Annotated in this window: 47 protein-coding genes (2 of these 47 only partly in view); 20 read left to right on the top strand and 27 right to left on the bottom strand. The window is 42.0% G+C overall.

Going from position 1 to position 57,671, the window contains the following annotated elements; genetic code table 11:
• Together LP316_RS06080 and LP316_RS06085 are read right to left on the bottom strand one after the other, a co-directional pair.
• Positions 1–563: the beginning of an HD domain-containing phosphohydrolase gene (locus tag LP316_RS06080; protein WP_193023382.1), read on the bottom strand. The gene continues 961 nt to the left of window position 1, outside the view; the window shows 563 of its 1,524 coding nt (coding positions 1–563); it begins with the start codon at positions 561–563; its stop codon lies beyond the left edge, outside the window.
• A 100-nt stretch (positions 564–663) separates the two neighbouring features.
• Positions 664–882, bottom strand: coding sequence for an EF-hand domain-containing protein (locus tag LP316_RS06085; RefSeq protein ID WP_193023384.1), 219 nt, complete (start codon positions 880–882; stop codon positions 664–666).
• 204 nt (positions 883–1,086) lie between these two features.
• Here LP316_RS06085 and LP316_RS06090 point away from each other — a divergent pair, with 204 nt between their 5' ends.
• The 9 genes from LP316_RS06090 (at position 1,087) to LP316_RS06130 (ending at position 11,821) form a co-directional block, all read left to right on the top strand.
• The gene (locus LP316_RS06090) at positions 1,087–2,547 is read left to right on the top strand and encodes an alpha/beta hydrolase (RefSeq protein WP_193023386.1); all 1,461 of its coding nucleotides are present in this window, start codon (positions 1,087–1,089) and stop codon (positions 2,545–2,547) included.
• A gap of 9 nt (positions 2,548–2,556) precedes the next feature.
• The gene (locus LP316_RS06095; RefSeq protein WP_193023388.1) at positions 2,557–3,291 is read left to right on the top strand and encodes an ATP-binding cassette domain-containing protein; all 735 of its coding nucleotides are present in this window, start codon (positions 2,557–2,559) and stop codon (positions 3,289–3,291) included.
• Complete coding sequence (locus LP316_RS06100) at positions 3,288–4,451, top strand: ABC transporter permease (RefSeq protein WP_193023390.1); 1,164 nt, start codon at positions 3,288–3,290, stop codon at positions 4,449–4,451. The genes LP316_RS06095 and LP316_RS06100 overlap by 4 nt, the downstream gene beginning before the upstream one ends.
• Positions 4,452–4,846: 395 nt before the next feature.
• A complete protein-coding gene (glyA, locus tag LP316_RS06105; protein WP_193023392.1) occupies positions 4,847–6,103 on the top strand; it encodes a serine hydroxymethyltransferase in 1,257 nt (418 codons plus the stop codon).
• A gap of 90 nt (positions 6,104–6,193) precedes the next feature.
• Positions 6,194–6,646: a transcriptional regulator NrdR gene (gene nrdR / locus LP316_RS06110; protein WP_193023394.1), complete on the top strand. Its 453-nt coding sequence runs from the start codon at positions 6,194–6,196 to the stop codon at positions 6,644–6,646.
• Positions 6,639–7,778 carry a bifunctional diaminohydroxyphosphoribosylaminopyrimidine deaminase/5-amino-6-(5-phosphoribosylamino)uracil reductase RibD gene (gene ribD / locus LP316_RS06115; RefSeq protein ID WP_193023826.1) on the top strand — a complete coding sequence of 380 codons (1,140 nt, stop codon included), beginning with the start codon at positions 6,639–6,641 and terminating at the stop codon, positions 7,776–7,778. The genes nrdR and ribD overlap by 8 nt, the downstream gene beginning before the upstream one ends.
• Positions 7,779–7,781: 3 nt before the next feature.
• Positions 7,782–8,444: a riboflavin synthase gene (locus LP316_RS06120; protein WP_193023396.1), complete on the top strand. Its 663-nt coding sequence runs from the start codon at positions 7,782–7,784 to the stop codon at positions 8,442–8,444.
• An 11-nt stretch (positions 8,445–8,455) separates the two neighbouring features.
• Positions 8,456–9,565, top strand: coding sequence for a bifunctional 3,4-dihydroxy-2-butanone-4-phosphate synthase/GTP cyclohydrolase II (gene ribBA / locus LP316_RS06125; RefSeq protein WP_193023398.1), 1,110 nt, complete (start codon positions 8,456–8,458; stop codon positions 9,563–9,565).
• A 228-nt stretch (positions 9,566–9,793) separates the two neighbouring features.
• On the top strand, positions 9,794–11,821 hold the full coding sequence (locus LP316_RS06130; protein ID WP_193023400.1) for a methyl-accepting chemotaxis protein: 2,028 nt from the start codon (positions 9,794–9,796) through the stop codon (positions 11,819–11,821).
• 80 nt (positions 11,822–11,901) lie between these two features.
• Here LP316_RS06130 and LP316_RS06135 read toward each other — a convergent pair whose 3' ends face one another.
• The 4 genes from LP316_RS06135 to xseB form a co-directional block, all read right to left on the bottom strand.
• Entirely contained in the window at positions 11,902–12,849 is a 948-nt protein-coding gene (locus LP316_RS06135; protein ID WP_193023406.1) for a PEP-CTERM sorting domain-containing protein, read from the bottom strand.
• A gap of 178 nt (positions 12,850–13,027) precedes the next feature.
• Entirely contained in the window at positions 13,028–14,893 is a 1,866-nt protein-coding gene (gene dxs, locus LP316_RS06140) for a 1-deoxy-D-xylulose-5-phosphate synthase (RefSeq protein WP_193023407.1), read from the bottom strand.
• A 23-nt stretch (positions 14,894–14,916) separates the two neighbouring features.
• Positions 14,917–15,807 carry a (2E,6E)-farnesyl diphosphate synthase gene (gene ispA / locus LP316_RS06145; RefSeq protein ID WP_193023408.1) on the bottom strand — a complete coding sequence of 297 codons (891 nt, stop codon included), beginning with the start codon at positions 15,805–15,807 and terminating at the stop codon, positions 14,917–14,919.
• Complete coding sequence (gene xseB, locus LP316_RS06150) at positions 15,807–16,052, bottom strand: exodeoxyribonuclease VII small subunit (RefSeq protein ID WP_193023409.1); 246 nt, start codon at positions 16,050–16,052, stop codon at positions 15,807–15,809. The genes ispA and xseB overlap by 1 nt, the downstream gene beginning before the upstream one ends.
• 243 nt (positions 16,053–16,295) lie before the next feature.
• Here xseB and pomA point away from each other — a divergent pair, with 243 nt between their 5' ends.
• From pomA to LP316_RS06175, 5 genes are all read left to right on the top strand, one after another.
• On the top strand, positions 16,296–17,060 hold the full coding sequence (pomA, locus tag LP316_RS06155) for a flagellar motor protein PomA (RefSeq protein WP_193023410.1): 765 nt from the start codon (positions 16,296–16,298) through the stop codon (positions 17,058–17,060).
• Between the two features lie 13 nt (positions 17,061–17,073).
• On the top strand, positions 17,074–18,027 hold the full coding sequence (locus tag LP316_RS06160) for a flagellar motor protein MotB (RefSeq protein WP_193023411.1): 954 nt from the start codon (positions 17,074–17,076) through the stop codon (positions 18,025–18,027).
• 127 nt (positions 18,028–18,154) lie between these two features.
• Positions 18,155–19,609, top strand: coding sequence for a tRNA uracil 4-sulfurtransferase ThiI (gene thiI / locus LP316_RS06165; protein ID WP_193023412.1), 1,455 nt, complete (start codon positions 18,155–18,157; stop codon positions 19,607–19,609).
• 236 nt (positions 19,610–19,845) lie between these two features.
• Positions 19,846–27,906 (top strand): thrombospondin type 3 repeat-containing protein, encoded by an 8,061-nt coding sequence (locus tag LP316_RS06170; RefSeq protein WP_193023414.1) that lies wholly within the window; start codon positions 19,846–19,848, stop codon positions 27,904–27,906.
• A 53-nt stretch (positions 27,907–27,959) separates the two neighbouring features.
• On the top strand, positions 27,960–28,322 hold the full coding sequence (locus LP316_RS06175) for a hypothetical protein (protein WP_193023416.1): 363 nt from the start codon (positions 27,960–27,962) through the stop codon (positions 28,320–28,322).
• A 34-nt stretch (positions 28,323–28,356) separates the two neighbouring features.
• Here LP316_RS06175 and LP316_RS06180 read toward each other — a convergent pair whose 3' ends face one another.
• Both LP316_RS06180 and LP316_RS06185 read right to left on the bottom strand, forming a co-directional pair.
• Positions 28,357–29,271, bottom strand: a complete 915-nt coding sequence (locus tag LP316_RS06180) for a ketopantoate reductase family protein (protein WP_193023418.1) — start codon at positions 29,269–29,271, stop codon at positions 28,357–28,359.
• On the bottom strand, positions 29,268–29,621 hold the full coding sequence (locus LP316_RS06185) for a VanZ family protein (RefSeq protein ID WP_193023420.1): 354 nt from the start codon (positions 29,619–29,621) through the stop codon (positions 29,268–29,270). Before LP316_RS06185 ends, LP316_RS06180 begins: the two co-directional genes overlap by 4 nt.
• Positions 29,622–29,758: 137 nt before the next feature.
• Between LP316_RS06185 and LP316_RS06190 the strand changes: the two genes are divergently transcribed.
• Together LP316_RS06190 and LP316_RS06195 are read left to right on the top strand one after the other, a co-directional pair.
• A complete protein-coding gene (locus LP316_RS06190) occupies positions 29,759–30,241 on the top strand; it encodes a YajQ family cyclic di-GMP-binding protein (RefSeq protein ID WP_193023423.1) in 483 nt (160 codons plus the stop codon).
• 271 nt (positions 30,242–30,512) lie between these two features.
• Positions 30,513–31,862, top strand: a complete 1,350-nt coding sequence (locus LP316_RS06195; RefSeq protein WP_193023425.1) for a sodium-dependent transporter — start codon at positions 30,513–30,515, stop codon at positions 31,860–31,862.
• Positions 31,863–31,945: 83 nt separating this feature from the next.
• On the opposite strand, the gene LP316_RS06200 is transcribed toward LP316_RS06195, so the two are convergent.
• Together LP316_RS06200 and LP316_RS06205 are read right to left on the bottom strand one after the other, a co-directional pair.
• Positions 31,946–32,632 (bottom strand): TIGR01621 family pseudouridine synthase, encoded by a 687-nt coding sequence (locus LP316_RS06200; RefSeq protein WP_193023427.1) that lies wholly within the window; start codon positions 32,630–32,632, stop codon positions 31,946–31,948.
• Positions 32,629–33,990: a Na+/H+ antiporter NhaC family protein gene (locus LP316_RS06205; RefSeq protein ID WP_193023429.1), complete on the bottom strand. Its 1,362-nt coding sequence runs from the start codon at positions 33,988–33,990 to the stop codon at positions 32,629–32,631. Before LP316_RS06205 ends, LP316_RS06200 begins: the two co-directional genes overlap by 4 nt.
• Before the next feature lie 203 nt (positions 33,991–34,193).
• Here LP316_RS06205 and gshA point away from each other — a divergent pair, with 203 nt between their 5' ends.
• On the top strand, positions 34,194–35,765 hold the full coding sequence (gshA, locus tag LP316_RS06210) for a glutamate--cysteine ligase (protein WP_193023431.1): 1,572 nt from the start codon (positions 34,194–34,196) through the stop codon (positions 35,763–35,765).
• Between the two features lie 448 nt (positions 35,766–36,213).
• Positions 36,214–36,828, top strand: a complete 615-nt coding sequence (locus LP316_RS06215) for a hypothetical protein (protein ID WP_193023433.1) — start codon at positions 36,214–36,216, stop codon at positions 36,826–36,828.
• A 510-nt stretch (positions 36,829–37,338) separates the two neighbouring features.
• Here the strand turns inward: LP316_RS06215 and LP316_RS06220 are convergent.
• The 3 genes from LP316_RS06220 to LP316_RS06230 all read right to left on the bottom strand — a co-directional run bounded on the left by LP316_RS06220 (position 37,339) and on the right by LP316_RS06230 (position 40,656).
• Positions 37,339–38,619: an HlyC/CorC family transporter gene (locus LP316_RS06220; RefSeq protein WP_193023435.1), complete on the bottom strand. Its 1,281-nt coding sequence runs from the start codon at positions 38,617–38,619 to the stop codon at positions 37,339–37,341.
• Between the two features lie 62 nt (positions 38,620–38,681).
• A complete protein-coding gene (locus LP316_RS06225) occupies positions 38,682–39,482 on the bottom strand; it encodes an inner membrane protein YpjD (protein ID WP_193023439.1) in 801 nt (266 codons plus the stop codon).
• Positions 39,483–39,561: 79 nt separating this feature from the next.
• Positions 39,562–40,656: an SO_0444 family Cu/Zn efflux transporter gene (locus LP316_RS06230; protein WP_193023441.1), complete on the bottom strand. Its 1,095-nt coding sequence runs from the start codon at positions 40,654–40,656 to the stop codon at positions 39,562–39,564.
• Positions 40,657–41,144: 488 nt separating this feature from the next.
• Here LP316_RS06230 and ffh point away from each other — a divergent pair, with 488 nt between their 5' ends.
• On the top strand, positions 41,145–42,527 hold the full coding sequence (ffh, locus tag LP316_RS06235; protein ID WP_193023443.1) for a signal recognition particle protein: 1,383 nt from the start codon (positions 41,145–41,147) through the stop codon (positions 42,525–42,527).
• 143 nt (positions 42,528–42,670) lie between these two features.
• Here ffh and LP316_RS06240 read toward each other — a convergent pair whose 3' ends face one another.
• The gene (locus tag LP316_RS06240) at positions 42,671–46,255 is read right to left on the bottom strand and encodes a S8 family serine peptidase (protein ID WP_193023445.1); all 3,585 of its coding nucleotides are present in this window, start codon (positions 46,253–46,255) and stop codon (positions 42,671–42,673) included.
• Between the two features lie 835 nt (positions 46,256–47,090).
• Positions 47,091–47,600, bottom strand: a complete 510-nt coding sequence (gene yjgA / locus LP316_RS06245; protein WP_193023447.1) for a ribosome biogenesis factor YjgA — start codon at positions 47,598–47,600, stop codon at positions 47,091–47,093.
• 142 nt (positions 47,601–47,742) lie between these two features.
• Here yjgA and pmbA point away from each other — a divergent pair, with 142 nt between their 5' ends.
• Complete coding sequence (pmbA, locus tag LP316_RS06250) at positions 47,743–49,086, top strand: metalloprotease PmbA (RefSeq protein ID WP_193023449.1); 1,344 nt, start codon at positions 47,743–47,745, stop codon at positions 49,084–49,086.
• Positions 49,087–49,146: 60 nt separating this feature from the next.
• On the opposite strand, the gene mgtE is transcribed toward pmbA, so the two are convergent.
• From mgtE to LP316_RS06310, 12 genes are all read right to left on the bottom strand, one after another.
• Complete coding sequence (gene mgtE, locus LP316_RS06255; protein WP_193023451.1) at positions 49,147–50,505, bottom strand: magnesium transporter; 1,359 nt, start codon at positions 50,503–50,505, stop codon at positions 49,147–49,149.
• Between the two features lie 172 nt (positions 50,506–50,677).
• The gene (locus LP316_RS06260; protein ID WP_193023453.1) at positions 50,678–50,947 is read right to left on the bottom strand and encodes an HPr family phosphocarrier protein; all 270 of its coding nucleotides are present in this window, start codon (positions 50,945–50,947) and stop codon (positions 50,678–50,680) included.
• Between the two features lie 18 nt (positions 50,948–50,965).
• Positions 50,966–51,820 (bottom strand): RNase adapter RapZ, encoded by an 855-nt coding sequence (gene rapZ / locus LP316_RS06265; protein ID WP_193023455.1) that lies wholly within the window; start codon positions 51,818–51,820, stop codon positions 50,966–50,968.
• A gap of 6 nt (positions 51,821–51,826) precedes the next feature.
• Positions 51,827–52,279, bottom strand: coding sequence for a PTS IIA-like nitrogen regulatory protein PtsN (ptsN, locus tag LP316_RS06270; protein WP_193023457.1), 453 nt, complete (start codon positions 52,277–52,279; stop codon positions 51,827–51,829).
• Between the two features lie 5 nt (positions 52,280–52,284).
• Positions 52,285–52,572, bottom strand: a complete 288-nt coding sequence (gene hpf, locus LP316_RS06275) for a ribosome hibernation promoting factor (RefSeq protein WP_193023459.1) — start codon at positions 52,570–52,572, stop codon at positions 52,285–52,287.
• A gap of 23 nt (positions 52,573–52,595) precedes the next feature.
• Positions 52,596–54,098, bottom strand: a complete 1,503-nt coding sequence (locus LP316_RS06280) for an RNA polymerase factor sigma-54 (RefSeq protein WP_193023461.1) — start codon at positions 54,096–54,098, stop codon at positions 52,596–52,598.
• Between the two features lie 61 nt (positions 54,099–54,159).
• Entirely contained in the window at positions 54,160–54,891 is a 732-nt protein-coding gene (gene lptB, locus LP316_RS06285; protein WP_193023463.1) for an LPS export ABC transporter ATP-binding protein, read from the bottom strand.
• On the bottom strand, positions 54,891–55,436 hold the full coding sequence (lptA, locus tag LP316_RS06290; protein WP_193023465.1) for a lipopolysaccharide transport periplasmic protein LptA: 546 nt from the start codon (positions 55,434–55,436) through the stop codon (positions 54,891–54,893). The genes lptB and lptA overlap by 1 nt, the downstream gene beginning before the upstream one ends.
• Positions 55,402–55,968, bottom strand: coding sequence for an LPS export ABC transporter periplasmic protein LptC (gene lptC / locus LP316_RS06295; RefSeq protein WP_193023467.1), 567 nt, complete (start codon positions 55,966–55,968; stop codon positions 55,402–55,404). Before lptC ends, lptA begins: the two co-directional genes overlap by 35 nt.
• Entirely contained in the window at positions 55,965–56,513 is a 549-nt protein-coding gene (gene kdsC, locus LP316_RS06300; protein ID WP_193023469.1) for a 3-deoxy-manno-octulosonate-8-phosphatase KdsC, read from the bottom strand. Before kdsC ends, lptC begins: the two co-directional genes overlap by 4 nt.
• A gap of 1 nt (position 56,514) precedes the next feature.
• The gene (locus LP316_RS06305) at positions 56,515–57,480 is read right to left on the bottom strand and encodes a KpsF/GutQ family sugar-phosphate isomerase (RefSeq protein WP_193023471.1); all 966 of its coding nucleotides are present in this window, start codon (positions 57,478–57,480) and stop codon (positions 56,515–56,517) included.
• 21 nt (positions 57,481–57,501) lie between these two features.
• A protein-coding gene (locus LP316_RS06310; protein ID WP_193023478.1) for a calcium/sodium antiporter crosses the window boundary here: on the bottom strand, positions 57,502–57,671 show its end. The gene runs 811 nt beyond the window's last position; only the last 170 of its 981 coding nucleotides appear in the window; its start codon lies off the right edge, out of view — the gene reads right to left on this strand; it ends in the stop codon at positions 57,502–57,504.

The following is a 57,671-nucleotide window of genomic DNA, read 5'->3' on the forward strand; positions in this document are numbered from 1 at the left end:
CCATTGAAAAAGTGTTGAAGGGTACGCTTTTCCAGTACTTGAGAGGTCGAGTTAATCACTCTCTCTAGGCCGGAACGATAGAGCTCTTGATACTTTCTAGCCTGTTCTACTTTTATGATATCGCGATAGGCTCTAAGCGCCGCGAAAACGGTGGTAAATAACTTTTTTCGGTCGAGTTCTGTTTTCTCTTTGTAGTCGTTAATATCGTAATCAACAATGACTTGTTCTTCTGGTGCTTGCCCCGGCTGACCTGTGCGTAATACGATACGGGTAAAGTAGTTTTTGAGGTCTTGACGCATCCAGCGAGCAACATCTAAACCGGCCTCATCAGTTTCCATCACGACATCGAGAAAAACCAGCGCGACATCTTTTTCTTTGCTCAGGAGTTCTTTTGCTTCGGCGCCAGAATATGCGTGTAAAAACGTTAGTGAACGTTCATCTAAGGTGAAACGCTTGAGCGCCATCTTGGTTACCGTGTGAATATCTTCTTCATCGTCGACTATGACGATTTTCCAAGGCGGCTGAACAGGTTTTACTGAATTTTTAAGAAAAGAAAGCGGCATAGCTACACATTGATAAGTATTTAATACAGTATATAAATGTATAGCTAAGAATTTTCAAAACGACAAAAAAATGATTAACTTTTATCGGCTTATCGGGGATTTAGAGGGCTAGATCAATGACCATCTCACGCAACTCGTCTTTTGAAATTGAGTTGCTGTGGTTTTTATCAAACTGATGAAAGATACTTTCACACATGCGAATCCCTTTGTCTTGCAGCAAGCAGTCGATAAGCTCGACAAATTCGCTTCTGCTAATGACGCCGTCTTTATCTTCATCAAAAACTTCAAATAGCTCATCAACCCACTGATTTAGTTCCATAGATTGCCCTTAAACTGATGACTTGAAAGTTTTCACACTGTAACTCTATTTGCTAAACATTGAAACTGATTTTTAATGAAAATTTTGATGGTCTTATCAGTTGGTTATTTGTGAAAACAAATGTAAATGTAATGTTAAAGTGGTTGTAATTCGCATAAGTCACATTAGACTATGGTGGCGAATAAAATAAAGGAATGAAAACTAATGAAAAAAATCTGGAAGTCGCTTTTCAGCTTTGGTCTTTTGTTCAGTATTTCAGGGGTGTCGATTGCAGAAGAATCTTCTCATTCGGCGTTAAAAGTTGAAGATTGCCACGTCGACGGTATTCGATCAAAAGTGCGTTGTGGCACGTTAACTGTTCCTGAAAACTACCAACAACCAAACGAATCTCAACTCGATGTTCACTTTGTTATTATACCAGCGCTGGACAATAGTAAGCAGCTCACACCATTGATGTTTTTGGCCGGTGGCCCGGGTCAAGCAGCTGCGCAAATGGCGGGTAACATCCGCCAAATGTTTAGTGAAGTATTAAAAACCCGCGACATCATAGTGGTTGATCAACGAGGTACCGGCCAATCTAATGGTTTGCAATGTAGTAACATGGAAGATTTTAAGCTCTATGAAGATCTCCATGGTGATATGTCAGAGCAAGATATGCTCGATTGCCGTGCTAACTTCACGGTCGATTTAGCTCATTACAGTACGCCGAATGCGATTCGTGATTTTGATAATATTCGCGCGGCTTTAGGCTGGAATAAACTCAGCTTGTATGGCGGTTCATACGGCACAAGGGCTGCGCTAGTTTACATGAATATGTTCCCTGAAAGTCTTGAAGCTGTTGTGCTTGATAGTGTCGGGCCTGTTGAAGTACCTATTGGCTTGTTTGGTCAATCCGTGGCGCGCTCGTATAACTTATTACTCGAAAATTGCCAACTAGACGCCAATTGTAAACAGGCATTTCCGAACCTTGATGAAGAGTTTCAAGCGTTATTCGCTCGAGTTGAAGCTGAGCCTGTACGTGTTGATATGATGCATCCAACGCTTGGCACACCAACACAATTTGTGATTGACCGGGCCAAGTTGATCAGTACATTGAGATTACAGCTATATTCTATACAAGGACGCCAATTCGTACCTCTGGTTATTCATCAGGCCTACCTCGGCAATTACTTGCCTCTCGCGGGTTTACTTGCGCAAACTAGTGGAGATAATCCCGGTGAAATTCACGCTGGCTTGTTATTTAATATTTTGTGTAATGAAGACTACCCACGAGTTAAACAAAACCAGTGGTCGGAAGACGCGAAAAACAGTTTTGGTCGAGATGAAGCACAGAAAAACTGGCATTTAGCCTGCACTAATTGGCCTAAATTTGACTACGAAGCTCAATATTTTGAGCCAGTTACCGCGAATATCCCAACGTTAATTCTCTCAGGGAAGTTAGATCCCGTCACACCGCCAAGTAATGGTGATTTTAGTGATAAATCATTGCCTAATTCTCGACATATTGTTGTAAAAAATGCCTCACATATCGTAGTGACTAGCGAATGTGCGATCGATCTTGTTGATCAATTTTTAACGGATAAAGATCCCCAAGCAATTGACGAGACCTGTTTAACAGAAATCGCTGATGAGACTTTTATTACTAACCTCAACGGTAACAGCTAAGGAAAGGATATGATTGAAGTCAATAATTTACATAAAAAGTTTAAGGATGTTACCGCGCTAGAGGGATTGTCGTTTACCGCTAAAGACGGTGAGATTACTGGGATTTTAGGGCCAAACGGCGCGGGTAAAACCACTTGTTTACGCACGCTTTACGGGTTGTTAAAGGCGGACCAAGGTAGTGCGACAATAGATGGTATCGATGTGACCAAAGAGCCATTGGTCGCTCGCGGCAAGCTCGGTATCTTTCCCGACAAATTTGGCTTATATGAGCGCTTAACGGCCTACGAGCAAATTGATTACTTTGCCAGTATTCACGGCTTAGTTGGTGACGCTAAAAAGCAAGCCATCGACGAAGTACTAAAAGAGTTAGAAATGGAAGAGTTAGCACATCGCAAAACCGTTGGCTTTTCTCAGGGGCAGCGAATGAAGGTGACACTAGCACAAGCACTCGTTCACAAACCGAAAAACTTTGTCTTGGACGAGCCAACTCGAGGCTTAGATGTGATGAGTACACGGATTTTGCGCAACTATTTGAGCAAATATAAAGCACAGGGGCATTGTATTTTATTTTCATCACACGTCATGCAAGAGGTCGCAGCCTTGTGTGATCGCGTTATTGTTGTTGCTAATGGTAAGTTGGCCGCTCAAGGTACACCGCAAGAGCTTTGTGATTTAGCCGGTGAGGCGCTACTTGAAGATGCCTTTGTTAAAATCATCGGTTCAGATGAAGGAGTTGCCGCATGATGCAATTAAAAGCCTTGCTTTCGAAGGAGCTCAAGGAAGCATTTCGCGATAAACGCGCGTTACTAGCTGCTTTTGGTATAGCGTTCATAGCCCCTATCATGTTGATAGTGATGTCTGAATTTGCCATTAAACAATCGGTTGAAACGCCACCTGCTTACGTTAATTTATCTGGTGGCGAATACGCGCCTAAATTGGTTAAACACCTGGCAGAAAACAATATCTTCCCGTTATCTGAAGTTGATGAAGCCGACAAACAGTTGTGGCAAAAACGCAACATTGAATTAATTATTCCTGCGACCTTTAAAGAAGACTTACAAGCAGGTAAAACAGTAGGCTTGGTGTTGCGTGCTGATTACGGTGAGCAATCACACCGTACGACTATCCGTCGCGTGCGCGATGCTATTTATGGGTATTCACGCCAAATAGCCTATCAGCGAGTGTTGTTACGCGGTATTGATATTAACTTGTTAAAACCACTGGATTTAAACGAGCAAGACACACAGCAACCTAGTTCTAATGCGTCGTTTATTACGATGATGTTAGGTATTTATTTGTTATTCGGTGCCTTTATGGCTGGCTTATCGGTAGCTATTGATACCAGTGCAGGTGAGCGAGAACGCAATGTTTTAGAAATCTTGTTGTGTCAGCCGGTTAGCACAATGAAAGTGGTGGTAGCTAAGTTGCTTGCGGCAACAACAATAGCTATTACTGCGATAGTACTAATGCTCATTTTATCGGTGATTTCGATGAATTTTGTCGATTTAAGTGAACTAGGTTTGAGCTTTAGCTTAGATTTTGGCACGGCGATTTCACTATTAGTCGTCTTGATACCGGTATGCTTTTTCGCATCATCGCTACAGCTATTTTTTGCCTTTAGTGCAAAAACCTTCAAAGAAGCTCAGTCGCTGGTTTCTATGATCATTATTTTACCGGGTATGGTGCCATTTGCCTTATCTATGATGGACGATCGACCACAGTGGCTCAATTGGGCACCAATTTCCGGTCAGTACTTGATCATGGAAGACATTTTTAAGGGCGATCCCGTTGGTATTGACGTATTACTCTTTACCGGGTTAATTACCGTTTTACTGACGGTAGTTTTGGTTAAAGTCATGGCCGAGCGATTGAAATCAGAGAAAGTGGTATTGGCGCTAAGCTAATCGCTTACGCTAGACTGGTATCAAAAACGGGTTACTCGAATAGAGTAGCCCGTTTTTTTATGGTGTCTTGACCTGTGAGCGGTGTGGTATATTTTGAAATGGTGGCTATTGTTCGCTTAAAATTCTTGTTAAATTATTAATGTTGAATTATATTTTGTTTTGTGGTGTGGTTTTTATATTTAATTGTGTGTTTGATTGGTGATTCGAAATGTTAGCCAAGCTCATATAAGAATTTGTCGCTAATAGTGAAAACTTTTAGCTCATAATTAGACAAAAATAACCTAACTCAGGCGCTTTTTTACGTGTACAAAAAGTAACGCTTAAGGCACAATAAGCGCCAAAATTTTCGCTAGAAAAAAACTTTATCAAGCTAACCTATTTACTGAGGATAAAACATGCTTACTCGTGATATGAACATCGCAGATTTCGATGCAGAATTGTACCAAGCAATGACTGACGAAACCGCTCGTCAAGAAGCGCATATTGAACTAATTGCATCTGAAAACTACTGTAGCCCGCGCGTTCTTGAAGCTCAAGGCTCTCAATTAACTAACAAATACGCAGAAGGTTACCCAGGTAAGCGTTATTACGGTGGCTGTGAGTATGTTGATAAAGCCGAAGCATTAGCAATCGAACGCGCTAAGCAATTATTTGGTGCAGATTACGCAAACGTGCAGCCGCATGCTGGTTCTCAAGCAAATGCTGCAGTTTTCCAAGCGTTAGTAACGCCAGGCGGCAAAGTATTAGGTATGAGCCTAGCGCATGGTGGTCACTTAACGCACGGTTCACACGTTAACTTCTCAGGTAAATCATATGAAGCAATTCAATACGGCTTACACCCTGAAACAGGCGATATTAATTACGAAGAAATTGAGCGTTTAGCACAAGAGCACAAACCAGAAATGATCATTGGCGGTTTCTCAGCGTTCTCAGGTATTGTTGATTGGGCACGTATGCGTAAAATCGCAGACAGTGTTGGTGCTTACTTCATGGTAGATATGGCACACGTTGCTGGCTTAGTAGCCGCTGGTTTATACCCTAACCCTGTACCACATGCACACGTTGTAACAACAACTACTCACAAAACATTAGCTGGCCCACGTGGTGGTTTAATCGTTTCTGGTTGTGGTGACGAAGAAGTTTACAAAAAGTTAAACTCTGCGGTCTTCCCTGGTGGTCAAGGTGGTCCATTAATGCACGTAATCGCTGCTAAAGCGGTAGCGTTTAAAGAAGCATTGGAGCCAGAGTTCAAAGCATACCAACAAAAAGTCTTAGACAACGCTAAAGCTATGGTCGCTGTGTTACAAGAGCGCGGTTACAAAGTGGTATCTAACGGCACTGAAAACCACTTGTTATTACTTGATTTAATCGACAAAGATATCACAGGTAAAGACGCAGATGCTGCGTTAGGTAATGCGCACATTACCGTAAACAAAAACTCTGTACCAAACGATCCTCGTTCGCCATTTGTTACTTCTGGTCTTCGTTTAGGTACACCTGCAATTACTCGCCGTGGCTTTGGTATTGAAGAAACTAAGCAGTTAACTGGCTGGATTTGTGACATCTTAGATGACATTGAAAACCAAGATGTTATCGCCAAAGTTCGCGAAGAAGTTACGGCTTTATGTAAGCGTTTTCCGGTATACGGTTAATCGCGTTTTAAAAACAAACTAATTCCACATTTTTTATGCAATTAGTTTAAAATGGTCGCAGTTAGCGGCCATTTTTGTTTGTAAATCATTATGTATTGTCCCTTTTGTTCTGCTCAAGAAACCAAAGTTATCGACTCGCGATTAGTGGCTGATGGCCACCAAATTCGCCGTCGTCGAGAATGTGTAAAGTGTCATGAGCGTTACACCACCTTTGAAACGGCTGAATTATTGATGCCGCGTATTATTAAACGCGACGGTTCACGTGAGCCGTTTAACGAAGATAAGCTAAGAAACGGTTTAGTGCGCGCGCTTGAAAAACGCCCCGTTAGTGTTGAAGAAACCGAAAACGCAATCAACAAATTGAAATCGCAATTACGCGCAACAGGCGAGCGTGAAGTTGATAGCGAAATGGTCGGTAATATCTTAATGGAGCAACTGAAAAAGCTCGATAAAATTGCTTATATTCGCTTTGCTTCGGTGTATCGTTCGTTTGAAGATATTCGCGAATTTGGTGAAGAAATCGCTCGGTTAGATGATGACTAAAGACATTCAACAGTCACAAGCTGATATCGACCGCCAATATATGCAATTGGCGATTGATTTAGCCAAAAAAGGCCACTTCACAACATCACCGAATCCAAGGGTGGGCTGTGTCATCGTTAACCATGGTGAAATCGTTGGCCAAGGCTTTCACGAAAAAGCCGGCGAAGGTCACGCCGAAGTACACGCGTTAGACAGTGCCGGCGAGCAAGCAATTGGCGCAACCGCTTATGTAACACTTGAGCCGTGCAGCCACTATGGTCGAACGCCGCCATGTGCATTAGGTCTAGTGAATGCACAAGTAAAACGCGTCGTAGTGGCTATGGTTGATCCAAACCCTCAGGTTTCTGGTAATGGCATTAAGCTGCTTGAAGAGGCTGGTATTGAAGTAACGGTTGGCGTGTTAGAAGCTCAGGCAGAGGCTTTAAACCCAGGTTTTATAAAGTTAATGAGAACTGCAATGCCTTATGTGCGTTGTAAACTTGCAGCAAGCCTAGATGGTAAAACAGCAATGGCTAGTGGTGAGAGCAAGTGGATTACTGGTGAGCAGGCGCGTGAAGATGTGCAACGACTTCGAGCGCAAAGTTGCGCGGTGTTAACCTCTGCACAATCTGTACTCACCGATAACGCGAAAATGAATGTGCGTTGGCAGCAATTAGGCGATTTAAAAAACAGCTATCCAGAAGAGAAGCTAAGGCAACCGGTGAGAGTTGTGCTAGATAGCAAGAATCGCTTAACACCTGATCTCGAGTTATTTTCAATCTCGTCAAAAATAATAATTGTTGGAACTGGCCTTGAAAACAAACATCAGTGGCCACATTTTGTCGAACATATCACGGTAAAAAGTGCATCAGGACAAATCGATTTAGCCGATTGTTTGCAACAATTAGCTAAGCGGGGCTTCAATGATATCCTAGTAGAATGTGGGGCGACCCTTGCAGGTGCGTTTATTGAGCAATCGTTAATCGATGAACTTATTTTATATCAAGCGCCTAAACTCATTGGCGGCGATGGTAAAAACCTGATTGAAATGCCATCGGTACAGCAACTAGCACAAGCCAAACAATTGGCCATAACGTCAATGACGATGGTCGGCAATGACATTAAAATCGTTGCCAAAATAACAGAGAGTTAAACTATGTTTACTGGAATTATTGAAGCGATAGGCACGGTAAAAGCCATTAATATCTCGTCAATGGGAGCGCGCATTACACTTGAGGTTGGCTCGCTTGACATGAGTGATGTAAAACTTGGTGACTCCATCGCTACTAATGGTATTTGCTTAACGGTTGTTGATTTTGATAACAAACACTTTAGCGCCGATGTTTCTAATGAAACGCTAAAGCGCACTGGCTTTGCCAACTATAGCGTAGGCCAACGTGTTAACCTTGAAAAAGCGATGTTACCAACCACGCGATTTGGCGGTCATATAGTATCTGGCCATGTTGATGCGGTGGTTGAAATCGCTCAGATAAACGATAATGGCAATGCCAAAGATTACTGGCTTGCCATGCCGAGTGATATCGCACCTTATATTGCTGAAAAAGGCTCTATCACGGTTGATGGCGTCAGCTTAACGGTCAATAGTTTAACCGAAGATCAATTTCGTTTGACGATAGTGCCTCATACCGCTGAGCAAACCATCATGCCGAGCTATAGCAGTGGTACAAAAGTAAATATCGAAGTCGATGTAATGGCTCGTTATATCGAACGATTATTAATGAAAAAAGACAACAAGCACCACGATGCGTCAAGCAACGTGACCGAAGAATTACTAGCGCGTAGCGGGTTTATCAAATAAAAGAGGTTGCCATGCAATTAAATACCCCACAGGAAATTATTGAAGATATCGCTCAAGGAAAGATGGTCATCTTAATGGATGACGAAGATCGTGAAAATGAAGGCGACTTTATTATGGCGGCTGAACTGGTAACGCCAGAAGCGATTAACTTTATGGCGACACATGGCCGTGGCTTGATTTGTATGCCAATGTCAAAAGAGCGTTGTCAGAAATTGAAATTGCCATTAATGGTGGAAAAAAATGACGCGCAATTCACCACCAACTTTACGGTATCAATTGAAGCAGCAGAGGGCGTAACTACGGGGATTTCTGCGGCAGATCGCGCGACAACAATTTTAGCTGCCGTTGATAAAAATGCCGATGAGCATTCAATTGTTCAACCAGGTCATATCTTTCCGTTAATCGCTAAAGATGGCGGCGTATTAAATCGCGCGGGCCACACGGAAGCCGGTGTTGATTTAGCACGTTTAGCTGGTTTAGAGCCAGCGGCAGTCATCGTTGAAATCCTCAATGAAGACGGCACAATGGCGCGTCGTCCTGATTTAGAAGTTATCGCGCAAAAGCACGGTGTCAAAATGGGCACAATTGCTGATTTAATCGAATATCGCAATGCTAATGAAACTACGATTGAACGCGTTTCATCGTGCAAATTACCAACGGCTTTTGGCGAATTTGATTTAACAGTGTTTAAAGACACCATTGATGGGCAAGCACACTTTGCCCTAACTAAAGGCGATATTGATCCTGAAGCGCCTACTTTAGTGCGTGTGCATTTAGAAAACACCTTTAGAGACTTATTGTTTAGTCAGCGCGACAGCGTTAACAAGTGGCCGATTGGCAATGCTTTAGAGCGTATTGCCAAAGAGGGCGGGGTATTAGTATTACTGGGTAAACACGAATCACCTCAATCACTTATCGAGCAGGTACAAAAGTACGCTAAACAAGATAATGGTGAAACCGTTAAAGAAGTAAAGCGTCACGTAGGCTCTCGCAACGTTGGTGTTGGCTCGCAAATTTTAGCTAATTTGGGTGTCCGTAAAATGCGCTTGCTAAGTTCGCAGACGAAATACCATTCTCTTTCTGGTTTTGGTCTGGAAGTTGTTGAGTATATTGCTGAATAAACGAACTGTTAAGAGATAATATGCGGGGTCAGGATGAATATATGCTGACCCCGCTTTTTTTTGCTTAAAAATTATTAGACGGATTACTTATAACAAAAGTCAAAATAATGTTATTGATTTACGGTGGAATATTTATATTTGCTGACTAATTGGTTACTATGTGGTCATACCTCCAATAAGGAGGAATCAATAATAATTATAACAGCAGTGTGTTAAAAGGCGTTCTCTATGAAGTTCAAAGTTGCCCATAAAATCATTATCGGCTTCTCAATTATTTTGCTACTGACTTTATTAGCCAGTGTCTTGTATTTGAGGATTTTATCTAATGTCGAGCAGGCGACTAGCCAAATAGAAGGCTCGGCAATTCCCATTCAAAAAACGAGTAGCGATATTCAAATCCAACTACTCAAGCAAGCAAAACAGGCAAGTTTATTGCCTTATGCAAGGAATAAGCAATCACTTGAGGAGACCTATAACGTTTTCGCTCAACAAGAAGCAGAACTAAACAAGTTAGAAAAGACCTTGAATCAGTTGCTCAGTGCCAACCAAATGGGCGCTGACATTAAAGTTTTTAAAGGTCAGTACGACGAGTTTGTTTCCTCAGTTGAAACGATGAAAAACTATCGCGCTGCAGTTTTACAAGCCAACGATGATTTAATCGCTTATGAACAACAACTCGCTGCCCATCTAGATGAAGCAGGTGCAATCTTAATTGATTTAACTTACTTAGAAGATTCCGAGCGACAAAGAGATATTGATCGCATTGCTGGTGCCGCGGGACAAATAGAAGGTTATTTATTCAATTTGATTGACTCGACCAAGGTGGTGATCAATTTAACCGATGTCCAAGAAGTACAAAATTCACAAGATGTGATTAATACCGCGATTGATAACCTTGATCGGTTAATTGAATTTCTTACCCGCTTGGGAGAAAGCTACGATACTGATGGTTTAATCGAACAGTTTGTCGATGAATATCAAAAGTCGAAAATGCTACTGAATAACGATCAAAATATTTTTAAAATTAAACTCCAGCAACTAAATAATATCGCTAGTTTAGAGGACAGCTTACTAGCCTCTGAGCAGGTTTCACAGCAAGCGATAGCGACTATTGATAATTTGTTAGCTAAGGTAAATAGCAACCTCGCAAGGGTGCAAAAAGAATTATCTGACAACGTTGCTCAAGGTGAAACTAATACCGTTTTAATTCTCGTTTTAGTGTTAGGTATTGGTAGTGGTATTGCCTTTGCCACGATCCGCACCATGATTGAACCACTTACCCGTATCAACAAAGTGCTCAATGCCGTAAGTCAAGGCGATTTGACTCGCAGATTACGTGACGATTCTGATGACGAGTATGGCCAACTGTCTAAAAACATTAATAACGTCGTTAGCTATCTCAAAGATCTGATTGCCGAAATCAGTAATAACTCTCATCAATTAAACAGTGCGGCGTCACAATCTAGCCAAGAGATTAAAGAAGTCACTCAGGCGCTTGGTGAGCAAAAATCGACGGTAGAACAGGTTACCAATATCACTGCTGAGCTCAGTGACAGCGCTGATGTAGTTTTAGAGAAAAGTAGTGATGCAGAAAGTCAGATGGCTGAAGCACTCAATCAAAGTGATCAGCTTAAAGGTATGGCGCAAAGTACCAACGATAGGGTTCATTCATTGGCCGCTATGCTTGAGGCAACGTCAAATTTAATGGCGAAATTACACAAAGAATCAACCAATATTGGCGGTATTTTAGAAACTATTCAAAGCATTGCTGATCAAACTAATTTATTAGCTTTGAACGCAGCGATAGAAGCTGCTCGTGCGGGTGAAGCAGGTAGAGGCTTTGCTGTTGTTGCTGATGAAGTGAGAATGTTGGCCAGCAGAACGCAAGAATCGACGGCAGAAATCAACTCGATGATCGGCTCGTTACAGCAACAAACATCACAAGTAGTCAATGAGATTGATCTTGGTCGTAATGAGGCAAGTGATTGTCAGCAAGACACTCAGCAATTGCTACAAACCTTATTGTTGATCAATCAGGCAATTGAGCAAATGCATAAGATGAGCTCAGATATTGCCGATTCTGCGCGATTACAGAATCGTTTGAGTAACGACATTAATTCAAGTATTCATGAAGTGATGGAACAAAGTAGTTTGACGAGCGAAAAATCATCATCGACGTTAAGTTATTCACAAAAGGTTGCCGATCTTGCTGTTAAGTTAGATAGCAGTGTGGATAAGTTCAAAACAGAGCTATGATAATATTTAAGTAAAAAGTTCATAAAAAAATGCCAATCGATTGATTGGCATTTTTGTTTTAAGATTCTTAAAATCGTGTATTAAGAGCGTTTAATTCGTCTTAAAGTCATCATGAGTAAGCCTGATGACAAAATTAATAATGATGATGGTTCAGGCACTGATGTTGTTTCTGCTGCAGGAGGATCATGCGCCCAGATACTGAAGTGAGAAACCGCATTGTAATCCCAAGTACCTTCGAAGTTGTAGGCAGTATCACCTAAACTGATATCTAAGCCACCGTCGATAAGATCATAAAAATTGAAGTCATAAATCGCCCAGCCAGAGGTGTCTTCACCACTCTTAGGGTTTGGTCCTTTGATTACGAACGCTAAATGGTCAAACACCGTAGGTCTGCCCAAGGCGTTAGTAGCAGCGGGGATAGCTGCTGGATCAACTGATAAACTCCAATTGCCGTTATTATTTCCAGACAAGACAAAGTTGATTACTTGTGAGAGATTAAAACCGTTGATGTACTCGTACTCAAAAGTAGCGCCATCGTCGTAATCACCAATACCGCCAAGTCTTATCCAACCTGGATCATCGGCTGTGCCATCGTTATTTAAGTCAACCAGACTGTCGTTTGGATGATCTAAGAAGAAGCTACCACCAATATAATTACCGTCTTTATTGGCTTCTTGGTTAAGCAAGCCTTCACCTAGTGCGCCGTTATTATTGGCTAATGTATCTGTGCTCGGATCATAATCTTTATTAAGATTACCCCAGTCGTTATGAGGGCTAGTGATGTAACCTAAACATTTAGTAGCATGTAGAGCATCATCAGTCGCTGGGTCATTATCTGTTGTAAAAACAGTATCGCCGGTATTACCGCCACCTAAGTTCTCAACAATCTGAGTAATTTGCACTGAAGAGGTTGAGCAATTGCCATTTGAGGTGACGTTATTTGTGTCGGTTAAAGTTATTACACTGGCATTGGTACCAAATGCAAAAGTTAAGGCTACTAGTGATAGTTTAGGTAATATGTGTTTCATCACGATTCCAGAAGCTAAATTTAAGACATATCCATTTGCTGTTTGTTAAGCAAAAATTAAGCCAAAAGTATAACCTGTTGTTTTGGTTGATTTTAATTTTTATTCTTAAAAAGAGCTGTTAAACAATTAGACACTTAGCTGCTAAAGTTAAGCTAAGTGCCTTATAATATGGGAGGAGTTAAAGCGTGAGAAATCGTTTTACTTTTTCTAAAATGCCCTCTGCATCCAAGCCTAGTTCTTGATGGATTTCAGCCTGAGTGCCGTGCTTAATAAATTGATCAGGCAAGCCAATGTTTAAAATCTTGACACTTATGCTTTGACTCAAGATAAATTCATTAACGGCTGAACCTGCACCACCAGCAATAGCGTTGTCTTCAATTGTCACTAAAGTCGAGTGATTTTTAGCCAACTCAACCAATAACGACTCATCGAGAGGTTTAACAAAGCGCATATCAACTAAGGTTGCATTGAGCTTTTCAGCAGCCTTTTCAGCTTCACCTAGGGTAGTACCAAAATTTAAAATAGCGATATTTTCGCCTGTTGCTTTAACAACGCCTTTGCCCACTTCAATTGTTTCATTAATAGCTGGAAGCTGAGCGCCTGTGCCGCTGCCACGAGGATAGCGAACGGCGGCAGGTTGGTTAAGTTGGTAACCCGTTGTTAGCATCAGTTGACATTCGCGTTCATCGCTTGGTGTCATAATGGTAATATTTGGAATGCAGCGTAAGAAGCTCAAATCAAAAGCGCCTTGGTGGGTTGGCCCATCAGCGCCGACAATACCTGCGCGGTCGATAGCAAATAGCACTGGCAAGTTTTGGATCGCAACATCGTGAATAAACTGATCGTAGCCGCGTTGTAAAAAGCTTGAGTAAATCGCGACAACTGGTTTTTTGCCGCCAATTGCTAAACCTGCGGCATAAGTAACTGCGTGTTGCTCGGCAATCGCGACATCGAAGTACTGCTCAGGGAAACGCTGAGAAAATTCAACCATGCCAGAACCTTCGCGCATTGCCGGTGTTATTGCCATTAAATCGCTATCATGCTCTGCCGTGCGGCATAACCAATCGCCAAAAATTGCGGAGTAGGTCGGTAAACTCGGCGCCGATTTAGGTAAATTAGTTTCTTCAGGATTGAACTTAGGTACCGCGTGATACTTGATCGGATCATTTTCTGCTTGTTGGTAGCCTTTACCTTTTTTGGTGGCAATATGCAGAATTTGTGGCCCTTTGAGGTTTTTCATATTGCTAATGGTATCAACGAGCCCATTAACGTCATGACCGTCAATAGGTCCTATGTAGTTAAAGCCAAGCTCCTCGAAAAACGTACTTGGTACGACCATACCTTTTAAATGCTCTTCAGCGCGGCTAGCGAGCTCTTTAATCGGGGGTAAGTTCTGTAAGATTTTTTTCGAGCCTTCGCGAATACCGGTATAAAAACTACCTGAAAGTAACTTTGCTAAGTGATTATTAAGCGCACCGACATTTTCTGAAATCGACATTTCGTTATCATTTAGAATAACTAGCATGTCTTTATTGATATCACCTGCGTGGTTTAACGCTTCAAATGCCATACCGGCAGTCATAGCACCATCACCAATCACGGCAACCACTTTTCGGTTTTTTCCTTCTTTTTCGGCAGCGACAGCTAAACCTAAAGCGGCCGAGATTGAAGTTGAGGAATGACCAACGCTTAACACGTCATATTCACTCTCTTCACGCCACGGAAATGGGTGCAAGCCGTCTTTTTGACGAATCGTGTGCAGTTGATCGCGACGACCTGTTAAAATTTTATGTGGATAAGCTTGATGGCCAACATCCCAAATCAGGTGGTCAAACGGTGTGTTGTATACGTAGTGAAGCGCAACCGTTAATTCAATGGTGCCCAATCCCGACGCGAAATGACCACTACTTCTACTAACTGAATTTAATAAAAAGCGGCGTAATTCCTCGCTCGCAGCAGGCAGTTGCTCTTGCGATAACGTTCTCAAATCATCAGGAGTATTGATGTTCGCTAAGATGGGATAATCAGATAAATTAGTCGTCATAAATTACTTTTTATTCATTCGAATTAGTGCGTTCTGCTAACGATAAAGTGAGCAAAGGCTTTTAAATTTTGCATATTGTACGGCAAAGCGTCTAATGCTTGAAGTGCTTGTTGTAATAAGTCTTGTGCTTTGGCTTGGGCGCCGTCTAAGCCGAGTAAGCTCGGGTAGGTTGACTTGTTCGCTGCAAGATCGGAACCGGCTGGTTTACCAAGTTCTTCTTGGCTAGAAGTAATATCGATAATATCGTCTTGTACTTGATACGCAAGGCCTACACACTCAGCAAATGTTGCGAGATATTTTTTATGCTCTAGTGTGATATTCGGTGCGATTAGCGCAGGCATAATTACCGAGGCTTTTAACAATGCACCCGTTTTTAATTGATGGAGATGTTCGAGCTCGGTTAGCGATATCGATTGATCGGTAGCGGATAAATCAAGTGCTTGCCCACCACACATGCCTTGGTAGCCCGATGCGCTGACAAGCTGCTGAATTAATTGAAGCTGAGCGGGTTTTGTTCGCTCGCTAAACGGGTGGTTAACGAGGATATCAAAAGCTAGCGTTTGCAGTGCATCGCCAGCTAAGATCGCGGTCGCTTCATCAAAAGCTTTATGACAAGTTGGTTGGCCGCGGCGGAGATCGTCGTCATCCATTGCGGGTAAATCGTCATGAATGAGTGAATATGCATGAATACATTCAAGTGCACCAGCGATGCCGTCAAGATCATCCAGTGAGACATCAAGCGTTGTTCCCGTGGTGTATACCAAATAAGGGCGCATGCGTTTACCACCTAGTAATAGGCCGTAGTGCATCGCATCGAGTAATTTTTTATCGTTTGGTGCGATCGCAGAAATTTTATCTTTAAGAAATTGATTGATGCGATCTTGGTAATATTCAAGCTCGGGTAATGGTGTCACTAGTGTTCACTCGGCTGAAAATCAAAGGGGACTGGTTGTTGATCGTGCTCTTGAATAAGCGCGTTGATTTTGTGCTCGGCGGCTGACAGTTTTTGTTGGCTAGTTTTACTCAGCTTTAATCCGCGCTCGAACAATGCCATTGACGTTTCTAAGTCCAATTCACCTGTTTCTAGCTGTTCAACGATATCATTGAGTTCGCTAATTGACTCTTCAAAACTTAAATTTTCAATTTTCTTTTTTGCCATGTCGCTGTGTCATCGTATTTTCACTGGCGCAAAGTTACCCTACATAAGGGGTGAGGTCAAATATCTGTGTGGCAAATTAACGTATTGTTGACTAGTTTTAAGGTAAGGAAAAAATCTCAGATTTTGGTTAAGTTACTGACATATTGGACGATAATTTAATTAATGATTTTTCTAACAAACATTCATGATGTATTATCAGCGTAATAACAAGATAAAAAATCTAAATACGTTTAGGAGGCTTTCGTGGATTTAGCTACGGTTCTGGGGATGTTGGGCGCAATTGGTTTCATAGTGATGGCTATGATTCTCGGTGGCGACATCAGTATGTTTATTGATACCCAGTCAATCTTAATTGTATTTTGTGGTTCAATTTTCGTTGTTTTATCTAACTATAATCTCGGTCAGTTTTTCGGTATCGGCAAAATCATGGGCAAGGCGTTCATGTTTAAAATTGAAAGCCCTGAAGAGCTGATTGAAAAATCAGTTGAAATGGCAGATGCCGCGCGTAAAGGGGGCTTCTTAGCACTCGAAGAGGCAGAAATAACCAACGGCTTTATGCAAAAGGGCGTCGATATGTTGGTTGACGGCCATGATGCTGACGTGGTTCGCGCCACCATGCAAAAAGATATTACCTTAACCTCGGATCGTCATGAAACAGGGGTTGGGATGATGAAAGCATTGGCTGAAGTTGCACCGGCAATGGGGATGATAGGTACTTTAATCGGCTTGGTTGCAATGTTATCTAATATGGATGATCCGAAAGCGATTGGTCCAGCGATGGCGGTAGCACTATTAACAACTTTATACGGTGCTTTCCTTGCTAACGTTATTGCCATTCCTATCGCTAATAAACTTTCGCTTCGTTTAGCCGAAGAAAAACTAAACCAAGAATTAGTACTTGATGCTGTATTAGGGATTCAAGACGGACAAAACCCACGCGTAATAGAAAATCTATTGAAGAATTACCTTGCTGAGAGTAAGCGTAAAATAGATACCACAGAAGAGTAGCGGAGGCGTATTTATGTCAAGTCCTCCTCCTGAGTGTAAGTGCCCACCTGCTGGCTTGCCGGCATGGATGGGGACTTTCGCCGACTTAATGTCGCTCTTAATGTGTTTCTTTGTATTGTTACTTTCATTTTCAGAAATGGACGTACTCAAGTTCAAGCAAATCGCTGGTTCGATGAAGTTCGCATTTGGTGTACAAAATAAAATTGAAGTCAAAGATATCCCCAAAGGCACCAGTGTTATTGCCCAAGAGTTTCGCCCTGGCCGCCCTGATCCAACACCGATTGAAGTTATTCAACAGCAAACAATTGAAATGACCCAGCAAATGCTCGAGTTTCAAGCCGGTGATGAAACATCTGCAGGTGGCCGCCAGGAACAGCGTGGTACGCAACGCGGTGGTCAGTCACAAAGCACTGCTGAGCAGTTATCTGCGCAACAAATGCAACAGGCGCAAGAAGAGTTAGAAAAAGCCCAACAGTCGGAAATTAATGAACTCGTTAAGAAAATCGCAGAGCAAATGGAAGAGCAAATTCAAGACGGTGCGATAGAGCTTGAATCACTCGGCCAGCAAATTATTATTCGCATTCGCGAAAATGGCTCGTTTCCTTCGGGCTCAGCGTTTTTGCAGCCTAAGTTTAAACCGATTATTCAAGAAATTGGTGAGCTGTTAAATACAGTGCCAGGTGAAATTATGGTCTCAGGTAATACTGATGATCGCGGTATCAGCTCTGAGCTGTTTACTTCGAATTGGGATCTGTCGACTAAACGCGCCGTCGCCATTGCTCACGAACTCATCAAGGTACCCAACTTCGATGAAAGCCGCTTATTAGTTGTTGGCCATGCCGATACTAGGCCTTTAGTACCCAATACTAATGCGCTTAATCGTCGACGTAATCGCCGTGTTGAGATTTCAATCAACCAAGGCAAGGCAAAAGAAACTGATCCCATTTCATTAACTGAAGATCAGTAATTGCAGCCAGAGCAAATACATTAGAAGAGCTACTTTTAGGTAGCTCTTTTTTTGTACAATTTATGACATGCCGTTAACGATGAATTCATGTATAATGCGCGCCAATTATTTTTAGGTGGTATGATTGATGAAATTTATTGTTAAGTTACAAGCTGAGATCGCGATTAAATCTCGCCCTGTTCGCAAGCGTTTTACGAAGATCTTAGACTCTAATATTAAGAACGTATTAAGACGTGTTGATGAGCAAGTTACAACGCGTGTTAACTGGGATAATATTGAAGTTAACAGTAAAAACGAAACTCCTGAAAACCGCCAAAAACTCATCGATACGCTCAAGTGTATTCCCGGTGTTGCACAATTTATTGAAGTACAACAAAAAGACTTTGTTGATTTACACGATGCCTTTGAAAAAACCTTAGCAGTTCATGCTAAAACCATTGAGAACAAAACCTTTTGTGTTCGCATTAAGCGCACGGGTGAGCACGACTTTAATTCGTTAAAAGCCGAGCAATATATTGGCGGCGGCTTAAATCAAAGTGTTGAATCAGCGTCTGTTCGTTTGAAGAATCCACAAGAAACCATTCGTTTAGAAATTAACAAAGACAAGTTGTTTATCGTCACTGAGTTACACAAGGGCTTAGGTGGCTTTCCTATTGCAACGCAAGAAGACGTTTTATCGTTGATGTCAGGTGGTTTTGACTCTGGCGTATCAAGTTATCAGATGATCAAAAAAGGCTCGCGCACCCATTTTTGTTTCTTTAATTTAGGTGGCTCAGCCCATGAAGTTGGCGTTAAACAAGTCAGCTACTACTTGTGGAATAAATTTGGTGCCTCGCACCGCGTAAAATTTTTCTCGGTAGATTTTGCGCCGGTGGTAACAGAGATTTTAGAAAAAGTTGAAAATGGCCAAATGGGAGTTATTTTAAAGCGTATGATGATGCGTGCAGCGGCGAAAATTGCCGAAAAACGCGGTATTCAAGCATTAGTTACGGGTGAAGCACTTGGCCAAGTATCAAGCCAAACACTGACTAACCTCAACGTGATTGATCGCGTGACTGACACCTTAATCCTGCGCCCATTAACAGCCTACGACAAACAAGATATTATCGATATCGCCCGCCAAATCGGTACTGAAGATTTTGCTAAAACGATTCCTGAATACTGTGGGGTAATTTCGAAAAAACCCACGGTAAAAGCCGTGTTGAGTAAAATAGAAGCAGAAGAAGCTAACTTCGACTTCTCTATTCTAGATAAAGTGGTTGAAGATGTTGCTATTTACGATATTCGGGATATTGGCGAGGAGGCAGAAGCTGAAGTGCCGTCGATTGATGCGGTATCTGAGCTCGATGAAAATGCCGTGGTTATCGATATTCGCAGCCCTGAAGAAGAAGATGAAAACCCATTAGAAATTGACGGTATTACCGTTAAGCACGTACCTTTCTATAAGCTAGCTACTCATTTTGGTGACTTACCGCAAGATGTTGAGTATTACTTATATTGCGATCGTGGGGTGATGAGTCAACTTCAAGCACTGTATTTACACGATAATGGTTATAAGACGGTTAAAGTGTATCGCCCTTAACGTTTAAACCAATCCATTTCAAAGCCAGTTTATCGCATCGATAAGCTGGCTTTTTTGTTCATACTGGTTTGAAATTTAGGTTGTGCACTTATTACTTTACAGTTTTTTAATCGTTTTTAGGTCATTCTTTTGTCGTTACTTGTGCGAGAGTTGTTCATCTGTTAAATTTTTGTAACAAATTTACCTGTTGGTAAATTTTTCTAAACAAATAATAAAAATATATCAAAGGATTGCAGATGAAATATCACAACCTTAAGCCGATTAGCGCTGCGGTTAATGCTGGTTTGTTACTTATGCTTAGTGCGTGTAGTGGCGGCTCAGATGACCCGAAACCTGTAGTTGAACCGCCTCCTCCCCCACCACCTGAACCCACTTCATTTAACGTAACAGTTATTGATGGTTATATTCGTGGTGCGATTGCTTATATCGATCTCAATGGTAATAAGCAATTAGACGAAGGTGAACCGTTTACCGAAACCGTGGAAGGCGGTGAAGGTGTTATCGATACCACGGGCTTAGGGTTAGTACCTGAAAACGTTAGTGTCATTGTTGATATTCCTGCTGGTGCTGTTGATGAAAGCACGATTACCGAGGACAACCCTGATGGTGTGCCAATCTCTGAGGATGAGGCATTCCAGTTAGTGTCATTACCAGGTGAAAATGTAGCAACACCGGTTACTACACTTATTTCTATGGTGGCTGGAGAAGAAGGTGATGTTGAAGCTGCAAAAGAAGAAGTTGCTGAGCAATTAGGTATTACCACCGATGAAGCATCAAGTGATTACATTGCCGATGAAAATGAAGAGCTTACTGTCCTTACGGAAGTGATGATTGCCAATGAAGTCATTCCTAAAAACGTAACAACTGATGTTGACTCAGCAGACGTTGTTGTCGCTACAGAAGTGACTTCAACGATTGCTGGCGTAATAGATAAGGCATACCAAGCCGGTACGTTAACAGCGCAAAAAGGTGTGATTAATCAAGCTACGGCAGCGGTAACCTCCGCGGTTAACACAGTTACTCAAGAGCAAGGAGAGCAGCTAACTGGTATCGATAGTCAAGTGCTTGGTGATATCGTTGAGCAGGTGGCAGATGTTGCTAGCGATGCTTATGACAACTTAGTGACATCGGATCAAGAAGTAACAGAAGCTGAGCTTGCAAAAGCAAAAGTTAAGTCAAAAGTAGTCTCGAGTTCTGTTGCTAAAAATATTGTTGAGCAAGGTACATCAGAAGAAGGTTTGTCAGAACAAGCTGTAACTGGAATTAAAGCGTCTGCTGGTGTTATTGCCGAAGTAGTTGACGACCTTGTTGATGAGCAAGCTGAAAGTGAAGAAGGCTTGTCTGATGACGCAATTGAAGGTATCCAAGATGTGACTGATATCATAACTGATGTTGTCGAAAAAATTGTCGCACAACAATCAGGTGGTGAAGAAGGTTTAACAGCAGAAGAAGTTGCTAATGTAGCCACAGCGATTGCCGTAGTAACCAAAGTAGTTGAACAAATTATCGAAAACAATGCGGGTCAAGAAGGTGGTGTCACGGTTGAAGATGTCACCGCTATTGCGCAACTTGTTGCCGAAGAAGCTGTTGAGCAAGTAGAAGAGTTAGCTGAAAGCGGTTTAACGGAAGAGGAGATCCAAGAAGAGATCTCTGACAACGCTACAGAAACAGCAGAAGATCTAGAAGATGCGGTTAAGAATGACGTTGCTATCGATGATTTGGACGGCGATGGTATTGCCAATGATGAGGATGATGATATCGATGGCGACGGTGTTGCCAATGAAGATGACGCTTTGCCATTCAATGCCAATGAGTCTCAAGACAATGATAATGATGGCATTGGTAATAATGAAGATACCGATGACGATAATGATGGTGTCACAGATGAGAATGACGCATTCCCTCTCGATAAGTCGGAATTTAAAGATTCAGACCAAGATGGTATCGGGAACAATGCTGATACCGATGATGATAATGATGGTGTTCTCGATGATGAAGATGCTTTCCCATTAGATCCTACGGAATCTGTCGATACTGATAACGATGGCGTTGGTAATAACAGTGACACCGATGATGATAATGACGGTGCACTTGATGAGCAAGATAGTTTCCCATTAGACGGCACTGAATTTGAAGATACCGATGAAGATGGTATTGGTAACAATGCAGACGAAGATGACGATAACGACGGCGTGCTAGATGATGATGATTTAGCTTCATTAAATCCTGATGTTAGTTATGGCGGATTAGCTGATGAGCTCAACAAGGGAACATTGTACCTGCTGTGGGATGAATATCGCGAAGATGATTCTGGAGATCATTTTTATGACAGCTCAGACGTTGATTATGAAACCTTAACGATTGATCCTGAAACAAAACAAGCAACGATCGTTGAGTACGAAATTGCCGACACTGACATCCCTGGTACAGTTAAGTTCGTAAAAAGTGACGACGATAACGACGGCGAACTATTCCTCACTGCCGAAGGTTGGCAAGAGTATAAAAACGACTATGCGATTGTCGCTCAAAGCAAAGATGGCTCTACCACGTTTAAAAACGGCGTTGGAACAACAGTAACCGTCACCGGACAAGCTCTAGAAGCTGATCTTAAGTCAATGCAAGCGGTGTTAAAAGATGCAGGCCTGACAGCTTGGTCGTTAAATGTAGATGAAAGTGCAAGTTTTGACAGCGAAGCAAAAATTTATATCGCTACGCATACCGTGCCGAATGATGAGTACAATATTAATTATGAGAAAGACTGTACTGATTGCGGCGCCGTTTGGACTGAACGCGACCAACAATTAACAGCACTTGACCAACTATTCTCAGATCAGCAATGGCATCCATCGCAAGATTCTGAACGCGGCTTGGTGAGAATCGGCTATGAAAGCGACAGCGAAGATTATAATGAGCTTGCTGTTGAATTTATAAACTCCGATGAAGATAACGGTGCCATTAAGCTATTTGTTGATGATGAGAATGGTTATCGTCAGCTATCAGCCGATGGTCAATGGCGTATTGAGCAGGTTATGGGGCAGAACATTGTTCGTATTAGCTTACCTGAAAATGTTGAAGCGCTTGCCGGTTACGAAGTCAATGTTGAAGAAGTAGAAAATACCTTCTTTACCGTTGCGCGTGGCTATGTACGCCAAGGTCATATTACCCCTACTAATACCAGTGAAGTCGATGGCGTTTGGATCAATCAAGCCGCCTTTGACCAAATCATCGAAAACTTTAGCTTTGTTGACAGCGACAGCGATGGTACGCCTGATATCAGAGATAACGACGATGATAACGACGGCATCGCTGATTTTGATGATGCCTTTGCCCGTGATAATAAGTACTCATCTGATATCGATGGCGATGGTATTGCAGACAAGCTTGATACTGATATCGATGGTGACGGTGTTTTAAATGGCGATGATATCGCGCCTGAAAACGCAGATGTTGCTCAGGCGTTAGCGTTAACTGCTAATACACTTGCGAGTCAATATGTTGCTGAAAATGAGACGGGTATCGATGGCGGTGTAATTTCACTGTGGTCAGGTACACAAAACCACTTCTCATTTGATGAAAATGGCGTCGGTGTATACTCAGGCTACCATGGTCAAGCAGACTTTACTTGGATAATAACTGATGACGCGTTAAAACTTGATTATACCTCTGAGGTGGCATCAATTAGTTGGATGTCATTTATTGATTTAGTCGATTTAGGCTTGATCAGTATGCAAGATGCTAAAAATTACTGTTATGACTTAAATTGTAATGTTGAATTGCAAACATCGTTAGTGAGCTCAACGCTTTATTTAGTTGAAGACGAAGACGGTTTAGTTAAATTCTGGCAACAAGATGTGCGCCAGTACACGATACCAGCAGATAGCTACGACAATAATCAATATCCGGGACTTGCCGATCTGCTAGCTAGTGGCAGCGTAGAGTCAGGCTATCAAGCTTCATACGTTGATCTTGATGTTGTTCAAGTCAATGCATTTGACGAAGCTAGTGTTGAAGGTGAGTGGGTCTTACCAACAGCAATTAATGAAGACAACCGTTTGCTTGCCGATTTAATTACTTTTAATAGTGATGGTACAGCAACAACTAAAATTAACGAGTTAAGCCTAACATGGACGCTTGATAATGGAGTGTTAGCGCTATCAGGTGAACAGAACGGTAAAGCCGTTAGTTTAACTTATAGCCAGCTTGAGCAATATGCAGATGGTGTCGCCATTTTTGCTGAAATCTCTTATGGTGATGAAACCTTATATGGACATCATATGGGCATGAAGGCATCAGCTGAAGCAATTGACTTTACGCAAGTTAATCAATTCTTATTAAGCGGTGTTACCTTGGGCAATGCATATTCTGCGACAGGCTCTACGGAGTTCCCGTTAGAAGATTTATTCGGTTTCTACTTCTACGATGATGGCGAGGTGAATCGCATCTTTGGTAGCACGTTGTTAGATGGCTATGATCCAGAGAGATGGAGCTGGCAACAAAATGAAGTAAGTACCATTGTTATGGAGCGATACAGAAGTAAAAATAACAATAGTTATTTAGATAGCTGTGTCGATGCATTAACCGATGAGTGTTACGTCTGGCGCAATCGTAATTGGCAGCCAATTAAGCAAGTGGGCGATCGACTGTATGTCATGGAATGGTCTGTTTACGACCAAAATTTCGATCCACTGAATCCACAGTGGGTTAGTTTAATTCCTGCGCGTCTTGCTTTTTATGAAACTTACCAAAGTGATCTAGTTGATCAGCATATTAATCAAACGGATAAAGATTTAGATGGCATAGCTAACGAAGATGATGCGTTCCCAACTGATCGATATGAGTGGGCTGATACTGATAACGATGGTATTGGTAATAATGCTGACAGCGACGACGATAACGACGGCGTATCGGATTGGAATGATGATTTCCCAGAAGACGCTGCAGAATCGGCAGATGCAGATGGTGACGGAGTTGGCGACAATGCAGACAATGACGATGATAACGATGGTGTTGATGATAGTGTTGATTTAGATCCACTTGATCCGACTATCAGTGCTGGTCTTCTTATCGATGTATCAGAATTTGCACCTAAATATATACGTTTGTCAGAGGGACATTTAACCCAACCAAGTATTTCTATGGGCCAAATAACGGGCGAAATCTTTACGTTTGATTTTGAAAACGATCAAGTAGGTAAGGTGCAATCGCCTGATGGCTCAATGGATTTCACATACGTTGATGCGGGTGCCCACGATCGTTTAGATTATACGAGTAACAATGTCGAAGTTCGCAGTATGTCATTCGATGATTTACGTCTATATAGAAATATATCAGCAGAACAAGAAGCGCTATATATTTCAAATTATCAACGTACAGATGTAGACGTCATCGTTACGCAAGTTCGAGCAGAAATTGTTTGGCTTGAAAACGGTGATACGCAAGATCGATTCTGGTGGACAGATGTTGAGCGTTGGCAAGTTAAAGACGACATAGCACGAGAAATTTTATTTGGCGCTATAGATGCAGAGCCAATAGAGTTTAAACCTCATAGCTATGAAGTCGTATTAACGGAATTCGATAGTTTAACAATAGAAGACTATAGCGCTGAAGAAGTTGTCGGTAGCTGGGGCTTACCTGTAACCTTCGATAACAGTCCTCAACAAAGTTATCAGGCTCTGATTGGAGACTATGCGACATTTGAAGCTAACGGCACAGGTTCAACATTAATTACCGAAGCAAGCTTTGACTGGCAAGTTGTTGATGGCAAGCTTGTTGTCTCGTATGACGAAGGCGCAACCATTGAAATACAACGTATTGAGTCAACTGAAGGTGGTGATGTAGTCATCGCAACGACAACAGTTAACGACATCGATTACAGTGTTGTTCGCTTATCTTCGAAAGCATCAAGCGATGCAGACTACAATAATTTTGTTGGTCACTATTTAATGAATAGTTTCACCTTAACCGATAGCAATGCTTATGATGAAAATGGCGAAATTATTTTATCTAACTACTTCGGCTATAGGTTATACGACGATAACACTGCTGATCGCATAACCGATGGTGCGTTTGATATGGAATCAGGTGTCGGCGTAACACCATGGAAGTGGCGTGAAGTTTCAACAAATGAAATTATCCTTAACGCTAATGCCTCATTAGATCCATACTCTGGCTATGTTCAAGAGACATATTCAGATTGTGATCCGTTAGAGGATAACTGCTCAACATGGCGTGAGCGTCACTGGAAGGTCCTCAAAGAAACGTCTGAACGCTTGTACGTACTAGAGTGGGAATACTGGGATAATAACGTTTGGGATCCTAACGAAGTAGAACCAAAGTTAGAATTACGAATTCCACCACGTGTTCAGTTCTATCAAAAGTTTGCTTTAGATACTGATCAAGATGGTATGCGTGATGACGTTGATGCTGATGATGACAACGATGGCTTCAACGATGACGTTGATGACTTCCCACTCGATCGCGATGAGTGGTTAGACACCGATGGTGATAGTCTTGGTAACAATAAAGATGAAGATGATGACAACGATGGCGTTTACGATTGGGATGACGCCTTCCCGTTAGATGATTCTGAAACGATTGATACTGATATGGACGGCATTGGCAATAATGCTGATTCTGACGATGATAATGACGGCATTGCAGATGAAAACGATATCGACCCATTTTACGAAGAATTAGGTGAAGCACTCGCAATTAGTGCAGAAACCTTACCATCGGCGTATATCTATATTCGCGAGGGGCAACTTGAAAACCCAAGTTTCAATACCTCAGTTCGTCAAGGCACACAAACGGTGTTTAACGCTGATGGCTCTGGTGCTTTTGTTAACCAAACAATGAGTCGAGCGTTTACTTGGTCGATTGATAATCGTGCATTAAGCTTTAACTATACTTCACCAGTCCTATCCTCGGGATATGAGTCTGCTGAAAGCTTATACGAACGTGGCTTTATTACTGAACAGCAGAAATATCAGTTATTTAACAGTGGTATTGATCAGGTCTTAATTGAAACTGGCGTTGTCAGTGAGCAATGGTTCCTTGTTGAAATGGATGGCGTGGTTGATGAATATTATCAATTAGTAACAACCAGCTCGCAGATCAAAGATGAGCAGGCTAATAGCGTGTTGTTTGGTGCGCCAACATCGGATGCTGTGTTAGAGGTAGGTGAAGGATTTGTGTCAGACTACCATCGCAAAGATGATATGAACATTATCGCCTTTGATGCACCTGAAGTCGTAGGCATTTGGTCTATGCCAATTGGTGCCGATATATTGGCACAAAGCGGTACTGATAGCATTACAGCTGACTTAGCCACGTTTAATGAAGACGGTACTGGTTTTGTTGAAACCTACGGTTACGACTTTACTTGGTCAGTCAATGAGAACGGCCAGTTAATCGTTACCTATGTGGATGTCTCTGCTGAATTTGTTGTTACACAATACGCAAATTATGAAAACTCTATTGCGGTGTTGTCTGAACTGACAATTGATAAAGCTGAGCCGCAAATATATAGCATCTATACCTTAGCGGTTAAATCAGAAGAAGACGTTGATCTTTCTTCATTAATGAATAAGTTCTTATTGGGAGCTCATACATTAACTAATCCGGAGTACTATGATGAAGATGGTAATATCAATAAAGATGATTACTTTGGCTACCGCTTAGAAACTGGTGGTAAAGTGACTCGCGTATTTGGTCAACCAGATGTTTCTAACATGAATGATGGCTGGCAACGCTTCTTCTGGAATCAGCTTGATAATGGCCGTATCACAACTGAAGCGCGTTATAGCCCTGAATACGGTATTTATACTGATTGCTTTACGGGCCAACAAGCTGAGTGTACAGCATGGCGTCAGCGTACTTGGGTGCCGTTAAAAGTCGTTGGCGATCGCATGTGGGTGCTTGAATGGGCAAATCGCAATGATGCTGCTTTCCAAGAAGCAGGAACTTTCGATTGGTATACATGGATCAAGCCGCGTATCAACTTCTACCAAGTACATGAATTAGACTCAGATAGAGATGGCATAATGGATTCTATCGATGATGACATTGACAACGATGGCGTGATCAATGAAAACGATGCTTTCCCATTTGATCATTCTGAGTACGCAGACAGCGACGGTGACGGTGTTGGCGATAATGCCGACAGGTACCCTGAGAATGCGTTAGAAACATTTGATAATGACAATGACGGGATTGGTAACAATGAAGATACTGATGATGATAATGACGGTATCTTAGATCTAGACGACGCTCGTCCTTACGTTTTTGATATGCCATAATCATTAATAGTTTAGAAGGCGAGCTAAGCTCGCCTTTTTTATAAGGAGTATATGTGAACAAAGTTATTGGCACATTTTTCGTGTTACTCATTGGTGTAACGGCATACCTAGCTGCAGCAATGAGCAAGCTTTCTGAAGAGAACGCGGTATTGACGAAAAAGTTAATTGAGAAAGAACAAGATTACGCTTGGTTAGAGCGAGAACTGCAAACGACTAAGCGTCAGTTTGATCAGCTTGCTCGCACGCAAACGATGAAAGCAGACAAACAAGTCGCTCCTGCTGCGCAAAATATTTCGGTATCGGGTCAAGCTCAGCAAGTCAACGATGCTCAATTGCCCAAAGCACCAATTAAGCCTAAAAGTCCTCAACAAGTGCTTGCGAGTGAACGTCTAACGGCAAACGGTCGTCGCTTGTAATCAAAAATTCAAGCAGGTTAAAAGCTTGTTTCAATCAGTTGGGATTAAACAGGCTTTTAACCTGCTTGAGCATCGCTAAATGCATATGGGCGAGCTCCTCTTGTTGGTATAAACACGCGATGTAAACTAAATAACCATTAATAAACTCTATTTCCGTTTCTCTTCCGGCTAAAACATCGCTCAGCATCGATGAGGTATTTTCCGCGGTTTGGCGCGCGACCTGTTCGACCGTTTCATTGACGGCTTGTTCGCTAAAGTCAAGCTTGGCTAATCGAGCAATTGTGACGAATTCGCTAATGAGCTTGGTTCGTAAATCATCGAATTGAGCCTGTAAAACGTCACCATTTTTTATCTGATAAATTGCCGTTATTGGATTTATCACACAATTTATCGCGAGCTTTTGCCACTGCATTTGCCTGATATTGTGATGATAGCTACAACGATTAAAATGATGGGTTAGAAAATGATTAGTGTTTATCTGAGCACTCGGGTTTATTTCATTTAAGGGGCCAAAATCAATCGTGCCCATACCGGTATGAGTCACTTCCCAGTAGCTCATTTTTTTACTACCGTGTGTTGTTAATAAACTGTAGATGGCAAACTTTTGTTTGATTGAGTCTTTTAGTGCTTCATAAACGCCCATGCCATTATGAGCTAAAACGATAGTCGCTGAAGGCTTAAATTGATCAATGTATTGGTCAATCACTTGGTTGACCGCAAAAGCTTTGACACAAACGATTATTAAGTCGGCATTGTTGATGTCGCTATGAGTCGCGTGATTTAGCGAAATCTGCTCAATCTCACCATTTAGCGCTTGATACTGATAAGCACTTGGCTTTTCGGCTTGTCGAGATACTAAGGCTAATTGTCGACGGCTCGGTAGTATTTTAATGAGTTGCTGATAAAGCAACAAACCTATAGCACCTGAGCCAATAATCACAGTATTCATTTTTTAAGTCTGTAGCCGTACATCATGGCAGCCCAGCGCACTAAAACGAAAAACAAAACGCCTAATACATCAGCAAAAAAATCACTGAACTCGCCATTTCTAAAGCCTAAATAGGCCTGACCAACCTCAGACAAAAAACCATAAACAATTAAGGTCGGCGCAAGTAACATTAAAGAAAGCTTAACGAAGGCGTGAAGAAACCAAGCCAAACAGAAAAAACTAATAAAGTGGCCAATAGTATCTATTTGGGTGTGTTGAAAAACTGAAGAACCGGTATCACTAGAAATAAATATCCCTGTGATAATTAAAACAAAGAAGAGAAAAAACAATAACTGTTGACGACTTTTCACAATCAAATAAAGCTGAGTTTACATGGCGACATAATAGCATGAATCAATTTAAAAACTATCTCGGCTAACTACATCTTGGTTATAAAAATAGCCTTTGATAAACTATCGATAATTTTAATGAATAAGAAGAGAGCGCTATGCCATCATTAGATATTGTTTCTGAAACTAATTTAGAAGAAGTGCGCAATGCCGTTGAAAATACTACCAGGGAAGTTGCCACGCGTTTCGACTTTCGCGGTGTCGATGCAACTGTTGAGTGGAAGTCTCCGGTCGCGACAGCAAAAACCGAAGTTGATTTTCAGTTAAATCAGTTAATTGACATGTTTCGCGGTCAATTAGCAAAACGCGGTATTGATGCCAAAGCGATGAGTGTCGGCTCGCTTAATCACTCAGGTAAAACGGTGTCTGCGGCGATCACCTTTAAAGAGGGGATCGAACAACCAGTCGCCAAGCAAGTGGTTAAAATCATCAAAGACAGCAAACTAAAAGTTCAAGCGGCCATTCAAGGTGATAAGGTGCGCGTAACAGGTAAAAAACGCGATGATTTACAAGCCGTAATGCGTTTAGTTAAAGAAGCCGAGTTGGAGCAAAGCTTCCAGTTTACCAATTTTAAAGACTAGTCATTAGGCCTTTAGTTATATGGTTGCATGCCGCACCTGTTGCGGCATCCCATGGTTATTTCATTAACTTCCTGTATTTCACCGCCAAACCTCATTGGCAGCGACTGATGCTACAGCTGATGTAAACAAGCACAGTATGCTTTCCTTTACACTTGAACACTTGATTGTTTACCCGTCAAATACGCATTAATACATTTTAGTGCTGTTTTTTTAACTTCACATTAAGTACATTATGCTGATTACTATAACAATTAATCAGAAGTAAAATTCCATGGGTGTATCAAGAGGAGCGTTTAGCTCTCGTCTCGGCTTTATTATGGCCGCTGCCGGCTCTGCAGTTGGGCTTGGCAATATTTGGGGCTTTCCTACACAAACGGCGACCAATGGTGGTGCAGCCTTTGTTTTCGTTTATTTAATTCTCGCGTTTTGTCTTGCCTATCCTGCGTTTATGGCAGAAATCCTGATCGGTCGTTATGGTCAAGCAAATGCCGTTACCTCGTTACAAAAAATGTCGAACAAACTTTGGCAAAAGCGCTTTGCCTTTGTTGTTGGTTTTGGTGGGATTATTTGTGCCGCTTTAATCTTAAGCTTCTACGGAATTCTCGCTGGTTGGATGATGTCATATGCGCTTGAGCCAGTTGCTCGTGTTACCGGTGCTATTTCACTTGCTGATTGGCTAGTTGATCAATCGCTAGCGAGGAACTTATTATTTACCATCTTGTTTATGGGGCTTACCATCTTAATTATCCGACGCGGTGTTGAGCAGGGTATTGAGAAATGGTCAAAGCGCTTAATGCCTATGATGATAGGCTTACTCGTTTTGTTAATCGGTTATGTATTAACACTTGAGGGCGCAGCTGAAGGGCTTAATGCCTACTTAAACCCAGATTTTTCTCGTGTATTAGAGCCAAGCTTAATTTTGAGCGCGCTAGGTCAGGCGTTTTTCTCATTATCACTTGGTACGAGTGTCATGATCATTTACGGCTCTTACATCGCTAAAACTGAGAATATGGTTAGCATTGGCGCGCAAGTGACGTTAATTGATATTTCAATTGCCTTCTTAGCTGGTCTATTAATTATTCCAGCAATGTATGTAGCACAGGCGCAAGGTGTCCAGATTTTCTCTGCTGATGGCAAGTTAATCGAAGGGGCAACACTGGTCTTTAAAGTACTACCTACGCTGTTTGATTCTATGGGCAGTATCGGGTTGTTTGTCGCCTTTGCCTTCTTTGTTTTGATGTCTATCGCAGCCTTAACGTCATCAATTTCTATGCTTGAAGGCCCTGTATCATACGCGGTTGAACGCCACGGTATTGAGCGTGAACGCGCAACTCTCTATATTGGCTTAGGTATTTTAGCCTTCTCTATGGTAATCGTTTATAACATAAGCTTTATGCTAGATTTGGTCGCGATGATTTCTACCCAATACGGTCAACCGATCATTGCGATGTTAGTGTGTGTATTTGCCGGTTGGATATGGCATCGTCATGCTATTTTAGAAGAAATCAAACAGGGCTATGACGAGGTCGAGTCAGGCTTGTTCTGGAAGATTTGGCCATGGTACGTGAAATTTGTTTGCCCAGTGGCAATTGCCGCAGTATTTCTTCACTCATTGACCTAAATAAGCTTTCGCGATAAAAAAATGCCGAACAAATGTTCGGCATTTTTTATTTCGATTCATCATTATTTTTTAACTTTTAACTTTTAACGCTTGGGCCAATTGAGCAATTCAGGCTCTAGCCATTGGTTAATTTGCGCTTGGCAATCGTCGGTTAAAAAAGCCCGACCTTGTCGGGGTAAGCAGGTATAGTTTTGTTGTTCGCCTTGCCAGTTAAAGCTTAACCTAAAGGCGTGTAAATAGCCTCTGTCACTCTCGCTGTGCTCACCTTTGGCATATAAGTTGTCACCGAGAATTGGCGCGCCAATACTTGCTAGTGCCACCCTTAACTGATGAGTTTTACCTGATAATGGTCGCAATAAATAAAGTCGCTGACCTTGTCCTAAGCTATGAGAAAAAAACTGACTTATCGCTGGGTTGTTCGTTGTGCGTAATAACTTGTAGGCACCACGGCGACTTTTCGCCATATCACCTTTTATCGTTCCTTGTTTTTTCTTGGGTTTTTGATGACTAATTGCTAGGTAAAATTTATCAATTTTATGTTGGCTAAAAAGCTGTTGAAACTGCGCCGCACTGGCTTTGTTTTTCGCTAGTATGACTAAACCCGAGGTCATTTTATCAAGTCGATGAGCTGGGTATAACGCATCACATTGCAATTGTTTTTGGGCTTGATTGAAAAAGCCTTGGCCGATGTCACCTTCATCGTGAAAATTAACATCAGCCGGTTTGTAAACAACACAATAATCTGCGTGTTGTGCAATCACTTCTATCATGTCAACGAAAGGCCAATAGCACCGTAGATAACAATTGATATAATTGCGACAAACAAGGTATAGGGCAGTTGTGTTTTTACGTGCTCAATATGATCACAGCCACTGGCGATAGAAGCGACCACCGTTGAATCTGAAATCGGCGAGGCATGATCGCCAAAAACGCCACCACCTAACACGGCCGCTACCAAATAGGGCACAGGTAAGCCAGTATCAAGGGCAATAGGTACCGCAATGGGAATCAAAATTGCGAAAGTACCCCACGATGTCCCCGTAGCAAAAGCCATAAAGCCAGCGACAATAAATAATGTTGGCGCAAGTAAAAATAGCGGTAAATCATTGGCTAAAATTTCACTGGCATAAACGCCTGTACCGAGCGCTTTAATACCATCACCAAAGGCAAACGATAGCACTAAAATACTGACGGGAATTACCATGTTCTTAATACCCGCAAGCGCTGTGGTGAAAATGTTTTTCGCCGTCATTAACTTGTTTACAGCAATTAACGCAATCAGTAAAACGAGTGAAGTAATAATCGCCCAAAATACGGAAAATGCGCCTGAACCTCTACGGATATCACCTTCTCCAGTGATAAACAATAATATTAAGGTGAGCGCAATTAAGGTAAGGAGTGGTGCCCACATCACATAGGCTGGTGCGACTTGTTCACTGTCAAACGATGATGTTTTCTTATTGGTTAGCGATGCGTGTGCTAACGGGCCAAATTCTTTGCCTGTGTAGGCGGTAAAATAGGCTAGTGCAACCGCTAAGATAGCGTAGAAGTTATAGCCAATGGTGCCAATTAACACACCAACGGGGTCGTCGAGTTGATAGCCATCTAGTAATCCGAGAACATAAGCGCCCCAACCATTGATCAAAAATAAAATACTAATTGGCGAACAGGTAGAGTCGATCAAAAACGCGAGTCTTGCACGTGATATTCGGTATTTGTCGAACAATTTTTGTGAGGCTGTACCTGCGGTAAACATACTGAGATTTGTATCAGTAAATATTGCACTGCCAATGACCGTTGGTAGTAAGCTTGCTTGACGCGAGTTTTTCACTAAATTTAATCGCGCTAAACTGTCGATAAAACCATTTACCGCACCAGAGCTATTGAGCAGGGTAACCAACGCGCCAATTAGTAAACTGAAAACGACAATATAGACATTGTAACTCGAGCCAAAGACATCAAGGATACTGCGGGCGGTTGCGCTGAGCCCAGCACCAATTTGCCACTGATTGAGCATAACAAAGCACAACACTAAACCAACAAATAAGGCGAGGAGGGCGTTTCGACGCCAAATGGCTACAGCGATAGCGACAATAGGAGGTAACAGGCTTAAAGGAGAGTCTTGCATAAAGTATTGAATCGTTATTTTTTATTATGCCTATACTTTATCGTAAGCCACAGATAACCGATACTATTTATTAGATATTTGCTAAGATAATCGGCGAATTTTTCATAATATTTGTTCGAGAAATTTCTGGTTAGGGTTGATAAGCCAATAATTACCCTAACATATGGTTTAATAACACTTTCGTCATAATTTTTGGGGCCACTTTGTCAGTTTCTATTCAAGACTTCGCACAAGCATTGCGAAACAATCAGCAACTTGCTGAATTAACCAAGATCTCACGGGGTATTGAAAGAGAAACATTGCGAGTTCTACCTCGTGGCGAATTGTCTTATCACCCTCACTATCATGCGCTTGGCAGTGCGTTGACTCATGATGAAATAACGACAGATTACGCTGAAAACCTACTTGAATTTATTACGCCGGTATCACAAAGTCCTGAGCAAGCAGTAGGGCAACTGGCTGATATTCAAAAATTTGTGTTAAGTGAAATTGACGATGAACTACTGTGGCCATTGTCGATGCCTTGTTTTGTTGATGATGCTAACAAAATCCCATTAGCTAACTATGGCTCATCGAATATTGGTACGATGAAAACCGTTTATCGTCAAGGGCTCAAAAATCGATACGGCAGCATGATGCAAGTCATCGCAGGTATTCATTTTAACTTCTCGTTGCCACAAAGCTTTTGGCAAATACTGCAAACCCTCGAAAATAGCCAACAAAGCCTACAAGATTATCAATCAGATAAATATTTTGCTCTGTTGCGTAACTACAAGCGTTATTGTTGGCTAATTCCTTATTTGTACGGTAGTTCGCCCGCTATTTGTCCATCGTTTTTACAAGGTAGGAAAACCACATTGCCGTTTGAAAAATCAAGCAGTGGTTATATGTATTTACCTTATGCTACATCACTGAGAATGAGTGATTTGGGTTATACCAATAACGCGCAATCTAGTTTATACATTTGCTATAACTCCTTGTCGCAATACTTAACTCAAGTTGCCAAAGCGATGGCGGTGTCGTCAGATGAATTTGAAAAAATAGGCATCAAAAAAGACGGTCAATATCAGCAACTTAATAGCAATGTGTTACAGATAGAAAACGAACTGTATTCACCGATTAGGCCAAAACGCGTCGCTAAGTCTGGTGAAAAGCCATCTCACGCGCTTGCCGAGCGTGGCGTCGAGTATATTGAAGTTCGCGCACTGGATGTTAATCCATTTAGTGCAACGGGAATTTCAATTGAACAAGTACGCTTTTTAGATATATTTTTAACTTTCTGTGCTTTAAATCACAGCCCAGCACTTGATTGTGACGATCAACACCAATTTGAAGAAAATATGAATGATGTGGTCGTTCGCGGTCGAGACCCGCAGCTTAAACTTAATGACTTTGGCGCTTTAAAGTCAGTTCAAGCGTGGGGACGAGAGATTTTTACCGCTATGCTACCTGTTGCTCAACTACTTGATGAAGCTCATGGCGGCGATGCATATCAACAGGTACTCAATGCAGAACTAGCAAAGATTAAAGATCCATCATTAACGCCGTCGGCAAAAATTTTGGCTCACGTGGTAAATGACGGTCAAAGTTTGACTAAAACCGCGTTAGCGATGGCAGGCGACTACAAAGCGCAATTACTGGCACAGGATTATCAGTATTATTCACAGGATTACTTCGAGCGTGCAGCGATTGCCTCACACCAAGCACAAAAGGCAATTGAAGATAGTGATACCGTCAGTTTTGATGACTTTTTAGCTGACTATTTCTCGTCTTAGCATTTTCAATGCAAAGCCCGATATTGCGGTGAAAGCTGGTTAAAATCGGGCCGAAAAAAAGCGCGTTAGGGCAACGCGCTGTAATAACAAAGAAAGCAGTCCAGGGAGGTTTCGCTTTCAATTACTATGATAGTTGAAATACTCATTAGTTCACTTTTTATCCAATATATTTTTCATTTATTTTTTAGTTCTTCTTTAAACGATAATTTTTAGGCAAAAAAAATCGCGCTCTCGGGTAAAAAGCGCGATTAAAAACATGAAACACTAAGGGAAATAAAGCCTCTCGTATACTATGAGTGTCAGTGTTTAAAATAGTTCAAAAATAAATGAAAAAATTTTGAATTATTTTTACTTCACGCGATTTAACCCGAGTTCAGGTTATTTAGACTAGACAAGACGTATCCATCTGGCATGATAGACCTAATCAAAAAAGAAAACTCAAGTTGTAATGTTTAAACCGATATTGATAAGTTTATTTGCTATCGCAACGCTCTCCAGTTGTGCCACGCCACCGCCTCAAAACCCCGAAAATATCTGTGAAATATTTCGCGAAAATCGCGATTGGTATCACGCTGCAAAAGACGCAAAAGAACAATGGGGCGTACCTATTCACGTACCTATGGCAATGATGTATCAAGAAAGCTCGTTTAAACACGATGCAGCGCCGCCGAAAAAGTATCTCTTAGGTTTTATCCCTTGGGGCCGGGTGAGCAGTGCCTATGGTTATTCTCAGGCCAAAACGATGACTTGGGATGATTATATTAAAGAGTCGGGCAATCGATGGGCTAGTCGGGAAAACTTTGGTGATGCAATCGATTTTATGGGGTGGTTTATTTATAAAACTCACCAAATTAATAAAGTGTCAAAGTGGGATGCGTATAACCAGTATCTTAACTATCACGAAGGGTGGGGCGGTTTTAAGCGCAAAAGCTACAAGAAAAAGCCATGGTTAGTTAAAGTGTCGCGCAAAGTCGATAATAGGTCTCGTCGTTATGCTAGCCAACTTAAAAGCTGTCAGGAAGAATTAGACCGCGGTTGGTTATGGCGCTTGTTCTTTGGTTAAGTTGACTACAAGCACCTGAATGAAAGCCAAGGTTAAAGCGCCTTGGCTTTTTTTTGGGTTTTGGTTTTGGGAGGCGTTCTTAAAGCCATATTGTGTTTGTAAGATCGATCGTTTTCCACTGGTTACGATCCGCTATGTGTATATCTTAATGTAAGGATCAAAAAATCGTGCCAAAATTAGTCAAATCGATTTATTTTTATGAATAAATTAGCGATATTTTACGCAATAATTTTTTGTAAAAAAAACTAAAAAAAACCGCAAAAAAACATTGCAAAACCAGAGGTCTAGGTTTTATTGGGCTATAATGCGTTATCCACAGATTTTGTGGAAAGTTAATAATTAGATCTCGAATGGTTAATAACTTTGTGGGTAACTTTTGTGGCTGTTTTAATTATCCACAATAAATGGGCGTTATAGCGTCAAAGTTGAGTCATTGGTCAAATAGAAAAGCAAACCCAAACACGCAGGCTAAAGCTTGTTTGGGTTTGCTACTAATAACGAAAAGTTTAGCTAGTCGTTGTCGTGATCTTTGAACAGATCAGGGATCACGCGAATGGTTTTGATCATGTTGTCACTGGTATCCACGATCTCGATCGGGTAACCCGCGATCCTTAAACTCATTTTCGCTTGAGGAATTTCTTCAAGTACCTCAAGAATAAGACCGTTTATGGTCTTAGGGCCATCGGTAGGGAACTGCCAAGACATTTCTTTATTGATATCGCGAATCGTGGCACTACCATCAACCAAATAGCTACCATCTGGCTGTTGATGTACTTCCTCGCTCGGTGCTGGCTCCATAGTGGTCGTAAAATCACCGACGATTTCTTCTAGGATGTCTTCTAAGGTAACAAGTCCTTGAATATCTCCGTATTCATCCACTACTAAACCAAGACGCTCTTTAGCATGCTGGAATTTAAGCAATTGCACATTCAGCGGTGTACCTTCGGGAATAAAATACATTTCGCGAACCGCGCGCAATAGCGTTGCTTTGGTAAATTGGTTTTTTGACAACAGTTTTAACGCGTCACGCATGTGAATATAACCAACTACGTCATCAATGTTATCGCGATACAATAACACACGAGTATGGGTAGATTGCGTTAATTGCTTTTGGATTTTCTTCCAGTCCTCATTGATATCAATACCGACTAATTCACTGCGCGGGATCATAATATCTTCAACCGTCACTTTTTCCAGATCAAGAATGCTCACTAGCATGTTTTGATCTTGCTCCGGAATTAACGCACTCGATTCATTTACAACGGTTCTGAGTTCTTCATTGCTCAAGCTGTGTTGTTCGCGATCTTCGTGACTAATGCGTAATAAGGCGAGAAATGAGTTAGTGATCCAGTTAATCACGATGACAAGCGGATAGAAAATTTTGAGTAATATCGTCAATAAAATGGAGCTTGGGAACGCAACTTTTTCGGGGTATAGTGCAGCCAGTGTTTTTGGGGTGACTTCAGCGAATATCAGGACAACTAAGGTTAGCGCAAATGTTGCGTAGACCACACCAACATCACCGAATAGACGAATGCCTATGATCGTGGCGATTGCCGACGCAGCGATATTCACTAAGTTGTTGCCAATCAATATCAAGCCAATTAATCGGTCGGGGCGTGCTAATAGTTTGCTTACGCGAATTGCGCCTTTATTTTTCTCGTTTTCTAAATGGCGTAAACGGTATCTATTGACACTCATCATACCGGTTTCTGAACCGGAAAAATAAGCAGAAATTAAAAGAAGTACACCAAGAATAATAAAAAGTGCACTGGTGGATATGTCGTCCAATTAAGTGTCCTATGTGTTAAGTCGTAATATCACGTAAAAGTAGTCTATTTATACCTGAAAAGTTAGGCGATGAGAAACTCTTTGACAAATCTACTACCAAAGTATGAAAGTGTTAGAATCACCGTAGCACTGGTGATCAACAACAACACTCTATGGCCACGCCAGCCGAGTTTGAAGTGTCCCCAAAGCGTCACACTGTATAAAACTAATGCGACAAGCGATAACACGGTTTTGTGAGCGTATTCTTTAGCAAAGAAACTATCGAGGAAAATAAAGCCTGTAATATCGCTGATCAATAGACACAAGGTACCCGTTGCTAAAATCATAAATAATTGATTTTCCACCTGCATTAATGGCGGTAAATGGTTGACCGCAGCAAGGTTTTTAGTTTTTAATTTTTGATTGATGTACGAGACTTGAAACGCATAAAGGTTAGCTATTACTAAAATACAGTAGGCAACGAGCGCTAAGGTGATATGGCTAACTAATGCCATTTTACTTGCACTCAAGGAAATGGCCTCGCTGACCGGTAATAACACTAAGCTCAACTGCCAAAGTCCAGCAAAAATATAGGATACAGGCAATAATAGGTTGAGTTTGTAACGCGTTGCACCGATGCTCACGACAGCACTTATTACTAAACTGACCAGCGCAATAACATTTGGCAGGTTAAAGTTTACTTCACTATTGATAAATAAGCGCTCAGATAATCCGATCGCGTGTAGGGCAATGGCAATACTCGCAAAGCTTAATACAAATCTAAGATTTGGCCCTTTCGGGTGGAATAGCCTTGCAATAACGGCTACGGCCGCTATCAAGTAACAAGAAAATGCGCTAATTGCAAAAATAGCTGAGCTATCCACGAAACACTCCAAAAATATAACCTGTAATTTTTTTTACCTGACTGATTCTAAACAAATATTGGGGTTGATGCACTGTTATTTATGCCTTCAAGAATAACTTACGCACAGGTTTGATTGCCAGTAACATCAAGATAATCGAACAGCTATAGGCAAGTATGGGGGAAACCACTTGATGGCTATGAGACATTTGTTCAGCAATATTGATGTCTTGCCAGGTTAGTAGTAAATCTAAACCTGTGCCAAATAAAATTGCAGAAACGGCAACACCTAGCAAATACTTTGTTAGCACGCCTGTTCCCATTTCTCGCTTGATGACGCCTAGCGTTGAAATGTTTGTTGCTGGGCCTGCCATCATAAAGACTAATGCGGTACCTGGTGAAATCCCCGCCATAATAAAGCCAGCTGCGATCGGTGTCGAGGCTGTCGCACAAATATACATAGGGATGGAAATCGCAATAATTAACAGCATTGCTGGTAAACCGCTGCCGTAACTTAATAAAAAGCTTTCTGGTACAAAAGTTTTGATCAGGGTCGCAAAACACAAACCAATCACTAACCAAACGATTAAATCGTCAATCAGCTTGGTCGCGGCATATTTCACACCGCTTAGTGTTTTTTGCCACGGTGTTGGCGGTGGTGGCGTGCTGGAACAACACGATTTTTTAAGTTCAGGCGCTGCTGTTTTATTGCCACAACAGGCGCTGGTCGTTACTTTTTCTGAATTTTTGTGATGATGAGTGCGATCGGTTAACACCAAAAAGCCGGTAATTATCGCCGATGAAATCGCGGCAATCGGGCGGTAAATCGCGAAAATAGGCCCTAACATCGCGTAAGAGACAGTAATTGAATCAACGCCTGTTTCAGGCGTTGCCACCAAAAATGATGACGTTGCACTGTTTGACGCACCACTTCGCTTTAACTCAGTCGCAACAGGGATTACACCGCAAGAACAAAGTGGCAGAGGCGCACCAATAAAGGCGGCTTTAACGATGGCCATCTTACCTTTACTGAGGTGTTTTTTGAGCAAATCAGCCGGTAACCAAGCGTGCATCAAACCAGCAATTAACAAGCCCAACAATAGCCACGGACTAGCATCGTTTGTCAAAGTGATTAAATTAGAGAGTAGTTGGTCGATCACGTGTAGCCATACCACTATAGATTGATAGAGACCCATTTATGATGCCAAACTTTTTAGTTAAGGTGAATCGTCAACGGCAAGCAATTACACGATAACTTGAAATAATACCAAATTCATTAAATATTTGGCCATTCAGCGAGAATTAAATGGCTTATAGGCGAGGCTTTGATTGCAGGTAATGGTTATTCCATTAGTAAAATCAGTAACGAAGCATATAAGTCATTTAAACTCGCCCTTGGGAGCTCGTCAGAAAAGTGATAACTTTACAAATTGCCTTGATATACGACTGCATGGATGCAGGAGGTAGAGCGACTTAGGAGACAAAGCCGAGAATAACTATACCTGCACCAATTTGCTTTGTTCTAACTTTCCTGACGTAGCTCTGAATGATTAACTATTTAGTGAAATTGGTATAAATCATTAAAGCCCCATTTTATCATGACGAGATTAATACTTTCGCTTATGCCTAGTGAGGGTATAATAACGTTAATTTTATCGATAATTACCAGTACATTGAGATATTCATGTTTGAGAATCTTTCCGATCGTTTAACCAAAACGTTAAAAAATATCAGTGGTCGTGGTCGACTCACCGAAGACAATATTAAAGATACCCTACGTGAAGTGCGTATGGCTTTACTTGAAGCCGACGTTGCTTTGCCGGTTGTTCGCGAATTTATTAAGAAGGTTAAAGAGCGAGCGATTGGCCAAGATGTCTCAAAAAGCTTAACGCCGGGCCAAGTATTCGTCAAAATTGTTCAAAGTGAACTCGAAGCGGCGATGGGTGAGCAAAATGAGTCACTCAATTTAAAAGCAACACCACCGGCGGTAATCTTAATGGCAGGTTTACAGGGGGCGGGTAAAACAACCTCTGTCGCAAAACTGGCTAAGTTCCTAAAAGAAAGAGAAAAGAAAAAAGTCTTAGTGATCAGTGCCGACGTATACCGCCCAGCCGCCATCAAACAGTTGGAAACATTGGCGGGTGAAGTTGGCGTTGAGTTTTTTCCAAGTACTATTGAACAAAAGCCCATTGATATTGCCAATAACGCTATTGCGCATGCTAAAAAGGGGTTCTTTGATGTACTGATTGTCGATACCGCTGGTCGTTTGCACGTCGACGAAGACATGATGGATGAAATAAAGCAATTACACGCGGCCATTACGCCAGTTGAAACCTTATTCACTGTCGATGCAATGACAGGTCAAGATGCGGCAAATACCGCCAAAGCATTCAACGATGCACTGCCATTAACGGGTGTTATTTTAACTAAAACCGATGGTGATGCTCGTGGTGGTGCTGCGTTATCGATTCGCCACATTACCGGAAAGCCCATTAAATTTATGGGTGTCGGTGAAAAAATCGAAGCGTTAGAGCCATTTCATCCAGATCGTATTGCCTCACGTATTTTGGGGATGGGCGATGTGTTATCGCTTATCGAAGAAGTTGAGCAGAAGGTTGATAAAGAAAAAGCACAAAAGCTGGCTAAGAAAGTTAAGTCGGGTAAAGGTTTTGATTTAGAAGATTTTCGCGAACAACTTGTCCAAATGAAAAGTATGGGTGGCATGATGGGCCTGATGGATAAACTGCCGGGTATGGGCAATTTATCCGATCAAGTCAAAGGTCAAATGGATGATAAGGTAACCATTCGTATGGAAGCTATTATTAATTCGATGACACCAGCTGAGCGCGCTCGTCCAGAAATAATCAAAGGCTCGCGCAAACGCCGCATTGCTGCTGGTTCAGGTACGCAAATCCAAGACGTAAATAAGCTGTTAAAGCAATTTACTCAAATGCAGAAAATGATGAAAAAAATGTCTGGTAAGGGCGGTCTACAGAAGATGATGCGCGGTATGAAAGGTATGATGCCACCAGGTATGGGTGGCGGTGGCGGCATGTTTGGCCGTTAACCTAATTAAGCAACTTTAATGAAAGCCAGTGTTTTACACTGGCTTTTTTGTGTCTGCATTTTAGCATTGTGCTAGAAGTAATAAAAAAGCCCCGTACCTATTAAGGTACAGGGCTAATCAAAAAACGTTTAGCTTTAACTATGCTAGCGCTTTAAGTTGCCAAAACGAGCTGTTCTTCGTGTGACAAGAGCTAACAACAAAAGTGTAAAGTAAGCTAAGCTACCGCCACCACTTGACGGTGGGGTTGGTGCTGGCGTTTCTGGCTTAGGTGTTTCTGGTACCGGTGCTGCGCTAACATCTACCGTAAAGCTAACACTTGTATCGTTTGTGCCGTCGCTTGCCGTTACCGTCACGTTATAGTTACCAACTTGCGTTAACGTGCCAGAAATCACTTCATCAGTCACTGATAGGCCTTCAATGCCCGACACTGTGTAGGTCAAGTTATCGTTTTCTGGATCGCTGAATACCCCTGAGATATCAACACTCAATTGAGCTGAGCCGCTACTAGAGAGTTGAACGTCAACATCAGCAATGCTACCGATGACTTCTGGTGCTAAGTTGATTGCTTCATTCTCGTAACTGGTAAGTTCAATAAGTGTGCTTCCTATGTCAGTTGTTGAGCCAGCTGCTGAGCCAATTTCTAACAAGCCATAGTATTTCTCATTAGCTTCAAGTGCGTTAACGTTCTCTGCCTGTGTCACATAGCCATTTATCGTTAAGGTAAGATCAAATACTTGATTTGTCTCAATGTTTTCTGGCGTTTCAATATCGAATGATGACACTGATAAGTTATTGATTTTGGTTACCTCCAAAGTCACATCATCAGGTTCGCCAGCTACCGAGCCCTCAAAGTTGTGCGCGGCTATCCAATATTGTCCTGAAACAGGGTTTTCAATCATACACTCTTCATTTGAGTCAACATTACCAGAGACACAGACCAAAAAGTAATTAAACTCGAGCTTGTTCGGTATGCCGTCTCTATTCTCATCGATACCAATAAATAGGTCCATATCAGGTGCTGTCGTATCAGTGAGTTTGACAATCAAACGTTTAGTCCCTTGTTCAACTTCGGTATCGATAACAAATAGGTTGTCAAGATTAGCTAAAGGATCGCTTTGTTCACTGTCATTAATTGCACCTCGAGCGCTACCTGTATAGTTATTCGCTTTGAATAAACCATAACCCGTGGTTTGAATTTCAGTGATCCCAGAGGTGAAGACATCCTCAATGACAACTTGATTGTTAACGTTATTTATTTCTTGAGTAACTTTATCCGCTATAAATCCAGCCTTGAAGTTAACTAGTGCTTGTAAATGACTATTGCTGATAGTGCTGTTGTCAGACGTTAAATTGATATAACCGTGTCCCCATGTGCCGATAGAGTTGGTACTTGTTGCTTCAGCAGTAATCGTCAGGGTTTGGCTTTCACCCGCTTTTAAGGTAAATGTTTGTGGTGATACCGATAAGCTAAAGCCGTCGTTTAATAGTTCAACACTTGACGTCCAAGTCGCATCTTTCGTTGCCGTTACTGTGCGCGTCCACGAACACGTTGCAACACATTGGTCGTTAACCATAGATGTACTGTTTAACTCACTTGGCTCTCCACCTCTAAAGGGATCTGCTGCCATATAGTCGTCTTTGGTTATATCGAGTAATAAGCCTGCTTTAATTGCTTGGTGAATACGAATACTGCCTGCACCTTGATCGAAGAAATCTGAACGCTCTCTTACACCATCGAAATCGTCATCTTTCTCTGTATATTGATGTGCCGTTGACATAATTGCCGATTGAACTTGTGCAGGCGTCCAATCTGGGTGAACTGAGTGGATTAGCGCTAAAGCACCGGCAACGTGAGGAGATGACATTGAAGTACCGCTTAGCGTTGCATACGGAACAGACTCTTTGTTTAGGGTAAATGGAAAGTCTTCAGCCATAGCAGCGTATATCTCAACACCTGGTCCAGCAATATCTGGAGAGAAGATGTTGGCGAACGGGGTATTAGGGCCACGTGAAGTAAAAGATCCTGCAACATCGCCTAGACTCGAATCTTTTACAATCGTTGAGGCTGGAATTGTTGCCATGTGGTCACTACCTGAAGATAACCAGTCGACGAGCGTTTCGCCGTCCTCAGCGTTGATATGGATAGCAGGTAATAAGTGTGTGTCTGCATTTAATGTGCTGGAGCCATCGGCAAGGTTAATCAAGATCAAACCACCAGCGCCACCGGCTTGAACATTTAAACCTTTGCGAACGCGAGCAATCGTGCCACGCTCACAAACGACAATTTCACCACTAAAGGTGTTTTCGGCAAACGGTGTCATACATTGGGCATCGCCATAGTCACTGGCAAGTACTACTTTTCCTGTATAGGCAGATGTTGCACCCTTGCCAGTAATGGGGGCCGGCGTTGTCTCTCCGCCACTAAAGCCATCCAATACTTTATCAGTAAAAGATTGATCATGAGTATAGGCTGCTACTGTAGTTACCCAAGGAGCATTACCTGGAGAGCCAATTGTTGATGCTTCAGGCCCAGAGTTGCCCGCTGAAATGGCAACGTGAATACCTGCAGCACGTGCGTTTAAGAAGGCTATCGCGTCAATAGACTCCCAAGGGTCAATGGGTGATCCGCCAACCGAGTAATTAATAACATTAACACCGTTTTCAATCGCGTGTTCTATGGCTTTTACGGTTAATTCAGGAAAACATCCATCATCATTACATACTTGGTAACTGACGATATTTGCATGAGGAGCAACACCACTGATTGACTCAAGAACGAAATCGGTTTTGCCAGCGATTTCCCCTTCATCATCTTCAACTGACATATAATAGCTGACATCATTTAAAATGTTACCTGCGGCGGTGGAAGCAACATGCGTACCGTGACCATTAAAATCGTAGCCCACTTTCAATTTATCTTCGATATCGTCTATTCTGTTGTTGACTATATTAGGGTAGCTATCCAATATTTCAGGGTAACTGACAATACCAATAAGCTTGTCGTTACAATATTTTGCATAGGTTTGACAATCGCCTAAATAAACACCATCACCCAGGGGGTTAGTGTGGTTGTAGCCATCGCCGCCAACATCAGCAAAAGAAGGGTGAGCTGCATTAATACCGGTATCGATAATACCCACGATAACACCTTCGCCTTTAGTACCTAAATACTCACCAACACCCGTCCAAACACTTTTAGCGCCAATAAATTCTGGCCCAGAAGCTGTGTGTAAGTTATGCATGCCGACTTTGCGCACAGCGCGAACTTCTTGTTGCTTCATCAGTAGCGCTGCTTCTGATTCTGTTAATTCAACAGCAACAGCGTTTAGTACCGTTTGATAGTCGTGTATCGGCGCGAATTTTCGCCCGAGCACTTGCTGGGCTTTAACGGCAAACGCTTGTTGTTTACTTTTTAAATAAGATTTATAGCGAATACTCGAAGACGATTTTACGTTAAGAATGCCTTTATCGGTCGCATTGGTTTTATTAACCGCTAAACTCGTTGCTGGGTAACCAGCTATGTCGCCTTGGTATTCAGCAACTGCACTGTCGTTGAACTGAACAAAATAAAGCGAGTCTCGGCGCTCTTTATGGCTGCGAACTTGCTTAATTTTTTCTTGTGTAGGGTTTATTTGATGTGTTGCTTGGGCATCATCTGAAGCAGAGCTTGCATCGAGAGATAGCGCACCAGCAGCTATTGCTGCAATATAAGAAAATTTAAAATTCATTATAAAATCTCGCCTATTAATAAATCGAGCATTCACATGCTCTGCTTGACACATTTATTATTATTTTTGACGACGGAAGTCACTCAGCTTGCAAGGCGAGGTCATTATCTGCACTTGCAAATGCTACTGTAATCTTTACTTGCTAGCTATTAGCCAACGAAAAAACTCAGTAGACACCTTGTTAACATCACTGGTTTTGGTAACCGTTTTTACTCGTTACCACCTCAGCTACCGTGCCTGAAACAGTTATATCGTTACTGCTGACATTGTTTCGGCCAGGAGTACTTACAATGTAAGTTTACGGGTGTCAGTCACTCTTAACTAATGCCTAACTAAAGTCAATGACATGGCCTGAGTACGCGAAAAAAACAGTGTTTATTTTATCGATAAAAGGTGGTTTTTTTATCGCCAATAGCGTTTTGCGGTTTTTGCCCATTACACCGCTATATGTCAGATGAATTAAGGGGTGTAGAAAAGTGTAGGTTTGTTAGTTGTGAAAAATGTAAAGATTTCAGGAAAATCTTTACATATCATTAACTTGGGATTTTGTCAACATTGTTTTACGGCACTTGATTTAGCGAGGTAAGTAGTAGATTTTGATGGAAACTTATTGATTTAGCAGGCTAAAATTTATCGGTTTGACTGGTTTGAATATAGGCTTTCGCCGTGTTTTAGCTCTTTTGCTTGATATCTCTGGCTGTTTTCGACGTTAATTCGATAACAAATACGTTGTTTAGATAAACCAAACGACAATTGCATTATTCGATTATCGCCAAAACAGCCTTACCCTTGACGTATTAAAAGCCAATAGTAGCCGCAACAATCAAGCAATTTCCTACATCGATTCTTTCAGGTATTGAAATAATGCCTTGAATTGTTTGCCTGGCTTTTCCGCTTTGTGCTCTTTAGCGGCTTGTCGTACTAGTTGTCTAAGTTTTTGGCGTTCAAGGCTAGGGTGTTCGGCGAGTAGCGCTTCAATATCATCGTTGTTACCCATGATGAGTTGGTCGCGAGTTTGTTCTAGCTTTGAAAACTCGAGATTCTCTTGTTGGTGTTTATTAGCAAAAAAATCTAATTTAGCGTTAATCGCATCAAGATCGGCTTCTCGTAACAACTTACCAAGGTATTGCATATGACGTTTAAACGCTTCGTGCTTATTTTGAATTTTGTCGGCCAATAGAAATGCTTCTTGAACATCTTCGTCAACAGGTAATTCACTGCGCTGTTTTTTCGGTAAAGCTGTTAAGCGTCGGCCTAGATCTTGTAAGGCAAGCTTCTCTTTCTTTATTTCAGTTTTGCTTTTGTAGTCTTCGTCGAAGAACTCTTCATCGTGCTGTGTGGTCATATGCTTAAATCTAATGCCTAAGTTGAATGGGGCGATTATACAACAAAACACAAGCAACACCATCAGGCATAGCCCTTGCTGACTATTATTCTGAGCTCGATTGGTATTATAATGCGCTATCGATGGTTTAATTTGAGTTATTATGAGCGACAAGGTAGATATTGACCAACAAATAGATGAAGTAAAGCAGCGGGTAGCTAAAGTATTAGAGCTTGCAAAATCTTTAGGGACAGACGGTGCAGAAGTTGCATTGAGTCGCCAACAAGGATTGAGTGTTGGTACGCGTTTAGGTGAAGTTGAGAACGTTGAGTTTACGAACGACGGCGCGCTGGGGATTACCGTCTATAAAAATGGTTGCAAGGGCAGTGCATCAACCGCAGACTTATCCGATCAAGCCTTAAAGAAAACGGTTGAAGCGGCCGTTAATATTGCCAAATATACCTCTGAAGATAGCTGCTCAGGCTTAGCTGATGCCGATCGCTTAGCATATCAGCCTAAATCACTCGATTTATATCATCCTAAAGCATTAACAACAGATGATGCTATTGAGCTTGCCTTGGCCTGTGAAAACTACGCACTGGCTTATGACGATCGTTTAACCAATTCTGATGGCGCTACTTTTGCCAGTTTTGAAGGCTTTAAGGTTTACGGTAACAGCCATGGGCAACTCGTAGGATTTCCAAGTACACGCCATAGTTTGAGTTGTGTCATGATCGCAAGTGATGGCGAAGATATGCAACGCGATTACGCCTACACCGTTAATCGCAACTTTGATTTACTTGATAAGGCAAAATATGTTGGTGAAAAAGCGGCGACCGAAACTTTATCACGCCTGGGTAGTCAAAAACTGAGCACGTGTAAAACGCCAGTTATGTTTAGAGCGGATATTGCCAATACCATTTGGGGGCACTTTATTGCCGCGATCAGTGGCGGTAATTTATATCGTAAATCTTCTTTTTTACTCGATGCCCTCGGCCAACAAATCTTCCCTGAATTCTTAACCATTGAAGAGCGTCCTCACATTCACGGTGCGCTAGCTAGCAACGCATTTGATAGTGAAGGGGTCGCTACCCAAGATCGCGATATTATCAAAGCGGGCACTTTAGAGACTTTTTTATTAACGAGCTATTCTGCGCGTAAATTAGGTATGGAAACAACCGGTCATGCTGGTGGTATTCACAACTGGCTCGTATCAAGCCAAGGTGGCGATTTTGAAGCCATGTTAAACAAGCTTGGCACGGGGTTGTTAGTCACTGAATTGATGGGCCAAGGCGTAAACGTAGTCAATGGTGATTACTCTCGAGGAGCTGCAGGTTTTTGGGTAGAAAACGGTAAAATTGTCTACCCAGTTGCCGAGATTACGATAGCTGGTAACCTTCAGCAGATGTTCAAAGGGATAGTCGCCGTAGGCTCTGATATTGACCTCAAGGGAAGTATTAGAACTGGCTCTATCATCATCGATGAAATGCAAGTGGCAGGCAACTAATACAAGCTAGTTAATCGATACAAGAGCAATCATCGTGATGATTGCTCTTGTGCTGTTATGTTAACTTAATAACCAAGTTGCCGTACCTAAGAAGGCAAAAATACCAACGATATCTGTGATTGTAGTGACCAGTACCGTGCCGGCAAGCGCTGGGTCGACTTTTAGCTTATTCAATATAAACGGCACCATAACACCAGCGATATTGGCGGCTGTTAGATTGACCATCATGGCAAAAGCTATGATACCGCCTAAAGTGATATCTTGTTTCCATACCATAACAACACCCGCGATGGCTGCGGACCAAATTAAACCATTTAAAAAACCTACAGCAAGTTCCTTTTTTAATAGGGAACGCCAGTTACTGTCACCCACGTGACCTAAAGCAATACCGCGAACAACCAGGGTTAGCGTTTGATTACCAGCCACACCACCCATGCTTGGTACCAGCGTATTAAGGATAGCGAGAATAGCGAGTTCACTTAATATCCCTTCAAACCTTGCACTCACTGATACGGCCGTCAGAGCAGCAATCAGGTTGATGGCAAGCCACACTGAGCGTTGGCGAGTACTTCTTACCACGGGCGCAAAGGTATCGGCCTCATCGTCTAAACCGGCCATACTCATCATAGAGTGTTCGGCATCTTCACGAATAATGTCAATAACATCATCAATGGTAATACGGCCAAGTAACCTGCCATCTTCATCGATCACAGGTGCTGAAAACCAGTCATACTTTTCAAACAGCTGAGCGACTTCTCGTTCAGGCATATCGGCTTTAACCGCGGTAATGTCGTCATCGATAAGTGTCGAAATGATCATTTCCGGTCTAGCGGTTACTATCGTAGAAAGTGACACTGAGCCGATAAATTTATCATTGCGATCAACGACATAAAATGAGTCTGTTGACTCTGGTAAATCCCCTTTAAGACGAAGGTAGCGCAGCACGACGTCAACGGTTACATCAGGACGTACCGTAATCGTATCGGTATTCATAATACCGCCTGCGGTGTCTTCTTCATAAGATAGGGCTTGCTCAACTCGAGCTCTATCTTGTGAGTCCATCGAATTGATGACTTTCTGGTAAACACTGTCTGGTAAGGTACGCAATACTTCCGCGATATCATCGGTGTCCATGCCTTCGGCGACAGCAGCGACTTTCTCAGGGGCCATATTTTTCAATATGGTTTTACGAACTTCTTCGCTCAGCTCTTCTAGTACCTCACCATGGAGATCAGGATCGATTAATTGCCATAAAACCAAACGAGACTTTGACGTTGATGACTCCAATATCAAGGCAAGATCATAGGCAGACATGCTATGAAATAAGTTACGGACGTAGACAAACATACCGCTATCGATGGCGGCATTAACTTGTTGGAGAATTGATTGATTGTTTTCTTGTTCGAGAATTTCCGGCATTGTGACACCTTTTGCCGTATCGCCTAGGGCGATGAAATTGGTATTAGCTCGTCATTACTTTGTGACAAACGTATTTTATATTTTTGCTAAGTCTAGCTCATAACTATAGGTTATTCAGCATATTAATTGTAATTTTATGCAATTGGTATCACGGCGAACGCTAGCGGTTTCACTACTCATCTTCGTCAAATTTGTCTTCGATAAGTTGGCAGATCGCCTCTAACGCAGCTTGAGCTTGTGCTCCTTCGCTTTCTACGATCACCTCTTTACCTTGGGCACCGGCGAGTAACATTAAGCCCATAATTGAACTTGCATCAACGCGTTTATCGTCAATACAGACAAAAACGTTAGCATCAAATTGACTCGATAGTTTGGCTAACTTGGTCGCAGGACGCGCGTGGATCCCGAGTTTATTTACGATGGTTAGCTTTTTTGATGGCATTGAATAAACCTGAACGAATTAGGTACTTTTGATTAAAATATCACGATGACGAGAACGTATATCGTCTCTATCTTTACGTAAATTAGCGGCGAGTTGTTCTGCGATATAAACACTGCGATGCTTACCACCAGTACAGCCGATGGCAATCGTGACATAACTTCGATTATTGCGCTCTAAGTGTGGTAACCAAGTTTGAAAAAAACTATTAATTTGCCAGATAAACTTGGTGACAAGTGCTTCAGAGCCTAAGAAATCTATAACGGGTTGATCAAGGCCAGTTAAACCTTTGAGTGATTTATCCCAAAAAGGGTTAGGTAGGAATCGTGCGTCAAATACATAATCGGCATCTTGAGGAACGCCGTGTTTAAAACCAAAAGACTCAAAAACGATGACCATTTTTCCCGACTTTTTACCTAGGATCCGCTCTCTAACCAGATCTGATAACTGGTGCGGGGTTAATTGTGTGGTGTTGATATATAAATCAGCCCGCACAATCACTGGCTCAAGTAACTGCTTCTCAAGTTCAATCGCTTGATCAAGTGCCATGTTTTCTTTGATTAGGGGGTGAAGGCGTCGGGTTTCGCTAAATCGTCTGATCAGGTCTGAATCGTCGGCATCTAAATACAAGACGCTGAGTTCAACAGCATTGGGCAAATAGTCGAGTACCTCGATAATATCGTTAGGATCTTTAGGTAAGTTCCTCACATCGAGTGACACTGCGACATTTTCATAGTCGTTGATTACGGTATGGGTTAACGCGGGTAACAAGTTTAGCGGAATGTTGTCTACGCAATAGTAACCTAAATCTTCAAGTACTCTTAAAGCAACCGACTTCCCTGACCCTGATCGGCCACTAACAATGAGTAATTTCATATTTTCCTATGAGGCTTCTTGAATAATTTCAAATAACTGGTGGTTATCTTGACACTTTCTAATATTTTTAACGACCTTCTTGTCGCTAAATAGTTGGGCAATGTTTTGTAAGGTTGCAAGGTGCTCTTGGCAGCTAGCTTCAGGCACGAAAAGGGCAATAAAAATGTCAACGGGTTGATTATCTATCGCATCGAAAGCGATTGGCTGTTCAGTGGTTATTAACACTGCCACCGCATGCTTGCCGTTGATTAAGCGGCCGTGCGGAATGGCGATACCGTTGCCAATGCCTGTACTTCCCATTTGCTCGCGCTGGGTAAGACTTTGAAGTAAATCGTGTTGGCTTGTCTCAGGGAGTTTACGTGCAGCAGCATCGCAAATAGTATCAAAAAGGCGTTTTTTACTGCTTGCTGGCGCTGCACAAATTGTGCAGTCCAGCGTTAAAATGTCTTGCAACTTCATTTTAGTTAATGTTTTTTCAACTTTTCTTTGTGTTTAATGACTTGACGGTCAAGCTTATCGACGAGCGAGTCGATAGCAGCATACATATCTTTGTCGTCTGATGACGCATGGATCTCACCGCCATTTAAGTGCAGCGTCGCTTCCGCGATTTGCTGTAATTTCTCTACATTTAGAACAACGTGCACATTGTTGATGTGATCGAAATGTCGTTCTAGCTTTGCAAACTTTGAGTTGACGTATTCGCGCATTGAGTCGGTAACTTCTACATGATGACCAGAAAGATTAATTTGCATAAGCTTTTTCCTTTTTTCTAAGTTTACAATAAACTTTTTCTTTGATTTGACGGTGGAATAGATAAAGACTCTCGGTATTTAGCTATCGTCCGTCGTGCAACATTAATACCTTGCTCAGCTAACAAGTCGGCCATTTTGCTATCGCTTAATGGCTTAGATGGTAGCTCAGCAGATACTAATTTCTTAATTAATGCTCGGATTGCGGTCGATGAGCATTCGCCCCCATTTTCGGTGCTTACATGACTTGAGAAGAAATATTTCAACTCAAAAATACCTCTTGGTGTATGCATATATTTTTGTGTTGTCACACGAGATATTGTTGACTCGTGCATATCAACAGCTTCCGCAATATCGTTTAGCACCATAGGTTTCATAGCCTCTGGGCCGTACTCAAAAAACGCTTGTTGGCGCTGGACGATACAATTCGATACTTTTAATAAGGTATCGTTGCGACTTTCCAAGCTTTTAATAAACCATTTCGCTTCTTGCAAGTTTGAGCGAATAAATTGGCTATCTTCTGACGACTTCATTGACCGTGACATTGCAGCATATTGCTGGTTAATCGACAGTTTTGGCGCCGTGTCTGGATTGAGCTCTACGACCCAACGGCCGTTCTTTTTCTCTACTGATACGTCAGGAATAATGTACTGCTCTTCCGACTTTATCACGCTGTCGCCTGGGCGCGGATCAAGACTTTGGATTAACCTCATCACTTCGCGTAATTGATCTTCTTTCAATTTCGTTTTGCGCATTAATTGACGATAGTCTCTGTTACCTAACAAATCAATGTGGTCTGAGATAATTTGTTTGGTTTCTGCTAGCCAAGGTGTTTGTTTGTCAAATTGATTGAGTTGAATTAATAAACACTCGGCAATTGAGCGCGCACCAACGCCAACAGGATCAAACATATTGATGCGTTTGAGTACGGCTTCAACTTCGTCGAGCTCAACCTCGTCATCGCCTAAGCTTTCTAAAATATCTTCGGTAGATACAGTTAAATAGCCAGCATCGTCAATAGCATCGATAATAGCGGTGGCAATGGCTTTATCTGTTTCGGTAAACGGTGTTAACTCCATTTGCCAGCGTAGGTGATCTTGAATAGATTCAGTCGTTTCACCTTGATAGGTGTAGTCTTCTGACAGCGGGCCGGCGCTAGAGCCAGATAAACTCGCACTATAGTTATCGTCCCACGTAGTATCCATAGATAACTCTTCGGGAATATCGGTTTTTTCCAACCCATCACTGGCATTTACTTCATCGGAACTAGGCAGAGGATCTTCACTGCCTTCATTTGACGAGGCCGTTTGGTTTTCACCCATAAACGCTTCTTCAAGCTTGTCTGGTTGGCTTTCTTCATTGGTTTGGGTTGCGTTTTCGTCAACTTCCAATAATGGGTTGCTTTCCAGTGCTTCTTGAATTTCTTGTTGTAAATCCAATGTCGACAGTTGTAGCAACCTGATTGCTTGCTGCAACTGTGGGGTCATTGTTAGCTGTTGTCCGATACGGAGTTGTAATGATGGACGCATGTAGCTTTTATTATTCCTATCTATTTACAAACGCGAAGTGATTGTCACTTCTTTATCTTAACTATAGCGTGAATTGTTCACCTAGGTACACATCTCTGACTTGTTGATTAGCAAGAATTTGATCCGCGTCACCTTCGGCGATTAATTCACCATGGCTGACAATATAAGCTTTTTCACAGACATCAAGGGTTTCCCTAACGTTGTGGTCGGTAATTAAGATGCCAATACCGCGCTGTTTTAAGTGCAAAATGATCTTTTTAATATCGCCAACCGAAATTGGGTCAACGCCAGCAAAGGGTTCATCGAGTAAAATAAACTGAGGATCAGCAGCCAAAGCGCGAGCAATCTCGACACGTCGACGTTCACCACCAGATAAACTCATCCCTGTATTATCTTTTATATGGCCTATATTGAATTCTTCAAGTAATAATTCAAGTTTTTCAATACGTTCGACCTCTGACAAGTCTTTACGTGTTTGTAAAATAGCCATGATGTTGTCGTGCACGGACAACTTTCTAAAAATAGAGGCTTCTTGCGGCAAGTAGCCTAAACCTTTACGGGCGCGCTCGTGCATTGGTGCTAACGTTAAATCTTCACCATTTAACTCGATTGTGCCTTTGTCGTTAACGACTAAGCCGACAATCATATAAAATGACGTTGTTTTACCTGCACCATTTGGGCCGAGTAGGCCAACGATTTGCCCTGTTTCAACACTGAGCCCAACATTTTTAACGACTTGACGTCCCTTGTAGGATTTCGCCAAGCCCTGTGCCTTCAATAAACCTGCTGACATTAGTTATCTTTCACTTCGTCTTTTGTTTTTGGTTTTAATATCGTGGTGATACGCTCTTTGGGTTTACTTTTCGCTTCTAGTTGTTCGGTTAAGGTGTTGTAGATGATTTTGTCACCATTGACTTCGCTGCCTTCTTGGCTCAACTTGGCGTTACCTGAAATCGTTATCGTATTAATTGATGGCTCATATGTAATTTCATTGGCTTCGAGTTTTATTGGCGTACCATCTTCGAGCAGTTGTTCAAAAATTGCTGGTGAGCCTTTTGCGATATAAGTTTCACTGTCACTGGCTTCATCTTCAATGACTTGCACTAATTCAGCGTGAATTTTTAATGAGCCTTGCGTGATGATGACATCGTCGATATAACTGGCGATCCGGTTTTTCAAATCACCTGCGGTTCTATCTGCGCTAATTAAGATCTCTTCTTGTAAGTCAGATTTTTTGGCAAACGCTGATGGCGCAGTGCACAAAAGCATAGCGAGTAATGCTATTGGCGCAACAGTAAGAGATTTATGGTGTGATTTTTCGATAAATTGTTTGTACATGTTCAGTTAATGTCATCTGTGTTGTATTTAAATCTACAATTAAGCCTGAGCCATACATAATAAAATCTTTGCCCTCGATTACTATCGTATGATCAGAACTTAAAACATTGGTGTTTAAGTCAAGTTCTAAGTACTTTCCATGTATCTGTTGCACCAAACTATCTTTATCTGTCGCGACTAGCTCAACGCGATTTTCAAGTCTCACCCGATTTTTGTGATTCAATGTGCCATGTTTAGCACTCACTTTCCACGGTGAGCTTGTGTTTTTTGGGTATAAGGTATAATTCGGCTCAGTAAAATGCGTTGTATTCGTTGCGTTGTAGTGCTCCATTTTCTCGGCATTAATAATGTGTGACAGTTTGCCGTCGGCACTGTAAATGTTCGTACTTAACGATTCGGCAACATAATCAGGTAAAAGTTCAACGTTTTCATCTTCATTGCTTGGTACGATATCCTGTCGCCATTGAAAAACGCCGTAAACACTAACCGCAATGATAAAAATAATCAGCGCAAAGCCGGTGAGTTTGGTCATACACTCGCGCCTTTGGCTTGCGATAATGTATTTTGCTGCGCCATGATAAGGTCACATAGTTCACGCACTGCACCAAAACCACCAGGCGTAAAGGTAATAAAATCGGCTTTCACTTTTGCTTGTGGGTGCGCGTCATTGACGGCCACGCCGAGACCAACGTGCTCAATACAAGCGATATCAGCTACATCATCACCAATATAGGCAACTTGCTTTGGTTCAAGGGTAAGTAATTCAATAATGTCGTTGAGCGCAGGTAATTTGTCTTCTTGGCCTTGCACAATGTATTTTACATTGAGTGCTTTCATGCGATTGGCGACAATATTCGAGCGTCGGCCTGTAATAATAGCGACTTCAACACCTGATTCAATGAGTGCTTTAACGCCAAAACCGTCTTTAGTGTGGAATGCTTTAAGCTCTTCACCCTCGTTACCTAAATAGATTCGGCCGTCTGAAAACACACCATCAACATCACAAACCAATAGTTTAATTTGTTTAGCTTTATCCAGTACTTGTGGGTCGACATTGCCATATAAGGTATTTGCCATATTAAATTACTCCCGCGCTGAGTAAGTCGTGCATATTCATCGCCCCGACCACTTGATTATCTTGATTGACAATAATTAAACCATTAATTTTCTTATCTTGCATAATTTTTAATGCTTGAGCGGCGAGCATTTCACTATCGGCAACCACCGGGTTTTGGGTCATTACTGAAGTGATGGTGTCTTGGTGGATATCGATTTTTGAGTCGAGTACACGTCGTAAATCGCCGTCTGTAAACAGCCCTGTTAAGCTTTGGTTACTATCGACAACGGCGGTCATCCCTAAGCCTTTTAAACTCATTTCTACCAAGGCATCTTTGATTTTTGCTGATTCATCAACCACAGGTAAGCGCTCACCGGTATGCATAATGTCGGCAAGTCGGAGCAATAAGCGTTTGCCTAAGCTTCCTCCTGGGTGCGATAAAGCAAAGTCGTCAGCAGTAAAGCCGCGGGCATTGAGTAACGCGACTGCAAGGGCATCGCCCATGACGAGAGTCGCGGTGGTACTTGAGGTCGGGGCAAGACCCAACGGGCAAGCTTCTTGGGCGACTTTAATGCAAATATGGGTATCTGATAACTTGGCTAGCGTTGATAACTCGTTACTGCTCATCGCTATCAATTTTGCGCCGATGCGCTTGATCACTGGTGTAATTGACAAAACTTCTGCGGTTTCACCTGAATTCGAAATACATAAAACGACATCATCACTTGTGATCATACCTAGGTCGCCGTGGCTCGCTTCTCCGGGATGAACAAAGAATGCGGGTGTGCCAGTACTTGCTAATGTTGCCGCGATTTTGCCGCCGACATGACCTGATTTACCCATACCCACAACAATGACACGCCCCTTACAGTGATACATGAGTTGGCAGGCTTGCTCGAAATTATCGTCGATATATTGGTGCAAACCAGCGACAGCTCGTTGTTCGATTTCGATAACATTCTTTGCTAACTGTTTAAAATCTTTCATTTATTTAACCTAGTTTGACCATTACATGAATAATAATGCTTGATAGCCAAAAAAGCACGCTAACAAGGCGGCACCTTTCAATCGAGTGATCCTAAACGCCCCTTTGATTCGGCTAAAGCACAGCGCAAAAAGCAATAATGTGATGGCTAGCATGATGGGCGCATCGCGGGTGGCAGCTTGCGCATCAATAT

This window comes from Thalassotalea sp. LPB0316 (assembly GCF_014898095.1).
Taxonomy (GTDB): Bacteria; Pseudomonadota; Gammaproteobacteria; order Enterobacterales; family Alteromonadaceae; genus Thalassotalea_G.

Bases quoted from the DNA above. Each gene is read 5' to 3' on its own strand.
- LP316_RS06085 (WP_193023384.1), bottom strand. From the start codon at position 882: ATGGAACTAAATCAGTGGGTTGATGAGCTATTTGAAGTTTTTGATGAA.
- LP316_RS06090 (WP_193023386.1), top strand. From the start codon at position 1,087: ATGAAAAAAATCTGGAAGTCGCTTTTCAGCTTTGGTCTTTTGTTCAGT.
- LP316_RS06095 (WP_193023388.1), top strand. From the start codon at position 2,557: ATGATTGAAGTCAATAATTTACATAAAAAGTTTAAGGATGTTACCGCG.
- LP316_RS06100 (WP_193023390.1), top strand. From the start codon at position 3,288: ATGATGCAATTAAAAGCCTTGCTTTCGAAGGAGCTCAAGGAAGCATTT.
- glyA (WP_193023392.1), top strand. From the start codon at position 4,847: ATGCTTACTCGTGATATGAACATCGCAGATTTCGATGCAGAATTGTAC.
- nrdR (WP_193023394.1), top strand. From the start codon at position 6,194: ATGTATTGTCCCTTTTGTTCTGCTCAAGAAACCAAAGTTATCGACTCG.
- ribD (WP_193023826.1), top strand. From the start codon at position 6,639: ATGACTAAAGACATTCAACAGTCACAAGCTGATATCGACCGCCAATAT.
- LP316_RS06120 (WP_193023396.1), top strand. From the start codon at position 7,782: ATGTTTACTGGAATTATTGAAGCGATAGGCACGGTAAAAGCCATTAAT.
- ribBA (WP_193023398.1), top strand. From the start codon at position 8,456: ATGCAATTAAATACCCCACAGGAAATTATTGAAGATATCGCTCAAGGA.
- LP316_RS06130 (WP_193023400.1), top strand. From the start codon at position 9,794: ATGAAGTTCAAAGTTGCCCATAAAATCATTATCGGCTTCTCAATTATT.
- LP316_RS06135 (WP_193023406.1), bottom strand. From the start codon at position 12,849: ATGAAACACATATTACCTAAACTATCACTAGTAGCCTTAACTTTTGCA.
- dxs (WP_193023407.1), bottom strand. From the start codon at position 14,893: ATGACGACTAATTTATCTGATTATCCCATCTTAGCGAACATCAATACT.
- xseB (WP_193023409.1), bottom strand. From the start codon at position 16,052: ATGGCAAAAAAGAAAATTGAAAATTTAAGTTTTGAAGAGTCAATTAGC.
- LP316_RS06160 (WP_193023411.1), top strand. From the start codon at position 17,074: ATGTCAAGTCCTCCTCCTGAGTGTAAGTGCCCACCTGCTGGCTTGCCG.
- thiI (WP_193023412.1), top strand. From the start codon at position 18,155: ATGAAATTTATTGTTAAGTTACAAGCTGAGATCGCGATTAAATCTCGC.
- LP316_RS06170 (WP_193023414.1), top strand. From the start codon at position 19,846: ATGAAATATCACAACCTTAAGCCGATTAGCGCTGCGGTTAATGCTGGT.
- LP316_RS06180 (WP_193023418.1), bottom strand. From the start codon at position 29,271: ATGAATACTGTGATTATTGGCTCAGGTGCTATAGGTTTGTTGCTTTAT.
- LP316_RS06190 (WP_193023423.1), top strand. From the start codon at position 29,759: ATGCCATCATTAGATATTGTTTCTGAAACTAATTTAGAAGAAGTGCGC.
- LP316_RS06195 (WP_193023425.1), top strand. From the start codon at position 30,513: ATGGGTGTATCAAGAGGAGCGTTTAGCTCTCGTCTCGGCTTTATTATG.
- LP316_RS06200 (WP_193023427.1), bottom strand. From the start codon at position 32,632: ATGATAGAAGTGATTGCACAACACGCAGATTATTGTGTTGTTTACAAA.
- LP316_RS06205 (WP_193023429.1), bottom strand. From the start codon at position 33,990: ATGCAAGACTCTCCTTTAAGCCTGTTACCTCCTATTGTCGCTATCGCT.
- LP316_RS06215 (WP_193023433.1), top strand. From the start codon at position 36,214: ATGTTTAAACCGATATTGATAAGTTTATTTGCTATCGCAACGCTCTCC.
- LP316_RS06230 (WP_193023441.1), bottom strand. From the start codon at position 40,656: ATGGGTCTCTATCAATCTATAGTGGTATGGCTACACGTGATCGACCAA.
- ffh (WP_193023443.1), top strand. From the start codon at position 41,145: ATGTTTGAGAATCTTTCCGATCGTTTAACCAAAACGTTAAAAAATATC.
- LP316_RS06240 (WP_193023445.1), bottom strand. From the start codon at position 46,255: ATGAATTTTAAATTTTCTTATATTGCAGCAATAGCTGCTGGTGCGCTA.
- yjgA (WP_193023447.1), bottom strand. From the start codon at position 47,600: ATGACCACACAGCACGATGAAGAGTTCTTCGACGAAGACTACAAAAGC.
- pmbA (WP_193023449.1), top strand. From the start codon at position 47,743: ATGAGCGACAAGGTAGATATTGACCAACAAATAGATGAAGTAAAGCAG.
- mgtE (WP_193023451.1), bottom strand. From the start codon at position 50,505: ATGCCGGAAATTCTCGAACAAGAAAACAATCAATCAATTCTCCAACAA.
- LP316_RS06260 (WP_193023453.1), bottom strand. From the start codon at position 50,947: ATGCCATCAAAAAAGCTAACCATCGTAAATAAACTCGGGATCCACGCG.
- rapZ (WP_193023455.1), bottom strand. From the start codon at position 51,820: ATGAAATTACTCATTGTTAGTGGCCGATCAGGGTCAGGGAAGTCGGTT.
- ptsN (WP_193023457.1), bottom strand. From the start codon at position 52,279: ATGAAGTTGCAAGACATTTTAACGCTGGACTGCACAATTTGTGCAGCG.
- hpf (WP_193023459.1), bottom strand. From the start codon at position 52,572: ATGCAAATTAATCTTTCTGGTCATCATGTAGAAGTTACCGACTCAATG.
- LP316_RS06280 (WP_193023461.1), bottom strand. From the start codon at position 54,098: ATGCGTCCATCATTACAACTCCGTATCGGACAACAGCTAACAATGACC.
- lptB (WP_193023463.1), bottom strand. From the start codon at position 54,891: ATGTCAGCAGGTTTATTGAAGGCACAGGGCTTGGCGAAATCCTACAAG.
- lptA (WP_193023465.1), bottom strand. From the start codon at position 55,436: ATGTACAAACAATTTATCGAAAAATCACACCATAAATCTCTTACTGTT.
- lptC (WP_193023467.1), bottom strand. From the start codon at position 55,968: ATGACCAAACTCACCGGCTTTGCGCTGATTATTTTTATCATTGCGGTT.
- kdsC (WP_193023469.1), bottom strand. From the start codon at position 56,513: ATGGCAAATACCTTATATGGCAATGTCGACCCACAAGTACTGGATAAA.
- LP316_RS06305 (WP_193023471.1), bottom strand. From the start codon at position 57,480: ATGAAAGATTTTAAACAGTTAGCAAAGAATGTTATCGAAATCGAACAA.